Origin of the sequence: Chitinophaga sp., from assembly GCF_039596135.1 — a bacterium.
Classification (GTDB): Bacteria; Bacteroidota; Bacteroidia; order Chitinophagales; family Chitinophagaceae; genus Chitinophaga.
Genome location: NZ_JBCNKH010000033.1, coordinates 1 through 57,671 on the forward strand (window position 1 = coordinate 1; position 57,671 = coordinate 57,671).

The window sequence follows — 57,671 nt, forward strand, 5'->3', positions numbered from 1 at the left end:
CATAAAAGCAGGCTCATACTGGAATTGACGGCCTTTAATCCCTTTACGACCTGAATTGTTTGTTTTTTGCATGTTTGACACTTTGGATAGTGTAAACCTTTTTCAGGACGCGACAAGGAATGCACAAGGAACGGCCTTTTCCATTGATAAATATGGAATAAATGAAATGTCTATTCTTTAACTTTTTGCTTACCTGTATTTTTGATATATTGCACGCAGAGGCACCTATGCCATGCCTTTAAGTAAGTATGAAGAAACAGACGCAGTTCATAACGAGCACTTACTTTATCTCCCTGATCAAATCATGGTTACAGGGCACCAAGACACGACCTGAAATCATCTCCGAGACTGCAGACGTTTTGCATTTAAGTAACATCGCATCGACCGACGTTACTTATCAGCTTATTAGCACTGCCAGGGAAATGAATGAAGATTTTTACACCGATATCGTAACCCACATCAATTATGATGCAGATACGGTGCCTACCCGCGCGGGCCTGATACACCATCTCAGCGCGCTGCTAAGGGAAGAAATTACACTGGAGGAATTATTTGAATGGGCCACCTGGACCACCATCGGTGAAGATGACCTGAGTGCAGGCATCTTTGACGACTTCGCAGTGGAGTACTTTTGCCTGGATTTTCTCCGGGCCAATGACGATGTATTCTCGCCCCATATGTGCAGGCGGGTTTTGGAAATTCTGCAATACACGGGCGCTTCGCCTACTCAGCAGAAGGTAGCCTTAACATTATTGCCAGATCATGAACTGGATGATTTTAAGGAGTTTTTATCGAAGTATTCGCAACATCCTCCCTCAATAACTTTACTAGACCGGTACCTCATGAAAAAATTCGGAATGAATCACGAGAGTTTCCCATACATGCAGGAACTCCGAACAGTAGGAACAGGAACAGCAACATTATTGAAAAGGGTACAACTAATCACTGCTTAACTTACCATCAGGCTACACCCCCTTAAAGCCGAATTATCCAGTCTCCCTAATACTTCGAAAGTGCCATGCTCATGTAAGCGGCCTATATCTTCTGTTGCAATGAAAGAACAGGAATAAATATTGGCAAGGTCGACTACATTGATCACACCGGCAGCTTTTTCAGTATAGAGCTGGAAGGGGTCATTTTCATCCCTGACGAGTACTTTCATCCATGGCGGGGTGTTGAATAAACCCTGTCCATAGCTGTATGCCTGTGAGAGTAACTCAGTCATGCCGTATTCTGCATGGATCTGGCTGCAACCCAGCCGTTCCTTCAGGAAGGCATGTACCTGGTCGCGGGTCCATTCTTCCCGCCTGCCTTTCATACCACCTGTTTCCATAACGATGGTATTTTTCAGTTGCAGGGCATATTGCTCTGCAAAGTCCAGGAGACCAAAGGTCACACCGATCAGGAGGGTTTTCTGACCACGGGCTTCCAGTTCCAGGAGCTGGTGGTAGAGTTTGTCGTGCTCGTACAGGTAAAAACCGCTGGCAGGGTGGCCGCTGCGCTCTACCATGTCCCGCACCATGTAAACGAGGGAGGAATGTTGTCTTTCCAGGTAGGAAGGCAGCAGGCCGACTACTACGAAGTCCGTAACCGGACCGTAGAAGCGCTCGAAAGCGGTGAGAAAGCTCTGTTCATAGATAGCAGCTTCTTTCACCAGGTGGCGACTGTTGATCGTTTGGGTGGTGCCACTGCTCTCGAAGATCAGCTGGGGCTCAAAAGTGCCACAGGTAACCTGGTGGGTTTTGAAAAACTGGATAGGGAGGAAAGGGATTTGCGCCAGGGAGCGAACCTTGTCCGGCTGAATGCGCAGGGCATCTGTATAAGCACGATATAATGCATTTTCACGATACTGAAAACGAAAGGTCTCAAGGGACAATGCTTCCAGATCTGACCCATCTGAAGAAAATATTGCTGCTGTAGAAATGCCGCTCATAAACACTGATTAGTAAAACCGTACAAAGTTAGGGGGAAAGACGTAACAAAAAATGAACATTGGACGTTATTAGTATTCGGGCATCACTTTGGCCGACCCGGCAGGTGATTCGTATATTAGAAAGAGTTAAAAAAATAACGTAGGTTTGTTATATGAAGAAAATAGCTTTTTTATCCCTCTTCTCTTTACTGGCCATCAACGCCTGTAAGAAGGATTCGCTGGGTACAAAACCGGTGATTACATTCAAATCTTATTCTTCTTCCCCCGTATCCGCGTCTACCGGTATGGATGTGACTTTCGACGTTTCAGATGGAGACGGAGACATTGAAAATACCTTCAATTTTGCCGCTATATACGATACTGCACCTGATGATACCGCCTTTGAAGGCCGCCCGATGCCAGACCTGGAAGGGCACAACGGTACCAAACTGACTGCGGAAGTAGTACTTCACCTCACCGGTACAGACTTCCCGCAGATAGGCGCGAACCCGATTGCAAAGGATAGCGTACATTACCTGGTATTTATCCAGGATAATGCCGGTAACTACAGCGATACCATCGTTACACCTAAATTGCAGGTAATCTACGAGGAATAGTTCATTACCTTTTATATACCTTTTTAAAAAAACGCTTTTGCCGGTGGCAAAAGCGTTTTTTTATGTTATTTTCCCCGATATTTAGTGTTCGCGCGTTATTTAACACCTTGATACAATGGACAAAACCACGGAACTCCAAAACAGAATGGCCGAAGCTATGCTCGGTGGAGGCGAAGCCCGGATTGCCTCGCAGCACAAAAAAGGAAAACTGACAGCCCGTGAAAGACTACAATTACTCATGGATGAAGGTTCTTTTGAAGAACTGGATATGTTCGTACATAATAGTAACCGTGGTATGACCACCGAGCAGGAACAATTTCCCGGCGATGGCGTAGTGACCGGTTTTGGTACTATCAATGGCCGTCTTGTCTATGTTTTTTCGCAGGACTTTACCGTATATGGTGGCAGCCTTTCTGAACCCCATGCCCGCAAGATTTGTAAGATCATGGACCTGGCTATGCAGAATGGCGCACCTGTAATAGGTTTGAATGATAGCGGCGGTGCACGCATACAGGAAGGCGTCGTGAGCCTGGGCGGCTATGCAGATATTTTTTATCGCAATACCCGGGCTTCGGGGGTAATTCCACAGATATCGGCCATCATGGGGCCCTGTGCCGGTGGCGCCGTTTACTCCCCTGCTATTACCGATTTTATCCTGATGGTAGAGCAGACTTCCTATATGTTCGTAACAGGACCAAACGTGGTAAAGACCGTCACACATGAGGAAGTGACTTCCGAAGAACTGGGGGGCGCACATACCCATGCCTCGAAAAGCGGTGTAACACACTTTAGCTGTGCCAATGAAGTAGAATGCATTCAAAACATCCGGCAGTTGCTCACTTATGTGCCACAGAACTGTGAAGAAGATGCACCGAAGTATCCTTATACACCCGCGGATGAAAAAAGAGTGGGCCTGAATACGCTCATTCCCCCGAACAGCAATCAGCCTTACGATATGAAAGACGTAATCGCTGAAGTAACGGATGCAGATAGTTTCATGGAAGTACATGCAAATTATGCAGAGAATATTATTGTAGGCTTTGCCCGTATTGCAGGCCGGAGTATTGGTATAGTGGCCAATCAGCCGGCACACCTGGCAGGGGTACTTGATATTAAAGCGTCTGTAAAGGGAGCCCGCTTTACCCGTTTTTGTGATGCGTTTAATATTCCGCTGCTGGTGCTGGTAGACGTACCCGGATTTTTGCCTGGAACAGACCAGGAGTGGAACGGGATCATTACCAATGGTGCGAAACTGCTCTTTGCACTCAGCGAAGCTACGGTGCCCAAAATTACGGTGACTACCCGCAAAGCGTATGGCGGAGCCTATTGTGTGATGAACTCAAAGCATATCGGGGCCGATCTCAACTTTGCTTTTCCACAGGCAGAGATTGCGGTGATGGGACCAAAGGGGGCAGTAGAGATTATTTATAAAAAGGAAATAGATATGGCACCAGATCCGGAAGCAAGGATGAACGAACTGGTGGCTGAGTATACAGAACGGTTTGCCAACCCATATTTAGCGGCAGAAAAGGGATATATAGACGAGGTGATTGTGCCGGACCAGACAAGGATCAAGCTGATCAAAGGATACGGAATGCTGGAAAATAAAGTGGTCACATTGCCCAAAAAGAAACACGGCAATATCCCGTTATGATTATAACAAGCCAGCTGCAGGCCCCGGCCCGCAATAGTTTACATTTGCCGTAGGCGAATGCAAACTATTGCCGTAAATTGCATCCCACTATGTTCAGGGCATTCACTAATTTTTTATTGTTCTCGTCGGTTTACGTCTCGCTCTGTGCCATATTACTTATATGGCAAACGAACACCTTATTGAATTTAGGTACTGTCAACTTCGACTATTATAAATTCGCATTTTTCTCGACGATCTGCAGTTACAATTTTCACTGGTACCTTACACCTGCTGCCTACTCATCTTCACCACGATTGCAGTGGGGAGTGCGGCATAAAAACCTGCAGCTCGTCTTCACCATTATCGGCGGCATTGGCGCCGCCATTTACTTCTGGGACCTGAAGGCATACTGGCTGGAACTCAGTGGTGCCGCCTTTCTGACCTTCCTGTATTCAGCCCCCAAGATTCCTGTTCCTCCATTTACCTGGCTGCGCAAAATTGCGATTGGTAAAACCATCTTCCTTACTGCTGTATGGGTATATGTGACGAACGTACTGCCCATCTTGTTGTCAGGAGCGCATTTTACCACACAGGCAGTGTTTTATATCGTGCACCGGTTCTTTATCATCTATGCATTGTGTATACTCTTTGACCACCGCGATATAGAGTCAGATAAGAAAGAAGGGATCCGCTCTTTGATTACCTGGCTGAGTAAACCGGGGTTAATGAGATTGTACTTCTTTTCATTGCTGCTATCGGCTGGCTTTGCATTGCTGGTATGCAGGGATATCATTACTGTTTACCTGCTCATACCGATTGTCATTACTGCTTTACTTACTAAATATACACTCAACACAAAGTCGGATTATTACTATTACTTTGTATTGGATGGATTGGTGATGTTATCGGCCATCTTACATTATATAGCCGTGGTTGCCTGATAATTAAGGTCCATACACGTAATAGCTTTTCCTTACTTTTGTTCCATAAATTACATTAACAGCATGTCAAAAAAGCAAAAGTCCGTACTAAGCAAGGACGCGCTTACGTTCCTGCGGAATTACCTGAATAATCCCTCCCCTACTGGTTTTGAGAAGGAAGGACAGAAACTGTGGCTGGAATACCTGAAGCCTTACATAGATGAGCACTTTGTAGATGCATATGGTTCTGCGGTGGGAGTCATCAATCCCAAAGCGCCGTTCAAAGTGGTGATAGAAGCACATGCCGACGAAATTTCCTGGTTTGTAAATTATATCTCTCCTGAAGGATTGATCTATGTGATCCGTAATGGTGGTTCTGATCAGCAGATCGCGCCATCCAAGAGAGTGAATATTCATACTGAAAATGGTCCTGTAAAGGCCGTGTTCGGATGGCCGGCTATCCATACGCGTATGCGTAGTACGGAAGGTAAAGATCCGCAACCGAAGGTGGAGAACATCTTCCTGGATTGCGGTGCACGCAGCCGTAAGGAAGTGGAAGAACTGGGTATTCATGTAGGTTGTGTGGTGACTTTCGAAGATGGTTTCGAAGAGCTGTCAAATGACTACTATGTATGCCGTGCGATCGACAACCGCATTGGTGGTTTCATGATTGCAGAAGTAGCACGGATGCTGAAAGAAAAGAAGCAGGAGCTGCCTTTCGGCCTGTACATCGTGAATGCGGTACAGGAAGAAGTAGGGTTGCGTGGTGCGGAGATGATTGCAAAACGCATCAAGCCAAATGTAGCTATCATCACAGATGTAACACACGATACTACTACGCCTATGATCAATAAAAATATTGAAGGCGAAATTAAGTGTGGTGCCGGTCCAAGCATTACTTATGGACCTGCGGTGCACAACATTCTGCGTGACCTGATCATTAAGACAGCGAAGAAGAATGACATCCCGCACCAGTTGCATGCAGTAAGCCGCAGTACTGGTACAGATACTGATGCATTTGCCTATGCGAATGATGGTACTCCTTCTGCCCTGATCAGCTTACCGCTGCGCTATATGCATACTACGGTAGAAATGGTGAAGAAAGACGACATTGAGAACACCATCTTATTGATTTACAACACATTACTGAACATTACACCAAAAACAAACTTCCTATACCTGTAATTAGGTGTTTAGACACTTAATCCGTTCATACTCCGGTAGTTTGGCAGTATGGATTAAATGTATAGATTTGCTACTCAAATTACATAATTATGCAAGATGTGCAGATCCGTCACGACTGGTCTATTGAAGAAATAAAGGAGATCTACAATACGCCCTTACTGGAGCTGGTTTTCCGCGCGGCATCTGTTCACAGGCAGACGCAGGATACGGCAGAAGTACAGGTATGTACTTTGCTCTCTATCAAAACTGGTGGTTGTACCGAAGACTGTGCTTACTGCCCACAGGCAGCGCGCTATAATACCGACATTAAAGTACATGGCCTGATGCAGAAAGATGCGGTGCTGGCATATGCGGCGAAAGCACGCGAAGCTGGTTCTACCCGTTTCTGTATGGGAGCTGCATGGAGAGAAGTGCGTGACAACCGCGACTTTGACCGCGTACTTGAAATGGTGAAAGGTGTAAATGAAATGGGGATGGAAGTATGCTGTACGCTCGGTATGCTTACGGAAGAACAGGCGAAGAAGCTGGCGGATGCAGGTTTATATGCCTACAACCACAACCTGGATACTTCTGGTGAGTATTATGAGCAGATTATTACGACCAGGACTTATGATGATCGTTTGAAGACATTGGATAATGTACGTAAAGCAGGGGTGAGTGTTTGCTGTGGTGGTATTATTGGTCTGGGTGAGAGCCATGAGGACCGGATTGGTATGATCCATACGCTGAGCAATTTGCCTGTGCATCCGGATTCAGTGCCTATTAATGCATTGACACGGGTAAAGGGTACGCCGCTGGAGCATATGCCGAAGGTACAGTTTTGGGATATGGTGAGGATGATTGCGACTACGCGGATATTGATGCCTAAGGCGATGGTACGGTTGAGTGCGGGGCGTGCGGAGATGAGTATGTCTGAGCAGGCGTTGTGTTTTATGGCGGGGGCGAATTCGATTTTTACGGGAGAGAAGTTGCTGACGACGGCGAATCCTTCATTTGAAGAGGATCATATGATGTTTGAGTTGTTGGGGTTGAAGCCGAGAGAGGCGTTTAAGGGAGAAGAAATTCAAGCTGCTATATTTTAGTTCAAAAAAAACGCTTTTACCTTCGGTAAAAGCGTTTTTTTTGTGTGCAGGCGCCTGCGGCGGGCTTCGCTCGCGCAATTATAAAAAGTAATTTATCCCAAGCGCATACCCTTTCATTCCCAACCCAGCAATCGTGCCTTTGCACACAGGAGCAATGACAGACTTATGCCTGAACTCTTCTCTTGCATGTATATTACTGATGTGAATTTCCAACACCGGCGCCTTGATGGCGGCAATCGCATCCCTGATAGCTATTGAATAATGGGTATACCCCCCTGCATTCAACAGGATCCCATCATAGGTAAACCCTATCTCGTGTAAAAAGTCGATTATCTTTCCCTCCGAATTATTCTGAAAATACACCAGCTCTACATCTGCAAACAACTGCTTCAGTTTTTCAAAATAATCCTCAAAAGATTCATTGCCGTAGATCCCCGGCTCCCTTTTACCCAATAAATTTAGGTTAGGGCCGTTAATGATTGCTATTTTCATTGGTACAAATTACTAATTATTCCTGTCCCCATCTATAAGTATCCTGCTGGATGCCAACCAGGTCAATCACCCTGTCTACTACAGTAGCCGCAACTTCTTCCAAAGTAGCAGGCACACTATAAAAAGACGGTGTAGCCGGGCAGATAATCCCTCCTGCCTCTGTCACCGCGAGCATGTTTTTAATGTGGATCACATTATAAGGGGTCTCCCTTACCACACAAATCAGTTTACGCCGTTCCTTTAAAACCACATCAGCCGCGCGGGTAATCAGATCATTACTCATCCCTCCTGCTATCCGCCCCAGGGTTCCCATGGAACAGGGGCAAATGATCATGGTATCATACCTACCGGAGCCACTGGCAAACGGTGCCATAAAATCCTGCTGGGTATAGGTTTTAAACGGCAATGCCTTGTAATCGTCTGTACCCAGCTCTGTTTCCCACACAGTTTTGGCATTCTCCGTCATCACAATGGCGACTGCCTCTGTTTGCGCAGCCGCTTTTTCAAGCTTCTGCAACAGCTGGCGCGCATAAATGGACCCACTGGCCCCGGTAACTGCTACAACTATACGGTGTTTCATAATTACAAAGCTAGGTAAAAAAGAGCGTCACTTCCCTGCGGATGCACCTCCACCAACTGGTAAAAAAAATACCGGCCCTCAGGCCGGTACTAAATTCTTTGGATAAATAGCTGCAAGCTAATAACTCTTAATTTGCATGTGATACCAGCTCATCCATTATAATGGCACTATGGCTCTCATCATACACACATTTCCCATTCTTTATCAGCAACACCTGGGGAGACTCATGCTCTACGCCATAAGTTGCTGCAATTTCATCTGATAGATTCCGGTATTTGATAAGGTCCAGATAATAGAAGGTCATATTCTCAGGCGCTTCAGCTCTGTCGAGCCTTGATTTTGCTACCGCACTGATGGAACAGCGGGTGCTGTGCTTAAAAATAACGACTGTTCCCGTTTCAGATGCTTCCTTGATGGTTTCTAACTGATCGTCAGTAGTTAAAGGTATCCAGTTCATTAACAATCCTTGCTGTTTGCCGCATGGCTCACCTTGCCTATCTTCATCGGACAGCCTAATTTGTTTTGAGACGCACACGAAGTAAATAAAGTTGCAAAGATACAAATAAGCGCTGCGCCGCCCAAAACTTTGAATGATACTTGCATAAAGGGATGTTTAAGTGGTAAATGAAATTTCATAGGGAAAGGTGATATCACTTTTTTAATCGCCATTTTTTGACGTTACTTTGCAAATATAAAATTTATATTAAAAATTTTATTGATAATATCAGTCCTTTTTCCCGTTTCATATAAATATAACGCAAAATACCGGCAACTGTTTTATTGCATATGACAAAAGTACATTTTATTGCTATAGGTGGTAGCGTAATGCACCAGCTGGCGATAGCACTGAAGATAAAGGGTTACCAGGTGACCGGGAGCGACGACGAGATATTCGAGCCGGCGCTCAGCAACCTGCGCCAAGCAGGTATTCTGCCTGCTACCATGGGGTGGGATGATTCCCGCATTACCCCCGACCTGGATGCTGTCATTCTTGGTATGCACGCCCGTGCTGACAACCCTGAGCTCCTGAAAGCAAAAGAACTGCAGCTCAAAATCTACTCATTCCCCGAGTATATTTACCAGGAAAGCCTGCAAAAGAAACGCGTGGCAGTAGGTGGCAGTCATGGTAAAACGACCACTACTGCTATGATTATGCATGTGTTACAACAGGCAGGCAAGGAGTTCGACTACCTGGTAGGGGCCCGCCTGGCCGGTTTTGCACAATCTGTAAACATCACCAGTGCACCCACCATCGTCATGGAAGCGGATGAATACCCGGCCTCTGTGATCGAAAAGCGCCCGAAGTTCCATTTCCTCCACCCACAGATCGCTGTGCTGACTGGCATTGCCTGGGACCACATCAACGTGTTCCCTACATATGAGATCTACCTGGAACAATTCTCCATTTTCATCAAAACCATGGAAAAGGGTGCGACCCTGATCTATAATGATACTGATCCTGAACTGGTAAAACTCGTGAAGGCCGAAGGCGGTCACCTGAAACTGGTTCCCTATGGCATTCCCCCGCACCAGATCAATAATGGTGTTACCAGCGTCACCTTTGGCGGTGAAACGAAGGCACTGGAAGTATTCGGCGACCATAACCTGCTGAATATGCACGCTGCCAGGCTGGTTTGCAACGAACTGGGGGTGGATGATACCACGTTTCTATCCGCCATCGCGACCTTTAAGGGAGCTGCGAAGCGACTGGAGCTGGTAGGCAAAAATGACCATTGCGCCATTTACCGCGACTTTGCCCACGCACCGTCCAAAGTAAAGGCAACTATCGAAGCGCTAAAGGAACAATATCCCTCCCGCACGCTCATCGCGGTACTGGAATTGCATACTTACAGCAGCCTGAATGCCGCCTTTATGGTGCAGTACCAGGGTGCTATGGACAAGGCAGACATTCCTGCCGTATTTTATAGCCGTCACGCACTGGAAATCAAGCGGATGCCAGACCTGCTACCGGAAGGCATCGCCCAGGGATTTGGCAGAAACGATCTCCAGGTATTCAATAATAGAGAGCATCTGCAGGCATTCCTGGACGCACAAAACTACCAGAATGCAAACCTCCTGCTCATGAGTTCAGGAGATTATGAAGGAATGAACGTACCTTCGCTCTTAAAGTATTTATAAAAATCAGTCATGCCATCACTGCAACTTAAAAGGCCACTGGCCGTTATTGACCTTGAGACAACCGGTACCAATGTGGCCACAGACCGTATTATCGAGATTGCGATTGTAAAAGTAATGCCCGACAAGAGCATTCAGCACAAAACCAAACGCATCAATCCAGGCATGCCGATCCCTCCAGCTACCACTGCCATTCATGGAATCAGTGACGAAGATGTGAAGGATTGCCCTACTTTTAAACAAGCTGCGAATGAACTGAGACAGTTCATGGACAATTGCGATATAGCCGGCTATAACTCAAACCGTTTTGACATACCGCTGCTGGTAGAAGAATTCCTCCGTACGGGGCTGGAATTCGACGTGAAAGGACGCAAATTCATCGATGTACAGAAGATCTTCCACCTGATGGAAAAGCGTACCCTCAGCGCGGCTTACAAATTCTACTGCGATAAGAACCTGGAGAATGCACATAGCGCAGAAGCCGATGCGCTTGCTACTTACGAGATCCTGGAGGCCCAGCTTAGCCGTTACGAACAGTTGCAGGCAGAGGTGGAACACCTGGCTGAATTTACCAAAGAAGAAGAATATGTTGACTTTGCCCGCCGCATGATCATGCAGAACGGTACAGAAGTATTCAACTTCGGAAAATACAAAGGCAGGGCAGTAAGAGACGTGTTGAAGATTGAGCCTCAATATTATGACTGGATGATGAAGGCCGATTTTCCATTGAATACCAAGCAGAAACTCACAGACATCTACCATAGTATGATGTTAAAAAAGATTTAATATTTATAAAATAGGGTACATATTTCCCGATTATTATAATTTCGCAGTCCTAAAACAACACTTAGCTGATTGGAAAAGCTTGTCATCATTCCGACCTACAACGAGAAGGATAATATAAGGAAGATCATTGACGCAGTATTCTCACTGCAGGCAGACTTTCATATTCTGATCGTTGACGATGGGTCGCCGGATGGAACCGGGAATATAGTAAAGTCCATACAGCAGCAGTATCCGGGGGAGCTCTTCCTTTCGGAGAGAAGCGGCAAACAGGGACTGGGTACTGCCTATATTCATGGGTTCAAGTGGGCGCTGGCCAAGGGATACCAGTACATCTTTGAGATGGACGCGGATTTCTCGCATAACCCGGCGGACCTGCCAAGGCTTTATAATGCCTGTGCAAGAGAAGGTGGGGATGTAGCCGTAGGCTCCCGCTATGTAAAAGGTGGCAGAACAGAAAACTGGCCATGGGATAGGGCTGTCCTCTCCTACGGCGCCTCTGTATATGTACGGTGCGTGACCTGGATGCCTGTAAAAGATGCCACTGCCGGATTCGTGTGTTACAAAAGACAGGTGCTGGAATCCATCAACCTGGATGCAATCCGGTTCGTTGGATACGCATTCCAGATAGAAATGAAGTTCACTGCCTGGAAACTGGGCTTTAAGGTGAAGGAAGTGCCTATTACCTTTAAAGATCGTAAAGAAGGATATTCCAAGATGAGCAAGGGGATTATCAAAGAAGGTATCCTGGGTGTGCTTAAGATTCAATGGGAGAGCCTGTTTAAGAAGTATGAGAGAAGAGTGCGGAACGAACAGTTACAGGAACAGGAACAATAGAGAATGCTGATATCGCTGCCTCAGCCTATTGGCAGCGGACTGATACAAAATGAAGAAACCTTTGCTGCAATTACACCTGTCAGTCTTCCTGGCAGGTTTTACGGGCATCCTTGGGAAGCTGATTTCCCTGAATGAAGGATTGCTTGTATGGTACCGACTATTATTCACCGTCATTTCTCTGTTTGTTATATTTCGCTGGAAGGGGATGTTGTCGCGACTGTCGTGGCGGCAATTAGTTCCTATTGGGTTGAATGGAGCAGTGATTGCTATGCACTGGCTGTTCTTTTATGGGAGTATTAAGTACTCGAATGTAAGTATCGGGGTCGTGTGTTTTTCTTTGACGAGTTTGTTTACGGCAGTGTTGGATCCGATTATCAGCCGCAGACGGTTTGATGTAAGGGAGTTGCTGCTGAGTGGGATCACGCTGGCGGGGATTGTGATGATCTTCCATTTTGATTCACAGTATCATACAGGGATTATAATGGGGATTGTATCTTCTATTTTTGCGGCGTTGTTTACGATCGTAAATAAGCAATTGTTGACGCAATATGATTCACCTACTATAACTTTTTATGAGTTGCTGGTAGGGTTTGTGGTGTTGTCACTATTTATGCCCATGTACCTGGGGGTAGTGAACCAACATTTCCTGCTGCCTTCGGTGACAGACCTGGTTTATTTGCTGATCCTGAGCTGGGCGTGTACGGTGTGTATGTATATGTTGCTGATGGCGGCCTTGAAGAAGGTGAGCTCCTTTACGACTAACCTGACTTTTAATTTAGAACCGGTATATAGTATTATAATAGCGTTTGTATTGTTCCAGGAGAATAAGCAGTTGAGTTGGGCGTTTTATGCGGGGCTGGGGTGTATTATTCTTTCGGTGTTTTTGCAGATGCGCAGAGTTACTAAAACTGCATAATTTTTTAAAGGGCGCTTCAGGAGAAGCGCCCTTTTTATTTTAATAGTGAACATACCCAATAAGGCCCCGGGCCTTTGTGCCAGACGTCACTGCCATACTTCCCTTGAAGATCACTGTATAACTACGTTGTACAGTGAGGTTCGCAATATTCCCTGTTGTCAATGCCATGGTAGCAAATACTGCACGACCTGACAAAGGTGTATCTGAAGCAGCAGAACGGGTCACGTAGAGTGTATCCTTTACGTTTACACTGTAAGCGACGGGGATGTAGTCACTCAACTCGCCAGGGCTGAGTCCTGCTGCTACAACGCCGTGTTTGGCAGAGTAGAGATCCACTGTTTTACCCGTGGTATCGTTTAATACGGTGTGGATAAAACGGATATCGATCTTGCCGGTATCAGGTGTTGGAAATGCATCTTCTGTAAAAATCTGCCCTGCACTGGTGAGAATAAAAGTATAGTATTTACCTGCTTCGAAGTTGTCACTGAAGCTTTGTAAAGAGATAGAATCACCGACTAAGGTACCCGGCTTAAACAGTTCAACTGTTTGTGTACCGGGATCAATGGTGAGATAAGAGTTGACACCGGATACGGGATAAATACCATTGTAAGTGATGGCTGCACCATTCACTTTGGTACCGCCCACATAGATATTGAATGTATCCAGGTTGGTAGACGCATGCACTACTTTCAGATAAGCCTTGCCGCTTATTCCTTCTTCAGTAGCATGAATCGTGAATTCTTTTTTGCAGGCCGTCATCCCTATTACTAAGGCCATACCTGCTAATATGAATCTACGCATATCGAATATTTTTATTGTTGTGAAAACCAGCATTCCTTCGTGTGATAATCCAGTTCCAACGCACCCAATGCTGTCAGTGCAGGAATATTGTACAGGTACTCTGAATTGTACCTTGGACGACAGCGGTAAGCCAGTTTCTGATTATTATTGATATACAAATCGGCGGCGCTAAGCGGTGTCCAGCCTGCATATACCTGTGCACCGGTTACAGGGTCCAGGTCAGTGTAGTGAAAACGACGCATGTCTACCCATACTTCATTCACCCCAAAGCCATACAGGGCAATGTACTTTTGCAGCATGATCTGGGTAAGGGTCAGGTTTGCAGCATTCGTAGGCACTACGGCGGCATTGGCCATGTAAGTAGCTTTGGCAGTAGCCGTCATTTCCTTGCCCGCAGGGATGTTTGTAGGATAATTGTACATCATATCCATGCTGAGAGAAATGGCGTTTGTATAAGCCGTTAAGGCAGTGGCTTTATCACCTTTGCGATAAGCTGCTTCTGCTTTCATAAATTGCATTTCGGTAGCTGTCATCACCGGCCATGGAGAATCATCTGCATAGAGATAACGTGGGTTCAGTGACTTGGAAGAACTGTACTGACCACCCCAATAATTGCGTGGCAGGTCGGCAGTATCCAGGCCAGTACTGCCGGTAGCACCGTAGTTAGGCCTGATGCCTTTAAAAGTACCGTTGAAGTTTTCACGGAGCAGGTAGTAAGCACGGGGATCAGCTATAGGAAAGACAGTATTGTTGCCACTTTCGAGGTTCGCGATATACTCGCCCTGTACAAGGGTACCGATGTTTGCACGGAAGGGACCAAAGTAGTTTTTGGTAGCACTGGTCGATGCATTCTCTACCCTGTAGATAGCATTGTCTTCGTTGGTACTCATCGCCAGGTCTGCATACTTGATCACAGAATCCGGCTGGTAAGTAGCCTTGTTGGAGAGGTGATTGTAAGAACGGGCAAGCACGCCGTATACAAATTTCTTCCACTTATTCACATCCCCATTATAGAGGTAAGCATCACCTTTTGCAAGGTTGGTAGCGCTTACATTATCGCCAGTCATATTCAGGTAAGTGAGTGCACGAAAAGCAACGGCACGCGCGGTATCGTATACCTCGGCCTGTGTGTCGTAGTCAAACTGATCCCGGCTGGTGTTGAATGCCTCTTTCAAAATTACTTCACCATATTGATCGGTGAGGCTCAGCCATCCCCAGGCACGCAGTGCATAGGCCACGCCTACATAATCCCATTTCTTTTGTTCTGTGCCCCACTCTATAACCTTGTTCAGGTTTTGCCCCATGCCATAATAGTGGGCAGCCCACAGGTTCCCCATGATATCGCTGGAACCCGTAGCCCCTCCCATTTTGTCGTATTGATTGCCATTGGCATTTGCACACCAATATTGTATATAACGCCCGATGTAGTAGTTATCTACTACCGTACCATAGTTCGTACCATTGGCAGTATAACTGTTTACCAGGTTAGAGATCAGGTTGGGCAATAATGTTTCGATAGGTTGTTCCACATCCGCATTTGGATTGGTGTAGGCATCATCAATCAGCTTCTTACACCCCGTACCCAGCATACCTATGATAGCGCCGAAGCAGGCATATTTCAACAATTTATTCTTAGTCATACCTGTAGTTTTTTAATTAAAATGAAACCCTTAAACCGAAGTTGGCACTCACCGGGGCAGGCAGGTTGCCATAGTCGAATCCAAAACCACCTACGCCTTTGTTGGCAGATGTGTTACCATTGCTCACAGGATCTGCGCCCCTGTAGTTGGTGATCAGTACCAGGTCATTGAAGGTGGCAAATGCACCGATGTTGCTGATACTTTTCCACTTACCAAAGTTGTAGCTGATGGTCAGGTCCCTGAGGCGGAACCAGTTCACATCTTTCTGCAGGAATTCTTCTTCAGGCATATTGGTGTAATAAGCCTGCTGGCGATAAGGGAGTACTACGATATTGTTTTCGGTAGGTTTGTCGGTATTCTGCAGGCCATCGTTCAGCACACCTTTGATAACACGGGCCGTTTCTCTGTCGGCAGTTTTGATGCCCTTGCCCTGTACTGTCAGGTACATATCTGTTGCATCAAATACATCGCCGCCTACTTTCAGGTCCCAGAGGAAACTCAGTGTCCACTTCTTATAGCGCAGGGTATTGTTGATACCCAGGGTGAAGTCAGGATTACGATCGCCGATCACGCCAAAGGTGGCATCGATCACCGGGAGACCTGTCAAAGGATTGATGAGGATATCTCCTTTGTTATTACGTGAATAGTGATAACCGGTGATGGTGGTAGTAGAACCGCCCCTCATCAGACCGCCTCTGGCATTGGCATATACCCAGGTATCGGCAATGTAATATTCGGTGAGGGTACTTGGGATGGCGAGGACCTTGTTGTACATCTTATTAAAGTTCAGGGTCAGGTCCCATCCAAAGTCTTTAGTACGCACAGGTGAAGCAGAGATCATGGCTTCGATCCCTTTATTGCGGGTAGATGCCGCATTCATGGTATTCAGGATAAAGCCGGTTCCATAGCTGGCACGGAAACCCTGTGCAATCTGGTCTTTCACCAGGGTATTGTAGTAAGATACTTCTGCATTGATTCTGCCATCGAACATCCTGAACTCAGTACCTATTTCATAGGTCTTTTGTCTTTCAGGTTTCAGGTTAGGATTGGCATTTGTGTATCCATATGAATATCCACCACCACTGGCCAGGTTATTCACAAATACAGACTGGTTGGCATATGGATCAGAGAGACGTGCGGTAGATGCCATAGAAGCGCGGAGTTTCCAATAGCTGAGCACCTTGCTGGTTTTCATACCGGGAATCACTTCGCTGGGAATAAAGCTGGCGCTGATGCCGGGGTAGTTATAATTGCGGGAGGCAGCTGGCATGATACTCGTGGTTTCGAAGCGCTGTGTGAAACTTACGAATGCGAGATCGTTGTAACCGATGGCTGCTTCGCCAAAGTAGGCAATATTCCTGTTGATGCTCATGTTGTATTCGCCTTTTGCATTTCTGAGCAGGCGGGTACGGGTGGTTGGATCTGTATTGCTACTATCTGTGCCCATAGGGTCAGTGAGGTTGGTACCTCTTACAGCATACATACCTGTTTCATTATCCTGCCACATAGTACCAATCATTAAGCGACCATTGAACTTTTTGTACGTTTTGGAAGCGGTAGCGGTGATGGTGTGGTTATAGCTCCAGTATTTCAGGTAGTAGTTTTCCAGTGCACCATTCTGTGCGGCGGTTACATTGTAAGAATCAGGATTGTATAACATATAGCCGTCGGTGTGATAAGCATCGTAACCAAAGCGGCCTGCGAGTGACAACCATGGGAATGGATTGATATTGATACCCAGGGTAGCGATGTAACGGTTGTTCTTATCCTGGCTCAGGTTGCGCTGTACGCTGAATACCGGGTTGTCTACTTCAGCATTCGGAGAGTTGCCGGCTACGAGTGTGGCTTTGCCACCGGTAGAATCCTGCCAGTTATGAATGTCATGATCGGTAGGCCAGAGGTATAAGTCCAGCAGGTAACCACCAGCGCCTCTCAGCGGTTTGTTGTTCACACTGTTGATAACAGAGAAGCTGGGTGTGATTTCTACATACTTACCAATTTTGGTCGTATTGCTTAAGCGCAGGTTGAGTTTCTTGTAATTATTGTTAGGGATCACACCATCCTGGTTAATGTAAGATGCAGAGAAACGGAAGCCGGAATTCTTTACACCGAAATCAACACCGAGGTTGTGGGTTTGTGCAAAACCGGTTCTGAAAAAGTTGTGCACGTTGTCATACAGTTTGGTCGTATCACTGTATTTAGGACCGAAGAAGGTACCGCTGCCTGACTGGAAGATGGAAGTGTAAACACCGTCGGTACCAGTATTGTAGGCATTGGTGATCTTATTGTAGCGGGTAATTTTCTGTGTGCGAAAACTGTTGTCATAGCTCACATGAACGCCTTTGCCTTTGCTTCTTTTGGTAGTGATCACGATGGCGCCGGAGCTGGCCTGGCTACCGTACAATGCAGTGGCTTCAGGGCCTTTCAGCACAGTGATGCTCGCAATATCAGCAGGGTTGATGTCGGCAGCACGGTTGGTGTAATCACTGTTTTTGTTTGCCATGTCAGATACAAGACCGATACCAGCACCGCCGTTGGAGGTTTGGTTCAGGGTCTGGTTGTCTACGATGATACCATCTACGACAAACAGTGGCTGGTTGCTCAGGGAGAGGGAGTTGAAACCTCTGAGTACGATAGAGGAACCGGAGCCTGCCTGGCCGGTGGTAGGAGTGATGGTAACACCGGCTACCCTACCCTGGAGGGCATTGACAAAGTTCTCACGTTGGGTGGCGGCGATTTCATCACCACTCACGCGCTGTACGGAGTAACCTAGTTCACGGGCATTTCTTTTGATGTCCATGGCGGTGACTACTACTTCGCCGAGTTCGCCATTGCTGGGTTTCATCACGACTTTGGAGGCATCGCTGGCATTGATTTTTATTATGCCATAACCGATGTAGGAAAAGACGAGTTGTTGTCCTTTTTCGGCGGCGATGCTAAAGTGGCCGCTGGCATCGGTTTGGGTCCCTTTTTTGGTTGTTGCGTTAAGTACGGTTACACCAATCAATGGGGTTTTCCCGTCTTCTGCCAATACGGTACCTGTTACCGGCGCCGTCTGGCCAAATGACTGTAATAATGAGGATAGCAGCAGGACTATCATCATTCCGGCAAATTTTCGCATAGCATTGATTTTATGAATAAATAGGCAAAAGCATCCCCGCTGCGCGAATAGGCGCAGTTTTAACAAACCAGTATAAACTGAGTGGTAAATGGTTTACCTCAGTAAATGAATATCCTGTAGCTACATAGTGCTATGTTTACGATCGACTATTACTACGGCTCAGATGAAAATAAAAAGTTCAATAGTTAAAGCTGGTTGATAAAAATTCTTTCATAATGGGTTCTCTTACCCTGGACATAAAACAAATAAAAAAACCGCACATTCCCGCAATTTTTTAGGCCATTTATGCAAATATGTTTGTTGATTCACGCATAAAGCAGCAATAAGGAGAAAATAATATTAGCAAAATGATGGAGAAACTATTTTGCTTAACAGCCGATCATCAAATTGATCCCAACCACAACCCTGATAAATAGTAATTTGCCATTCTTATGAAAAAAATGATGGTTACAGCCGTTCTATCCGGCCTTTCTCTTCTCACATATGCGCAACAACCGGCAAAAAAGCCACTCGATCATAGTGTGTACGACAGCTGGCAAAGCATTGGGACAAAAGTTATCAGCAACAATGGGCAATTAGTTGCTTATACCATTACACCGCAGGAAGGTGATGCTTCGCTGGTGATTTATAATACCAAATCAAAGCAGCAAATTTCGGTGCCCCGCGGCAGCACACCGGTGATCACTGAAGACAACCGTTTTGTTGTTTTCACGATCAAACCCACTTTTGCTGCAGTAAGACAAGCGAAAATCAAAAAGAAAAAACCGGCAGAAATGCCGAAAGACTCGCTGGGTATCTTATATCCCGGTGCAGATACTGTATACAAAACAGGTACTATCCGCAGTTTCAAAACACCTGAAAAAGGCAGCGGGGTACTCGCTTACCTGCTGGAAAAACCACAGGTAGATACTACCAGTGGCAACCTCGTAATTGTATCGCTCAACAAACAACAACAGGATACCATCAAAAACGTACAGGACTATGTGATCAGCAAAACTGGTAACTACCTGCTGGTAGAACTGGTGGCTGATAAAAAAGATTCAACTACGCGCGATGCTTTACTTCGCTGGGATGTAGCTGCAAGAAAAGCAGATACCCTGAGCAGAGGATTTGGTAACAGGACACAGCTCGCCTTTGACGATGCAGGTAAACAGGCTGCCTGGGTAACTACCCGGGATAGTGCAAAAGCACTGCAACAGTTCTATGAATTGTACTACTACCCTGCTGGTCAGGATACCGGCAGCATTGTGGCAGACAAGCACACCAAAGCATTTCCTGCAGGTTGGTCTGTGAGCCAGTATGGGAAAGTATGGTTCAGCAAAAACGGGGAAAGATTATTCTTTGGTTCTGCACCTGTTCCGGCAGCAAAGGATACGAACATCGTAGACTTTGAAGTGGCGAAAGTAGATATCTGGAATTACCTCGATGATTACCTGCAACCAATGCAGCTGAAAAACCTGGAAAAAGATCAGCAGAAGAATTTTCTCGCTGCTTACTTTCCAAACAATAAAAAAGTATTGCAACTCGCGGATAAAGATGTGGATAATGTGACTGTTGCGGACGAGGGAAATAGTGACTATGCGATTGCTTATACAGACAAAGATCAGCGGATAGCGGTACAATGGACAGGCGGTACGTTGAAAACGTCTTACCTGCTTCGTATTACAGATGCTTCGCGTAAGCTGATTATAAAAGACCTGGACAGTGCTTCCTACATTTCTCCGGATGGTAAATATGTGATCTGGTATGATCTGAATCAAAAGCATTATTTCACTTACGAAACTGCCACCGGTACTACCCGGAATATCACAGCCAATATTCCTGTACAGGTATATGATGAAGAAGATGATCAGCCGGAAACACCGGGTAACTATGGTATTGCTGCATGGCTGGAAAAGGATGCCGCCGTGTATATCTATGATCGTTATGATATCTGGAAAGTAGACCCGGCAGGAAAACAGGCGCCAATCATGATCACGGGCGGCGCTGGCAGACAACAACACCTTGTGTTTCGCTATGTGAAATTATCCAAAGACGAACGCTTTTTGAAAGCAGGGCAGCAGCTGGTATTGCAGACATTCAACGATATTACAAAAGAAAACGGCTACTATACTACTGAAAGCACAAAGAGTAACCTGAAACTGGTGGTAATGGGGCCATACAACTATACCAAACTGGTAAAAGCAGAAGCTGCGAATTACTATTTGTATGCGAAGGAAAACTATCAGCAATCTCCTGATGTATATGGTGGTGCTGACATTCCACATGCCGTACAACTGAGTCATCTCAATCCACAGCAGGCGGCATACAACTGGGGTACAGCTTCACTCTTTAAGTGGACGGCTTACAATGGCCAGCCTGCAGAAGGTATTTTGTATAAACCGGAAGACTTTGACAGTACGAAGTCTTACCCGGTGTTGATGTACTTTTACGAGAAATTGTCCGAGCAATTGTATTGGTATATTCCACCAGCACCTACACCTTCACGCCTGAACATCTCTTTCTTTGTGAGCAGGGGTTACCTGGTACTTGTACCTGATATTCATTATGAAAAAGGACATCCGGGCAGGAGTGCTTATGACTATGTGGTAAGTGGTGCACGTGCATTGGCGACTCATTCGTGGGCAGATAGTACACGTATGGGAATTCAGGGTCAGAGCTGGGGTGGTTACCAGGTGGCTTATCTCATCACTGCTACAAAGCTGTTCAGTGCAGCCTGGGCTGGTGCGCCGGTAGCTAATATGACGAGTGCCTATGGTGGTATCAGGTGGGAAAGTGGCATGAACAGGCAGTTTCAGTATGAGCGTTCACAAAGTCGTATAGGTGCTACGCTGTGGGAGAAACCTGAATTGTATATAGAGAACTCTCCGCTGTTCCACCTACCAAATGTGAGGACTCCGCTGGCGATTATGGCGAATGATGCAGACGGTGCTGTACCCTGGTACCAGGGTATTGAGCTGTTTACAGGGATGCGCAGGTTGGGGAAACCAGTGTGGATGCTGAATTACAACAATGAGGCACACAACCTGGTGCAGCGGCAGAACAGGAAGGATATTTCCCGCAGGGAGCAACAGTTTTTTGATCATTTTCTGAAAGGGGCGCCTGCGCCTGAGTGGATTTCGAAAGGGGTGCCGGCGTTGGATAAGGGGAGAAACTGGGGATGGGATGAAGAGCAGCAGTAGATGGTTTTGAAAGGATTGCCTGATTGTGAGGATCTGTACTAAAACTACCTGATTTCAGGGATATAAATCAGTTACACTGAGGGCTGCAAATTGCGGCCCTCAGTGCATTTGGGCCGATTTTTCCGTTATAAAGTATTGTGCCTCAACCTACTCAAATTAATTTTTTTTATATACTTTCTAATATCTATGTTTGTAACAGAAAATGAGACCCTGATTGGACTGTGAAGCAACCGAAACTAACCACCTAATGCTGATCCTATGAACTTCCGTATCTATTCTCCGGCAGCATCGCTTGCCCCTTATGTAAAGCACTACTATCATTTACAGAATGCCAATGATGGCCTGCTCCATCTTCCTCAGAACCTGTTTTCTTTGGGTGACCTGTACATGGTTTTCTTACAGGAAGGTGAAGTCACTTTTCAGCCAGCGCAACATGCTGCTTTTACATTGCCTAAAGCCGCTGTGGTAGGACATTTTACATGTCATCATACCATCAAGGTACAAGGTCCGGTAAAGATGACGGTTGTACAGCTGAATGCATATGGTTGTTATAAACTGGCCGGGCTGAACATGTCTGCTTTCAACAATTACTACCGTGATTTGCTGAAGCAGGATAATGGGCAGTGGCAGCATTTGGTAGAAGCTATTCAGCAAACGACTGACTTTATGCAGCTGGATGCGGTGCTGGACAAGGTATTCATTGATATGGTAGCGACACAGGAACATTCGCTGAAGCAGATGGATGAAGTGGCAGATTATATGCTGCGTCATCAGGGACATGTGAATGTGGAGCGGCTGGTGCGTAAGTTTAAGATTTCGCGTCCTACGTTGGAAAGGAAGTTTATGGAGGTGATTGGTATTACGCCACAGCTGTATGCGCGAATGCTGCGTTTCAGAGATGCGATGCGTCATATGCAGCAGATGAATGTAGAGCAGTGGCAGTCATTTATTACGAAGAGTGAGTCTTATAACCAGGATCTGTTTAACCAGGATTTTCAGTTTTTTAAGGGTGCTGAGTCTACGATAGCCAGGATGCCTGTATCACAGACGATGGCGGTGGCGTAAACTACTTATGCGCAGATAATTTTTACTATACAATGAAAAAGGTGTCTTGTTCGAGGCACCTTTTTTGCTTTCTTTGTAGCTCATACTAATCTCTATGACGCTCAACCAGAACCATAACGCCGAGTACTGGCGTAAACATTTGCAATTGGAATCTCATGTGGAAGGAGGATCTTTCCGGGAAACGTACCGGGCGGCTTTAAAACTGCCAACGTCTGTATTGCCAGCTACTTTTAAGGGGGAGCGCAATGCATCGACAGGGATTTATTTTTTACTCGAGTATGGTGATTTCTCTGCTTTTCATAGGATTGCGGCAGATGAGATGTGGCATTTCTATGACGGGTATGCGCTCACGATTTATGAAATTAAGCCAGGAGGTGAGTTAGTGGTGCATCAGCTGGGGAAGCAGGTGCATTTGGGAGAAAGACCACAGCTGGTAATTTCGGCGGGTAGTTGGTTTGCATCGAGGGTAGAGGTGACAAATGGGTATACTTTGGTGGGATGTACGGTGGCACCGGGATTTGATTTTGCAGATTTTGAGTTGGGGGATCGTGCTGAACTACAGAAAGCATATCCTGCGCATGCAGGGATCATTGCTGCATTAACCAGATAATTGATGATTGCCTATATGAAAAAGTTTTTACAGTTTTTGATATTAGTAGGTTTTGCATTACTGCTCTTTTGGCTGGGAAAACAGTACGGGAGTAAGAATGTGAACCAGGAGATTTTGTCGAATAGTTTGATTGTGAAGGAGATTGCTGAGTTGGCGAGTTTGGAAGTACAGGGGAATGCGACTATCAAGAGGAGTAATGTGGAGAATGATGGGAGTTGGATGAGTAATATGAAGAAGGCTTTTGTGGAGAATACAATTTGGGTAACAATACCATATGTAGCGAAGTATGGCATTGATGTGGATTCGACGAATTTTAAAGTAGAGTTTTCGGATAAGAAAATTGTGGTGAGATTGCCGGAGCCGAAATTGTTGAGTTATGAGTTGCGGGTGGATAAGATGGAGACGGCGAATAGGAAAGGGTGGTTGTTGTTTTCGGATGATGAGACGTATACGGATGTGCAGAAGAAGTTGTATACAGAATCGAGGGGCCAGTTGGAGGGGAATATGTTGTATAGGAATCAGAGTAAGGATAAGGTGGTGAAGATATTAAGAGAGTATTATAAGCCGTGGTTGAAGGATCATGAGCTGGTAGTGGAGTTTGATGGGGTGAAGGGCCCTGCTCTCAATTAGCGAAAAAAACGCTTTTGCCTCCGGCAAAAGCGTTTTTTTCGCCCGGGCGATTTCGGGAGGATCTGCCAGGGGCAGATCCTCCCGAAATCGCAGGATTAAGCGGCATGATTGGCTATATATTTCACCAAACTTCGCTTTGCAATAGGCAATAACGTCTCATTCACCGGGAAGGCCAGTTTGGTATCCACGCGGTACACCGCAGGATTCGGGAGTTTCTTCCGCTTCTTAATTAAAGTCGTTTTTATGTGTTCGCAGGAGTGCACAAGGTCTTTTGCAAAAGATTCAAGGTACTCGGTATGAATCCCCCTATACTTCTCGTCATGCCGCTCAAAAATGCTTAACCGGTACTCATATACCAAGGTCTCCTGCTGGCGGCCATCACAGAGAAAAAAATACCCTTCCTGGGAATCCAGAGGAATCAGGCCCACGGGGGAGATCCGGAGACTGTCTTCCACAAACTCATAGATTTCTGTGCCATCTTTAATGGCATTGTTCATCCTGAACATAGCGAACTGAATAATATTCTCCAGTTCCTTCATCAGCTCATCATCCGCGATAATTTGTTCATACAATAACTGTAGCCGTTCAATATTCACGGCAGTTAGTCTCTTGGGAAATTGCTGTTGCAGGTACTGCTTGTTGTCCCTGAAAGATACCAGGTTGTTGTAGTGAAAGATGAGGTCCCCCAGCTGCGGATACAGCTTGTTTTCATTAAAATAACGGTTGATTTGTTGAAGATAAGCCAGTAAAGAGTACTTTTTCGACTCAAAATCAATATAACCGTCTGCAAACCAAGTTTCGCTCAGACTCTTCATATTAAACAAAATTTAATGGATTATCACTCTTAATTTACAAAAAAAAAAGCATATTCCATCCCCCATTTTGGTGCTATCCGTGGGGATTTCAGGGTCAAAATGACCCCTAAAAACGCCTGTCAGGAAATAATTTTGGGGCCTGTTGTATTTATTGAACTTATTTCTTTAACTTCAGTATTATTTTTCATTTTTTTAATTTTTTAGTCATGAACATTTACGTAGCCAACCTGCACTACAGGTTGAACGATGCGGACCTTCACCAGATATTCAGCGAATTTGGCGAGGTAACTTCTGCAAAAATTATCAAGGACCATGAGACTGGCCGTTCACGCGGTTTTGGTTTTGTGGAAATGCCAAACCAGGAAGAAGGTAGCAAGGCTATGGATAGTTTGAACGGTACTGAAATCGAAGGCAAACAACTGATGGTAAACGAAGCAAGACCTAAACAACCGAATAATAATTCAAGAGGTGGTGGATTTGGTGGAAACCGCGGTGGTGGCGGATATGGTGGCGGCGGTGGCCGTGGCCGTTACTAATTATTCTGTTGGCCCAAAGCTTATTTCGGTCAAGAAATTAAAGGCTCCCAATTCCAATTGGGGGCTTTTTTTCTTTTTTAAAAAACTCAAACAAAAAAGCGCTCCCACCCAGGGTAGAAGCGCTCTTTGCTAAAAAAGGTTCGCCTGCGGCGGGCAATTGAAGCCGAGGCAAAGCCAATTAATATTCTCTGTGCATATCAAAGTTCTCTAACTCGTGTACTACCGCACTTAAGAAGGTAGAACCCAGCGCCCCGTCAATAATCCTATGATCATAAGACATTGACAGATACATCATATGACGGATCGCAATGGTATCACCATGCTCCGTCTCTATCACCACCGGACGCTTCTTTATCGTACCCACTGCCAGTATTGCTACCTGCGGCTGGTTAATAATAGGCGTACCCGCCAGGCTACCAAAATTACCCACATTCGTAAGGGTAATGGTACCATTCTGGGTATCGTCCGGTCTTAATTTATTATTACGTGCAGCGTTTGCCAGCTGGTTTACCTGCCTGGTCAGCCCTACCAGGTTCAGCATATCTGCATTGCGGATCACCGGTACAATCAGGTTGCCGGTAGGCAGTGCTGCCGCCATACCCACATTGATATCTTTCTTGATGATGATCTTATCACCTTCCAGGGAGCTATTCAATAATGGGAAGCGTTTAATGCATTTTACCAATGCTTCTATGAAAAGCGGTGTGAAGGTGATCTTCTCTCCTTCTCTCTTTTCAAAATTCTTCTTTTCCTGCTCTCTCCACTTTACGATATTCGTTACATCTGCTTCTGCAAAACTGGTCACATGCGGGCTGGTCTGCACGCTTTTCACCATGTGTTCAGCGATCAGCTTACGCATACGATCCATTTCAATGATCTCAGCAGCACCAGTGTAAGATACAGACTGACCATTGGCCGTAGCCTGCGTTTGTGGCTGTACCTGCACCTGTACCTGGGGTACCTGTGGCTGCGGTTGAGGCTGCGCCTTCGGTTGTTCCTGGGCTGGCGCTGCTGCAGCCACTACCGGCATTGGCGTAGCAGTAGGCACAACACCTTTTGCCTTGGATTCTACATAGTTGAGTATATCTTTCTTAGTCACACGACCCTCACTGCCTGTACCCGGAATTTTCTCCAGTTCGGCAAAACCAATACCCTCCTGCTGTGCGATGGTCAGCACCAGCGGAGAATAAAAACGAGGGCCGGCAGCTGTTGTAAACTGAGGCTCATGTATTTCCTCCTGTGGCGTTACCACCTCCACTTCTGCCTGTTGCTGTACAGGCGCTTCAGGAGCGGTCGCAGGCGCAGTGGCTGCGGCTTCCACATTCGTGTTGATACGTGCTATTATAGCACCTACCGGAACTACATCATTTTCTGCGTAGAGTATCTCGGTAATTTCGCCATCGGCGATAGAAGGTACTTCGCTGTCTACCTTATCAGTGGCAATTTCCAGGATTGTTTCATCAGCTTTTACCTGATCTCCCGGTTTTTTATGCCAGCGTAATATGGTGGCTTCCATAATACTTTCTCCCATCTTGGGCATTACCAGTTCTACAATGGCCATAAGATTGCGTTTAACTATTTGATAGAAAACAAAAGTATGAATTAAATACTAATAATCAGGAATGGGGAAGCAGCTTGGCCCTATTCTGATGAACATCATTTTACTGAATGATTTTACGCAGCTCATTCATTATGAAGAAGACTGCCATCTATACCAGGTTATTGGATAGTTCTATACAGCCTATTCATTGCATAAGCTGCTACCAACCATGTTACTGAATAATCTTCCGCAGCTCATTCATCACGTAGGTGACTGCCATCTCCACATTACTGAATAATCTTCCGCAGCTCATTCATTGCATATGCTGCTGTCATCTGTATATTCATGTAGCGGTCATATCTTAACTGAAATTTCACAGCCACCGTCTCCTGTGCACTGCCTACACCTACCCATACCGTACCCACAGGCTTTTCTGGCGTACCGCCATCAGGCCCCATAATGCCGGATACGGCAATGACATAGTCTGTTTGTAAGTGTGCCAGCGCCCCGCGTACCATTTCCTTTACCACTGCTTCACTTACAGCACCATTTGCCGCCAGTGTTTCAGGTTTTACCCCCAGTATCCGGGTTTTTATTTCATTAGCATAGCTAACCAAACTGCCTTTGTACCAGGCAGAACTACCCGGTACCAGGGTAATGCTATGTGCAATAAAACCACCAGTACAGCTCTCTGCCGTACCTACGGTTTTCCCTTTTGCCTGGAGCAGCTGCCCAATTACCTCTGCCATCGGTATATCCTGGTCGGCCACTACAATGTCGGCCAGGATGTCTTTCAGCTGGTGAAACTGCATTGACAATGACGCCGCTGTTGATAATCTATCCTGCCCATGAGCCGTGAGGCGCAATTTTATGGTGCCAAACGAAGGCAGGTATGCCAGTTTGATATTCGCCGGCAGTTGTGCTTCAAAATCCACTAAGCGCTCTGCTACAAAAGATTCCCCCATGCCGGCTATGATCAGTGTCTGATGCACGACCACCGGTGTCTGGAAATGTTGCTTTAGGCGTGGCAACACATGATCTTCCATCAGGCCTTTCATCTCAAATGGAACACCCGGCATGGATACGAACACTTTTCCATCCTTTTCAAACCACATACCTGGTGCGGTTCCCCGCTTATTATGCAACACGGTACATACATCCGGCACCAGCGCCTGGTCCATATTGCGTTGCAATGCAGGCAGACCACGGCTTTCGAAGAACTCCATCACCTGTTTAAAAGTTTGCTCATCCCTTACCAGTGTGCCGCCAAAATACTCTGCCAGCGTAGGTTTGGTAATATCATCTGCGGTGGGCCCCAGGCCTCCCGTGATTAATACAATGGGCGACAGTGCACTCTCGTCGTCCAATGCCTTTACGATGGCTTCCTTCACATCGCCAATGGCCACCCGGCGGTGCACCCATATGCCCATAGCGTTGAGCTGCTGCGCCATCCAGGCAGAATTCGTATCTATTGTCTGTCCGATCAGTAATTCATCGCCAATAGTGATGATACTGGCTACTACCTTTTGCCCTTCCATAGTATTAATATATAATTACAGGCTATTCAAAAAAAGGCGCTAAAGCCGCCCGCATTAACGGGGGCAGGCCATATTTCAGTTTGGTGTCTGCATGTAAAAATACGAGGGTGGTGACACCTACGTTCAGCAACTCGCCCTTTTCGTTGTACAATTCTGAATGGAACCGGATCTTGTGATCGACCGGCATCTCTTTCAGTATAGTCTTTACGGTTATCAGGTCATCATAGTATGCCGGCCGTATGTACTTTACATTCAGCTCTGCCACTGGCATGATTACGCCTTCTTTTTCCAGCTGGGCATATGTAAAGCCCAGTTTACGGATAGCTTCTGCACGCCCTACTTCATAATATAAAGCATAATTTCCGTAATAAAGGTACCCCATCTGGTCTGTCTCTCCATATCGTACCCTGATTTGTGTCGTTTCAATGAACATATCTTTGCTTTAACTTTCTCATTTACAATGCTTATTTGCCAATTGCATTGTCCAGACTCAACTTTCCAGGGCCAGCGAACAATATTACCAGGAAGGGAACCAGGTACAGGATAGCGGGTTCCTGTTCCTTCAGGGATTGATGACCATGAATCATGAACAATGCTATACCCATCGTAACTATCACAGGAACAGCGGCTAAGCGGGTGGCGAGACCTAATACAACCAGTCCTGCACAGAATACTTCTGCAAATACTGCTAACCCAAGGGAAATAGGATGAGTGATATGTAGTGGGTCAGGAAATGTATCTTTCATGGCCGAAAAACCTTTTAATTTGGAGAGGCCGTGGTTCCAGAGTAGCATGGCTCCAAAGCCTACGCGCAGCAATAAAAGAGAGAAATTGACAGCACCGTTGGATGCTTTAGAGGAAAACAGTTTGCTCATATGTCAAAAATGGTTTGATCTTTGCACAAATATAAATCTTTGATTTTTTGAAGGTGTATCAATTTGGAGAAGTTGCATCTGCCTTCGGCAGAAGATGTTTAATAGAGGGGGAGAAAAAGGGGAATTTCTATCTCCTTTGGCAGTAGATGTGAATTGGAGGAAGGAATTGAAAAAGTTGTATTTGCATCTGCCTTCGGCTGAAGATGTTTAATGGTTGGGGAGAAAAGGGGGAATTTCTATCTCCTTTGGCAGTAGATGTGAATTGAGGGAAGGAATTGAAAAAGTTGTATTTGCATCTGCCTTCGGCTGAAGATGTTTAATGGTGGGGTGAAAATGTAGGATTTGTAACTCCTTTGGCAGTAAAGGGGAATAGCAGACGTTGAATCTTTGCAAACCCATTTCCATGTTATTATCTGCAAAGTTCACGCAGTTTATTAATTAAAAGCAATAACTATATTTGTCCCTGTTTTGGTCTCCCTGAAAGCATTATTTATTGATCCTGAACAGAAAATAATAACTGTAAAGGATTCGTTTAAAACGCATATTAAAGTTTATAACAGGTTAAAAGCATGCAATTCATAAAAAAGTTTCTTGTTCCCGGACATTTGTTTCTCTATCTGGCTACCTGCTGTATCCTGGCTACCTCCGTCGCCAGCGCCCAGCAAACCCGCATCTACACGGAGCCGGATAAAGTTTTCAAGGACGCCCAGCAACTTTTCCAGCAGGAAAAATACGCTGTCGCCCTGCAATTGTTCAAGCAAACACTTGATAACATCGGCTATTTCCAGGAAACCAGCCGTAGCCTGGTGAAAACAGACGCACAATATTATTATACCGTCTGCGCCCTCAAACTAGGCAACGCCAACGCTGAAAAAACAGCCCTGGATTTCATTGCTACCTACAATAACAATGCAAGGGAACAACTGGTCAGCTACCAGCTGGCTAAATACTACTTCCACCAGAACAAACTGAAAGAAGCCATTCCCCTCTACGAAAAAGCAAACATCGAGAACCTCTCCAACAACGAAATAGCAGAAGCAAAGTTTGAACTGGCCTACTGCTACTTCAATGTAAAAGACTTCAAAAAGGCACAACCATTATTCCAGTCGATAAAAGAGCTGCCAGGTAAATACTACATTCCGGCCAACTACTACTATGGCTTCATTGCCTACTACAATCACCAGTACGCAGAAGCACTCACCAGCTTCCAGCGTGTGGTAAAAGAACCTAAATACAGCACTGTCGTACCTTATTATATTGCCGAAATTTATTACTTCCAGCGTAAACCCGACCAGGTGATCGCTTATGCTGAACCACTCGTACAACAAGGCGGTCAGTACTACGAAGCTGAACTGAAACAATTACTGGGTCAGACCTACTTCGAAAAAGGCAACTATGCAAAAGCACTGCCTTACCTGCAGGAATACCAGGACAATGCTGAAGAAGTACGTAAAGAAGATATTTACCAGCTGTCTTACAGCTACTACCAGACAGGTAACTACGCAAAAGCCATCAATGGTTTCAAACAACTGAGCAGCGAAAAAGACTCCCTGGGTCAGAACTCTATGTACCTGCTGGGTGACTGCTACCTGAAAACAGGTCAGAAAGCCAACGCCCGCAACGCCTTCGCCTTCTGTGCACGCAACAGCGCTAACCCCGGCCAGCAAGAGATTTCCCGCTTTAACTACGGCAAACTCTCTTACGAACTGGGTTATGGCGACGTAGCTATCTCTGAGCTCACCAGCTTCCTCAGCACTTATCCGAATTCTACCTACAGAAACGAAGCAAGAGAAGTACTGGTCAGCGCCTTCCTGAACACCAATAACTATAAGGATGCAATGGCGGTGGTAGACCAGATTCCTGACAAGAATCCTACTGTGTTGAAAGCATATCAGAAAATCGCTTACGGCCGTGCAGTAGAACTGATCAACGACCAGCAACTGCAGGATGCAGACAAACTGCTGGACATTGCCATCAAAAACGCTTATGATAATAATACCGTTCAACTGGCTCACTTCTGGAAAGCAGAAATTGCCATGCGTCAGAACAATACTGACGGTGCCATCAATCACCTGAATGCTTACCTGACCGGCAGCGCACCTTCCAGCGGTGAAGCAAACCCCCAGACTGCCAGCTACAACATGGGTTATGCACTCCTGAAAAAAGAAGATTATACCCGTGCCCTTCAGCACTTCGAAGCTGCACAACGTACTACCGGCCCTAACGCTGCCCGTATCACCAACGATGCTGCCCTGCGTGCTGCTGACTGTTACTACATGCTGAAAGATTATGCCAGGGCACTGACACTGTATGATCGCATCATTGCCGGCAACCAGCCTGGTTCTGACTACGCTACTTACCAGAAGAGTATCATTCTCGGTATCCAGGGCAAAGCGAATGAAAAAGTGGCCCTGCTGAAGCAACTGGGTGATAAATATCCTACTTCAGGTTTTGGCAACGACGCTGACCTGGAAATAGCTGATACTTACCTGGCAGATGAAAAATATTCAGAAGCGATTCCTTACCTGGAAAGTGCACTGAACAAACAGCCAAACGGCCCGAATGCACCAAGAGCATTGGTGAAACTGGGTCTCTGCTACTTCAACAGGGATGACGAGACCAAGGCCCTCTCCTATTACCGCCAGGTAGTAGAGAAATATCCAAACTCCCCTGAAGCAAATACCGCACTGGCAAGTATCAAAGACATCTATGTAGGCGAGGGTAAAACCGATGCATACATAGCATTGCTGAAATCTACCGGCCGTACCGTATCTACCAATGCTGAAGATTCCCTGTCATATGCTGCTGCTGAAGCGAAATTCAGCACCGGCGACTGCGCAGGCGCTACGGTGGCTTTCAATAGCTATATACAACGTTTCCCCAACGGTCAGTTCATACTGCCTGCACAGTTCTACAAATCAGAATGCGCTTATAATAATAAAGACTATACCGGTGCTTTGCCCGGTTATGAGTTTGTATTATCTAAAAATGCCAGTCTCTATGCAGAACGCGCTGCACTGCAGGCTGCCAATATCAACTACTACCAGAATAAAAATTATGAGAAAGCACGTACTTATTACCTGCAGTTACAAGACCTCTCTACCAGCAAGGAAAACACCTTCACTGCTACAAGAGGCCTGATCCGCACCAACTACCAGCTGAAACACTGGGATGAAGTAGGTAACTACAGCGAAGTACTGCTGTCCAGCTCCAATATCAGTACTGACGACCAGATCATTGGTCACTTCTACCTGGGTAGGTCTCAGCAGGAACAGGGTCAGTACGACGAAGCGATGAAAGAACTGAAAATTGCTGCTGGTCTGACTAAATCAGAAACCGGCGCTGAAGCAAGATATAATATTGCGGTTTGCCTGTTTGCTAAAAACGACCTGGCTGCTGCTGAAAAAGCAGGCTTTGATGTGATTAAAAATACACCGGGTTACGAGATGTGGGTAGCAAAATCCTACATCCTGCTGGGTGATATCTACGCCCGCCAGAAAGACTATTTCAATGCCAAGGCTACTTACCAGAGTATTGCCGAAAACAGCTCTATCGCTGAGCTGAAAGCGGAAGCAAAAGATAAACTGGCAAAAACGGAGGCTGAAGAGAAAGCCGCATCAAAGATCAAATCCAATAAATAATTACGAACTACGATTATAGCATGAACGCATATATCAAACATATTCAACGGGTTTTAACAGTTACAGGCGCAGTAATGCTGGCACAGCAGGGTATTGCCCAGGACAAAAACCTGAAACAGGAAACGATTGATATCATCTCAAATTACCGCCCAAAACTGCGGGATGCGGCAAAACTGAACCTGACAGCTTCCCTGCCGGCTTCTGACACCACGCATCCTAAATACCAGTACCAGGTACCTGCGCTGAACCTTTCCTTCCTCTACCAGCCAGTACCCCTGAAACCACTGGCCCTGGGTAAGGATACGCTGCAAACCCTGCAGAACAACTTTATCAAAGCCGGTTTTGGTAACCTGAGCACACCACTCATCCAGGCAGGCTTTGGTAGTGGCAGGCAGGACAAGTACAACTTCGGGATTTATGGTAACTACACTTCTTCCAAGGGGAATATCAAGAACCAGGATTACAGTACACTCAACGTACTGGCATCCGGTACTTACTTCTCCCCTATTCTCGAGATCAATGGTAGTGTAGGTTATGACCGCAACCAGTTACATTATTATGGATATGACCATACTTTGTACGACTATAGCAAGAGCGATGTAAAGCAGACCTTCAACCAGTTTACCGCACAGGTGGGTGTGAAAAACAGGCCGCAGAATGACTGGGCGTTTATGTTCCAGCCCTCTGCAAAGTTCATTTACTATAGCGATGCTTACAACCGCAAAGAGCCGACCGTGATCCTGAAAGCCCCTGTGAGCAAGCAACTGTTCGAAGATATCTTCCTGCGTGTGGAAGGTGTGTTTGACCTGTCTTCTTTCAAAGCAAAAGACAGTGCACAGTTTAATAACAACGTAGTAGCAATTCATCCGGCACTGGAAATTATCAAACCAAGATTTGTATTGCATGCCGGTGTGAACCCGACCTGGACCAATAGCAAGTTTTACCTGTTGCCAGACATCGTGAACGAGTCACACATCATTTACAAAAAAGTCATCCTGAGCAGTGGCTGGATATCTTATATCAATAAGAACAGCTACCGCAACATGACAAATACGAATCCGTTCTTCACCAGCTATGGCAGCGGCATTCTCAATACCCGTGTGGAAGAGAAATATACCGGTATTAAAGGTACCCTGGGCAGCCACTTCAACTACAACACCAAGTTTGCAGCAGTGACCTGGTACAACCTGCCGCTGTTTGTAAATGATAGCCTGGATGGGAAGACGTTCTACTCCAGGAACGAAGCTGAACTGCGGGCCTTCAACCTGCATGCAGAAGTAGGTTATATCCAGGAAGAGAAGTTCCAGCTGCGCTTTACAGTAGACTGGTTCAATTATACCAAACAGAAAACTGAAGTAAAACCATGGGGACTGGTGCCATTCCAGACCGAAGCGTTCGCACAATATACTTTTGCAAGGAAACTGCACCTGAATGCAAATATGTTCTTCCTGGGCAGCAGCTACTACCTGGCAAACGGCGATTTCCAGAAGACCAAGAGCGGTTGGGACCTGAATGCAGGCGCCAGCTACGACATTGGCAAGAACTTCAACCTGTGGGTGAACGCCAATAATCTGTTCAATACCCGCTACCAGCGCTGGTATGGTTATAACACCTACGGTTTCAACATAGTAGGTGGCGTAATGATTAAATTTTAAAATCGTACCATTGCATTTTGTGCGGCTATCCTTCTCCCACGGGAAGGATAGCAAACACAGGCATACTAATTGATAGAGAGAGTCATTTTACTAAGGAATATTTTTTATAAAAATTGGTACTACAGCAATACATACAGGACACTTTGTTCCGGAAGGAACCTTGTATTCTCCCCAAAACAGGCATTTTTTCAGTGCAACATATTCCAGCACGTTATAATGTGACGACCAAGACCCTGGAACCACCCCAGGAGGTGATCCGGTTTGAAGATACCTGGGGAGATGAAGAGCAACTGGTGAAATGGATTTCCCAGCGGGAGCACCTGGTCCACAACATTGCCCGGATGAAGATGGAGAAATATGTGGATGAGGTGCATGCACTGCTCAAATCGGGCCAGACCTTCGCCATTCCGGGCGTAGGACAGTTAAAGACCGATATGGCAGGGCAGGTTATCTTTATCGCAGAATACCTGCCAATAGAGCTGGAAACCCTGATGGTACAACCCGTGATCAGGACAGATGTAAGTCACCGTGTGACCATCGGCGACAAGGAGTTTGTAAACAAACAGGTGGTGAACCATTTGTCTGCCTCTTCAGAAAATGCAAAGCCCAATCCCGGATATATGGCGAATACAGATTATCCTCCTTACCCCGAGCAGGAACGTTCTTCCTTCCGCTGGTGGTGGGTGGCTGTACCTGTAGCTGCTGTGCTGACCACAAGCCTGGTGTGGTGGCTGATGGCGAGGCAACCACGCGATAGCCAGGAGCCGGTGATCACTGCAGACAGGAGTACCCCCGCTGCGGTAGATACCACGCTCCTGCAGGATTCCACTGCCCGTACAGACAGTAGTCAGCAACAGGCAGCGGCAGCTGCTACGCCTGCCAATAATACCTATTATGTGGTGGTTGAAGAAATTAAGGGCCTCAAGGAAGCAACCAGAAGGCTTAATATTCGTCATAAACAAGGCTGGAGTTATGTAACGCTCCTGGCAGATTCCAGGGATACCAATATTTACAGATTGTTAGTTCCTTTCAACACCCCATTGGCCGATACAACGAAGTCAAAAGATTCTATCCAGAAATTCTTTGGGGTACCGAAACGTCCTGTTGTATTCTAGGACCTTATATTTCTTTTGCTACTATCTGTAATCCCTCTTCAAAGCTGTGTGGCCGGTAGCCCAGTTCCTGTACTGCCTTATCAATCACGAAACCTGTCTTGGCAGGGCGCTTAGCCGGCTGTGTAAAGGTTTTGGCGTCTACTTTTTCCAACAATTGGGGATTTAACTGGAAATAGCCTGCTGTCTGCACGGCCATCTGGTAAGGGGTCAGGGTTTCACCACCTGAAATGTGGAAGATACCGCCTGCCTTTTTATCGGCTACCAGCTTACAACCGGCTGCCAGATCCTGTACCAGCGTAGGTGTACGCCATTGATCGTCTACCACTTTCAGTTTCTTTCCCTGTTCCAGGTTCGTTTTTACCCATGTGATAATGTTACTGCGCTTGGGGTCTGCGGCTACGCCGTATACCAGTACAGTACGCACGATGGACCATGCCAGTTGACTATTCTGGACAAGCCTTTCTGCGGCTACTTTGGTAGCGCCATAATAACTGAGGGGGTTTACAGCATCTTCTTCTGCGTAGGGGCCTTCTAAGCCGTCGAATACAAAGTCAGTGGAGAGAAAGATGAAAAAGCTTTTGGTTTTTTCTGCGGCCTGGATGAGGTAACGGGTCGCATTGACATTACAATCCCAACAGGCATCTTTGTTTCTTTCGCAATCATCTACCTGGGTCATGGCAGCCGCGTGGATAACGATATCTGGCTGATGCTTCTGTAGTAACTGATTAACGCTGGAAGAATCCCTGAGGTTTGCCGGCTCGTAGCGATACCCTTCCTGCTTGGGGAGGCGATTGGCGCCTCTGCCGGTGGCGATGACTTCGTAGCGGGAGTCCTGTAAGAAGAGGGGGATGAGGTGCTGGCCCAATAATCCGTTACTGCCTGTGATTAATACCTTCATAATTATGCCTTTTGCTAAAATTACGAAGAAAAGAGTTTGTTCTAAAAAAAACGCTGATACCCCTGGCATCAGCGTTTTTTTAGAGAGGCGAAGGCCCGATAATTTAATTTTTGAAATGCATGCCTAAGTTATACATAACGAAAGCCCAGATATCCGCAGATTCCTCTATCAGCTTGCCTGTTGGCTTACCAGCTCCGTGGCCGGCCTGGGTATCGATACGTATAAGCGTTGGGTTAGGCCCGGCATTATCTGCCTGCAGTGTAGCTGCAAATTTGAATGAGTGTGCGGGCACTACCCTATCGTCATGATCCCCTGTAGTCACCAGTGTAGCCGGGTAAGACGTACCTGGTTTCAGGTTGTGCAGTGGTGAGTATCTGATCAGGTACCTGAACTGGTCTTCCTTATCACTGGTGCCATATTCCACACCCCATGCCCATCCAATAGTAAAGTGCTGGTAACGCAGCATATCCAGCACCCCTACTGTAGGTATTGCTACCCTGAACAGATCCGGGCGTTGTGTCATTACCGCACCAATCAGCAGGCCACCATTTGAACGGCCATGTACCGCCAGTTTAGATGTACTGGTATATTTTTCTTTGATCAGGAACTCAGCTGCGCCAATAAAGTCGTCAAATACATTCTGTTTCTTTTCCAGCATACCTGCCTTGTGCCAATCCTCGCCATACTCCGCCCCACCACGCAGGGTCACCTGTGCAAAGATGCCGCCCTGCTCCATGAAGAAGAGGTTAGATACACTGAAACTCGGTGTGAGCGGTATATTGAATCCCCCATATCCGTACAGGAAAACAGGATTGTTGCCATTCAGTTTGATTCCTTTTTTATAAGAAAGGAATATAGGGATGCGGGTACCATCTTTACTATTAAAGAAGACCTGTTTGGTTTCGTACTGGGAAGGATCGAATTTCAGCTCAGGTTTGAAATAGATGGCAGACTTACCGGTTGGTATTTCATATTTATATACCAGGGCGGGTGTCACATATGAATTAAAGGTGTAATAGAATTCCTTGTCTTCCTTTTTACCCCCAAATCCAGCTGCACTACCAATACCCGGGAGTTTGATTTCCCTTTCCAGGTGACCGGCATAATCCAACTGGTATACCCGGTTAGCAGCATCCTGCAGGTATACGGCAAAGAGTTTTCCCCCACCGGTGCCCACATGTACCAGGGTTTCCTTTCGCTCAGGGATGATGAGAGTGCGGGAACCCTGTGGATTTTTAGTATCGATCAGCTCTACTTTATAATTAGGTGCCCCTTCATTAGTGATCACGAGCAGCTTATCGCCGTCATTGTCTATTACATTTGGTTCATAATCGAACCCTTTGATCAGTAATTTGAACTCCTTTTGGTCAGGATTTTTCATGTCCCAGAACCATATCTCATTGCCGGAAGTCCCTTCTGACGCGTTTAAGAGCACAAACCGCTCATCCTCGGTTACAGTTGCCTGAAAATTGCGAAGTGGGTGATCTGAATCAGCGTGAATCAGTACATCCTTATCCTGAGAAGTCCCTACCTTGTGATAGTAAATTTTATGGAATTCGTTCTTCTTAGAGAGTTTGCTGGCTTCGGTAGGTTCGTCATAGCGACTATAATAAAAGCCATCACCTCTCCAGGAGAGACCACTGAACTTGAGCCAGTTCAGGCTATCGGGGAGCAAAGTTTTGGTAGCTACGTCCATTACATGGGCCTGCTGCCAGTCGGAACCAGCCTTTGAAATTACATAGGCGGCATATTTTCCATCTTTGGAAAACTGTACGGTGCCTAAAGCTGTTGTACCATCGGCAGAGAGTTTATTCGGGTCGATAAAGACTTCGGGGGTAGCACCCGGGGTGGTAGACTGCCTGTACAGTACAGATTGGTTCTGCAATCCATCATTTTTATAGAAGTACAAATAGTTACCTCTATGATCTGGTGCACCTGTTTTTGGATAATTCCATAACACTTCCAGACGATTTTTTATCGAGTCGCGGAAAGGTATCTTTGCAAGATATTCCTGGGTGACGGTGTTTTGTTCTTTCACCCATTCTTTGGTTTCGGGACTGTTATCGTCTTCGAGCCAGCGGTAAGGGTCGGCAATAGTAGTACCGTGGTAGTTATCGGTCACTTCGGTCTTCCGGGTTTGCGGATAAACGATGCCAGGCTGTTGGGATTGGGCTTGAGCTGTTGTCATAGTCGTAAGCAGCAATGAGGAATTAATAAAAGTGAAAATAAAAGCAGGCAGACGTTGCATTATTGCATTTAAATTATACATATGTATATTTTTTTAAAAAAATACTCTATTGGTTAACTGAAATTGAAAATTTTCTTTAATTCATCAGAATACTATTAGAAAGAATATCCAAAATGTTATTTTTGTGCGCCAATTAAATATTTTTTCGGCAATTTATGCATAAGGAATGTGATAATCAGGGAAAAGAAGAGGACGTGCGGAAAGAGATTGTTAGAATATTCGGGGTATACCACTATGACACATTTGGGGTATAAACTGGGTGAACAGGTTCAACGTCAGGGGAATTCCTATATAAAACAACGTAGAGAGGGAAATATAACATAACTATGAAAAAAGTTAACAACATTGCGGTCCTTACATCAGGCGGAGACGCGCCGGGCATGAATGCTGCCGTTCGTGCGGTTGTAAGAACGGGAATTTACAATCAGCTGAATGTTTTTGGTGTCATGTATGGTTACAGGGGAATGTTGAAGAACGAAATCTTTCCTTTGGAGTCTAAATCTGTTGCCAACATTATACAGCGCGGTGGTACAATCCTAAAAACGGCCCGTTGTAAAGAGTTTTACGAAGCCGAAGGCCGTAAGAAAGCCTACGAAAATTTAAAGAAACACAACATCGACGGCCTGGTAGTGATCGGAGGTGACGGTTCTTTCAATGGAGCGTACAAGTTGAGCCAGGAATACGACATTCCATGCATTGGCCTGCCTGGCACAATTGACAAAGACATTGCCGGTTCAGATTTTACCATCGGATTTGATACTGCTGTGAATACTGCAGTAGACGCGATCGACAAGATCCGTGATACAGCAGATGCACACGACCGTTTATTTATCATAGAAGTGATGGGGCGTGATGCTGGTTATATAGCCCTCCACAGTGGTATTTCCACTGGTGCTGAGCACATTATGACTCCTGAGCACATTATTGATGTGCAGGACATTATCTTGGAACTGCAGGCTAACGAACGCCGCAAGAAATTAGTGAACATCATCGTAGTAGCAGAAGGTTCTGCTGCTGGCGGTGCAGAAGCGGTAGCACGCCAGATTAAGGAACAATGTCCTCAACTGGATACCCGCGTAACCATCCTCGGACATATTCAGCGTGGCGGCAGCCCTACCTGCCAGGACCGTATCCTGGCCAGCCGTATGGGGTATGCAGCTGTTGAAGCGCTGTTGAATGGCACTTCCAATGTTATGGTTGGAATTGTAAACAACAAAATCCATTATACACCTCTGGAACAGGCCATCAAAGCCAAAGAACATATCGATCCGGAATGGTTTAAAATTGTAAAAATACTTGCGAGTTAAAATAAGAGCTATGAGTACACAAGATATATCTAAACACAAAACGAAGATAGTAGCCACAGTAGGACCGGCATGCGACACTTACGAAAAATTGCTGGCACTGGTAAAGGCTGGCGTAAACGTGTTCCGTCTGAACTTTTCACATGGCTCTCACGAAGACAAGCTGCGCATCATTGAGCACATCCGCCGCATTAACGAAGTTGAATCTTACAACGTAGCCATCCTGGCTGACCTGCAAGGTCCTAAACTGCGCGTAGGTGAAATCGCAAACAATGCGCTGCCGCTGACTCCCGGTCAGATCCTTACTTTCGTAAATGAGAAGGTAGTTGGTACCGCTGAAAGAATATATGTATCTTATGCAGACCTGCATAAAGATGTAAAACCAGGCCAGAAAATCCTGCTGGACGACGGTAAAATCGAAACTGTAGTAAAAGAAATCACCCCTGCTGGTGAAATCAAAGCTGAAGTAACCCTGCCAGGTGTACTGTCTTCCAAAAAAGGTTTCAACCTGCCAGATACCAAGGTATCCCTGCCAGCGCTGACTCCAAAAGATGTGGAAGACCTGGAATTCATCATCGACCACAATTGTGACTGGGTGGCCCTGTCATTTGTAAGAGATGCTGCTGACCTGCAACTGATTCGCAAACGCCTGAAAGAGCGTAACTCTAAGATCAAGGTGATCTCCAAGATCGAAAAGCCCGAGGCTATTGCAAACCTGAAAGAAATTATCTGGGAAAGCGACGGCGTAATGATCGCCCGTGGTGACCTGGGTGTGGAACTGCCGGTAGAGCAGATCCCTATGATCCAGAAAGATATTATCCGCAAATGTATTCACCGTGCTAAGCCGGTTATCGTGGCTACCCAGATGATGGAATCCATGATAGACCGTACCCGCCCTAACCGTAGCGAAATCACTGACGTAGCTAACGCGGTACTGGAAGGTGCTGATGCCGTGATGCTGAGCGGTGAAACTGCAACTGGTCAGTTCCCTGAACTGGTTATTCAGACTATGCGTAAAATCATCGGTGAAGTTGAGAAAGAAGAAATCATCTACAACCGTAACCTGATCCCGCATCGCCACTCTCCTACCTTCATCAGCGATGCTCTCTGCTACAATGCATGTAAAATGGCTGAAGACCTGGAAGCAAATGCACTGGTTGGTATGACCCAGAGCGGTTACACCGGCTTTATGCTGAGCAGCTACCGTCCACGCTCTCCACTGTTCGTATTTACTAAAGAAAAGACTTTGGTGAATCAGCTGAGCCTGAGCTGGGGTGTACGTGCCTTCTATTATAATGAAGAAATTGGCCTGGACAACATTATCAACGATCAGATCGCCATCCTGAAAAATAAAGGATACCTGAAAACTGATGATATCGTGGTGAACACCGGTTCTACACCAGTAGCAGAACACCTGCCAACGAATACTATCAAAGTATCTAAAGTACAATAAAGTCATGCAACAGCTCCTTTTGGGAGCTGTTACTGTTTTATAGAAAGAGCCCGTATCAAATGTAAGATACGGGCTCTTTTAATTCGGGTACCTGCCGGAAACAGATAGTCTTTTATGCAATTCCCGGGAAGTTCATTTATAAATGATGCACCCTCTTTCTATTTTTAAAAATCAAGTACCACTCTCGTAAATAACCGCATTCCATTTACACCCATCTGCACCGGATCCCAGGCGCCCCCTGCCTCTCCATCAAAGGCAGACAGCTTGGCCCCTTTTACATACCCTAAATCAGGATGTACATTAAAGAGGTTATCCACACCTACAAACCAATTGATATGCCGGTTGAATTTATAACTCACATATACATCGGTGACTACCTTGCCCTTATACACAAATAATTCAGGGACCGTCTTACCACCTTCATCCAATTCTACGATCGGGTTGATACCGGTACCAGCCAGGTCGCCTGAATAACCGTACCCAAATAGTTCTACTTTACCAAAGTATGTGAGGTGTGAACCTACGCTTATTTTATTGATACCATATTCCAGGTTCAAACCCATTTTCACCGGTGGTGCAGAAGCTTTTACAAAGCGCTGTTCACGGTCGCTGAAGAATGATTGACGGTGCACATATGTGTCATTCAACTTAGCTGGCACATTGATCTTGTCGATGTTCATGTGCTGGATATTACCGGTGAATAATCCACGGAAATGCTGATTGCTCCAGCGTTTATTGTAATCTACCACCAGGTCTACACCATAGTTGGTCGTGTTTACCGCATTTGCAAAGAACTGTGCATTGTCGATGTGTAGCTCATTCAGCGTGTTGTATACTTCCTCATCGAGGGTGGTATCGCTGGCGCTGAACTGACCGGAGAGTACGATACGGTCTTTTACTTTTACATAATATCCATCTACGGTTACCGTCAGTACAGGCAATGGTTTCCAGGTGAAACCAAGGCTGGCGTTGATTGACTTTTCCTGCTTCAGATCAGGAATGCCCGCTGCTCTTGTGATAGGGTCGTAGTTAGGCGCAATTTTCACTTCGGAAATAAGGCCGCCCTGTACGTTGGTGTACTGGGAACTGTAGTTGATCTGCTGCAGGGAAGGAGCCCTGAAACCTGTGCTTACAGAGGCACGGATATTGAAATCGCTGGTAATCTTATAGCGGGTGGCCAGTTTGAAATTGGTGGTGAAACCAAAGTCAGAATAGTTCTCTGCCCTCACAGCGGCACCTACCAGCCATTTTTTGGTCACATCCCATTCTGCGTCTACATAGGCGGCCACATTACTGCGATTGGCCGCTACCTCGTCGCTGGGGCGATAACCAGGGAAACCCTGGGAGCCGGTGGCTTTAAAGAAAGTGGGATCGTAGTTGGTATAAGAAGCTTCTTCGCCGGCGTAGATGCTATACCTTTCGTAGCGGTATTCTGCACCAAAGGCGAGGTTCAATGTGTTAATAGCTTTGGTAAAGGTCACATTGGTAGTGTTTTGTAAAAAAGAGAAACCACCATCATCGAAATGTGTAGGCGTGTTTGCCCCCAAAGAGGCATTGAAGGTCTTATCCCCATAAAAATGGAAATTATTTCTGCCCAGGGTATTGCTCACATCCCAGGTCCAGCCTTCTCCAAATTCTCCTTTCACCCCTACGGCAGCAGAGACATCACTGACATGGGTCTGGATGTGCGGATCGAAAATGGTGTCACCCGGTACAGCATACATAATGTCTTTGTGGAAGATCAGGTTTCCGTTATTATCTGTAGGGAAACGATCGGGGTGCCCCGCAAAAGAACGGGAATAAGCAAAGGCATCAGAGCTCTTATAGTTATATCCGCCAAATGCATAGAGGGAGGTCTTTCCTGTACCAAAAGGCACTTCCAGGTTGATCATACCACCACCATTTACGCGGGAGCCATCGCCGGCCCCTCTTCTTACACTGTTTACAGGTAGTCCATCTTTGTGATTCAGGTTCGTATCCAGGTCCTGCCGGTAGGTTTTACCCTGGATGAGGAAGTTGCCCGAGAAGTTGAGGAAACCGCCGTTTTTACCCAAAGGAAGGCCATAACTGAGGCCCAGGGTACCGGTGTTGCCATCAATGGGTACACCGTACTGGTATTGGGATTGTTTGCGGCCAAACCAGGTATTGTACTTATGGTCGTAATAACCGGCGTAACCTGCAGTAACATTGAGGTGGTTCACATCTTTTTTAAGGATGATGTTGATCACCCCTGCGATGGCATCGGATCCATATTGTGCAGAAGCGCCATCGCGGAGGATTTCGACCCTGTCGATGGCGGCTTCGGGAATGGCATTGAGGTCAGTGCCGGAGTTACCACGGCCACGGGTACCGTATACGGCAACGAAGGCTGTCTGGTGGCGTCTTTTACCATTTATAAGCACTAAGGTCTGGTCAGGACCGAGGCCCCTGAGGGTAGCGAGGTCGATCATGTCGGCACCATCACTCCCGCTTTGTTTATTGTAGTTCAGGGAGGGGGCGGCCATGTTTAAGACGGCTGTGAGGTCGGTTTTGGCAGTGGGCAGCGCTGCCTGGGCAATGGGGATGATATCGACGGGAACAGGCGTTTCCGTTTTGGCACGACCTGTACCCCGGGTGCCTACCAGTACGATCTGGGTGAGTTCCTGGACGGCGGAGGCCAGTTTTACGTCGACCACTGAGCGGCCATTGATGGCAACAGCCTGTGGGGTGAAACCGATAGCGCTTACTTCCAGGACATCGCTGGGCTGGGCAGCAATGGAGTACTCACCGGACTTGTTGGTCAGGGTGCCGGAACTACTGAGTTTGACCCTCACAGTAATTCCTTCCAGGGGTGCGCCGGTGGTGACATCTGTGACTTTTCCGGTTACTTTTTGCTGGGCGCGGGATACAGTCAGGTAGAGGCAAAGTATTGCCATACAGTACACGATTTTGGTCGACATATTTACAGGTTTGGATGTTTAACTAAATATACCCAATTTGGCGCATACTATTACTACTCACATATTTATGGGAGTATTTTGAGTACCAAGGGCTTTAGTCAACCGACTTATATCTGATATGAATTTAATCAGACAGGCTGAACAACAAATTTTCGCTGACTTCGTCCAGGTAGAGAATGTTCCCGAAATTATGCACTCCTATATCGTTCCCCATGCAAGAAGAACGGTGTATGGCAATGCCCGCGTATTTGTATTTAAGCAATTGCTGGAAGCTCCCCCTTTCAGGGTCTGGCAGCATCACGCGGTCACTTCACAGGTTACAGATATTCACCCCCATGTAGATAAACCAGGTTTACACCTGGGAGTTACACTTTCGGCGCTGCATGTGCAGTCCGGGATGCGTGGAGGTCCTCCTGAACATGTGCGGCAGGGGGACCTGAATTTATTTTATGTAACACAGGAAGAAAAAGCGGTGTCTATACATCCGGGTACACACTGTTTTTTCAACATAGAATTCAGTGAAGCGCAGTTGCCTTTATTTGCAGAAAATGCATTTATTGAACAAACGATCAAACCTGCTATTGCAGCGAAGGCAGGAGGTGGTGTGATCAATGCTGCACCGGTTCCAATGGATGCATATATGTCGTTATTACTTGATCAGATCCGGAATCCATTAGGACGCAATGATCATGCACGTAGCAGGTATACCAGCAAGCAATGTGAATTGTTATTGATGCATTTCTTTGCACAGTTACAACATCCGCCATTGGAATATCAGCCATTGACGAACAGGGATGTGAATAGTATTGATAGTGCAAAAGCGTACATCAAAGCGAATACAATCGGTGTGCACACTTCGGAACTGTGCCAGCTATTTGATATCCCGCCGGAGAAACTGGAATATGGATTCAGATATTTATATGGTACAAGTGTGGATGCTTTTGTGATTTTATGGCGACTGGAAAAAGCGGCGGTATTGTTAACATTGCCGGATGTTGATTTGCAGGTGGTGGCAGATGAAACAGGGTATAGTCATGTAGATGCTTTTGTGAATAGTTTTACGCGGTATTATAATTGCACGCCTGACCAGTTCAAGCAATTATAATCCTTATTTTTACACCTTACGGAATCTAAACTTTATTCACATGAGTACCTTCAAGAGTATTAACCCATACACACAGGAAACCATTGCTGAATATACAGCGCACACACCATCAGAACTGGAACAGAAACTTGCAAAAGGACATCAGGCACATCAGGCTTTGAAGCAGACACCGTTGGAGCAGCGTTGTACCTGGATGCAAAAGCTGGCAGACCTGCTGAAGGAAAAAGCAGATGAACACGCTGCGATCATTACCCGCGAAATGGGGAAAACCCTGAAGGAAGCAAAAGCTGAAGTACTGAAATGCGCCACTTCTGCCGAATATTATGTACAAAATATCGGTAGCATGCTGGCCCCGAAAATTATAAAATCTGACGGTCAGCAGAGTTATGTGGCCTATGAACCCAAAGGCATTATTCTCGCTATTATGCCCTGGAACTTCCCTTACTGGCAGGTATTCCGGTTTGCTATTCCAAATATACTGGCGGGAAACGCCGGTATTCTCAAGCACGCCAGCAATGTAAGCGGCTGTGCACTGGCAATAGAACAGGTATTTTTAGATGCCGGCTTTCCAGCCGGTGTATTTCAATCCGTGCTGGTGAATTCAAAACACATTGAACCACTGATTGCCGACAACCGTGTACAGGGTGTGACCCTGACTGGTAGCACTGCTGCGGGTATGAGTGTAGCAGGCCTGGCAGGTAAATATATTAAAAAGACAGTGCTGGAATTGGGGGGCAGCGATCCCTTCATAGTACTGAAAGATGCCAACCTGGAACTCGCTGCGCACACGGCGGTGAAGGCCCGTTTTCAGAACGCCGGTCAGTCATGCATCGCTGCAAAGCGCTGGATTGTAGACCAGTCAATAGCTGACGCATTTACGGAACAGGTGACGACACTCATACAGCAAATGAGCCAGGGAGATCCTACCTTGCAGCAAATTGATATGGGGCCCATGGCCCGTCCTGATCTGGCAACGGAGCTGGGACATCAGTTACATCAGACCATCGAACAGGGTGCAAAACTGATTACCGGCGGGCAGCGTTCGGGTGCGAACTTCGCTCCTACCCTGCTCAGCGGTGTAAAACCGGGTATGACAGCCTTTGACGAAGAAACATTTGGCCCACTGGCTGTTATCATTCAGGCTGATAATGAACAGCATGCTATTGCACTGGCGAACCAGACCCCTTATGGACTGGGATCTTCCCTATGGACCAGCGATCATGACAAGGCGAGAAAACTGGCTACTCAGATCGATAGCGGCAATGTATTTATCAATGCCATGGTGCGCTCAGATGCCCGTTTGCCCTTTGGTGGCGTGAAGCAGTCGGGATATGGCAGGGAACTTTCCCTGGAAGGCACACATGAATTTTTGAATGTTAAAACGGTTTACATAGCTTAGCACCCTGAAACAACGGAATCGATAAACAGGCAACAGCATCTAAACTAAATGACACGGAATAACTACGCTCCCTATATCACTATTGCCCGTGAAGAATGGGCAAAAAAAAGTGATGGACCCACGGAACACCTGATCAAAGATCTGGACAAGTTACATGGGTTAAATGAGCCGCTAACAAAGGAAGAAGTTGCACAAATTTATGTGCCGCTGTCACGCCTGCTAAACCTGTATGTAACAGCAGCGCAGGAACTGCATGCAACAACGAATACTTTTTTGGGAAGCAAGGTTACAAAGGTGCCTTATATTATTGGAATTGCGGGGAGTGTAGCGGTTGGAAAAAGTACAACGGCGCGTGTACTGCAAAGGTTGCTGGCCGCATGGCCCAATCATCCGAGAGTAGCCCTGGTAACCACTGATGGGTTCCTGTATCCGAACAGGATTCTGGAACAGCGGGGCATTATGAACAGGAAGGGTTTCCCGGAGAGCTATGATATCAGACGATTGGTACAGTTCCTCGCAAACCTGAAATCCGGAAAGGAGAAGGTGGCGGCGCCGCTATATAGTCACCTGGAGTACGATGTGCTGGCAAATGATTTGCAGTGGATAGAATCGCCGGATATTGTGATTGTAGAAGGAGTGAATGTATTGCAGGTGAGACCAAGGCCACAGGGCTCACCGGAGCCGACTATATTCGTATCTGACTTTTTTGATTTCTCCATTTTTGTGGACGCAGAGGATAAGGATTTGGAACAGTGGTATATAGAAAGGTTTAAGTCATTGAGGACGACGGCGTTTACAAATCCGGAGTCTTATTTTCATAGATATGCACACCTCACGGACCAGGAGTCAGAAGAGATAGCGCGGAAGATATGGAATGAGATCAATAAGCCGAATTTATTGCAGAATATATTGCCAACCAGGTTTAGGGCGAGTTTGATATTGGAGAAGGGGAATCATCATTTTGTACAGTCGTTGAAGTTAAGAAAGACTTAAAATTTGGACTGGAAGATTTTTGCTTTTCGCTACAGTATTGAAGATTATATTTTGAACGGCTTTGCCTGATGGCAAAGCCGTTTTTGTTGGAGCTATTTTTGCATACATTTAAGCAAAATTTTCTAGTACAATGAAAAAACTCCTTCTACCTGTTACTGCCCTTATTATTATTGTAACATCGGCATTTACGGTTCTCTCCGGACCAGATTATAAAATCGCTGCTGGTTATGCAGTTAAGTTTTCTGCTTCAGGCGCCAATGGTATTTTCAAAGATTTAAAAGGTAAGGTGGTATTTGATGAGCAACATCTGAATACTTCTAAATTTGATGTAACGATTGATGTGTCCAGTATTAATACAGGTAATGGTTTGAAGAATAACCATGCGAAGGGGGAAAAGTGGTTTGATGCAAAGAAATACCCGACTATTGCATTTACTTCTACTGAGATTACAAAATCAGGTAGTGGGTATGTGGCGAAAGGTGAGTTGACCATGCATGGGGTGAAACGACCTCTTTCTATTCCTTTTACATTTGTAAAAACTGCTGGTGGTGGTACTTTCGAAGGAAAGTTTGATGTGAACAGGAGTGATTTTGGTGTGGGTGAAAAGGGTGGTAAGGTGGATGATATTATTAAACTGGACGTGAGTGTACCAGTGAATTAATATTACATAGCTGGCAGCTATAGCTGCCAGCTCATTTTATTATTTTGACCATCATTACCCCTTTAGCCGGAATAGTAAATGTGTTTTGTAATTTTTGCAGGTTTTCTTCCAGCACATTTGTCTGCCATATACTTCCACTTGTAATTTCTACCTGATCCGGTTTATCTGCAGCATTGACCAGTTGCATAATAACGCCCCTGCCATCTGCCGATGGGTTTATATTTTCAACGTATACATTCCCGGTTTTTATCCTGAAAAATAATTGTTCCTTCGCCGCACCGCTGGCAGGTGCAGCGATGAGCGGTTGACTTTCTTCCAGGCCTGCGATATTGGTAGTGTATGGATCGTACTTGCCATGCACCTGTAGTGCGTAACGAAAGGTAGCAACACCGGGTTGTTCTTTTCTGAAATTAGTATGCCAGATATTGTTCATAACCCATGAAGCAATATAAGAAGATTGTTCAGTGTAAGATTTCCAATCCCCATCCTTATTGTGTTTGCCTATTTCAAAGAGTGGTGCATCCGGACTGCACAAAGTAATGCCTGTCTGATGATTGGAAACGTCTATCCAGCGTTGTATTGTATACCAGTTTCTATTGGCGTGTGGTAACTGATCTGCTTCGGCAGTGATGCTGCCCCAGGGGATATTATATCTTACCTGAGGTTGATCGAGTTTGAAGGGGAATAAGAAACGGATGCTTTCTATGCCGGTGGCGGGTTGTTTATCGATAGTGTTGATGATTTCAACTTTGTCTAAGCCGGCTACCAGCCTGATTTCCCGGGTAAGGTAATTATTTGTAACTAATAGGCTGGCGACTAAGGGTCCTTTTTCTTTGATGGTGATATGTGCCGGACCAGCTGCAAGTGAATCATTGAAAGTGTAGATATTCAGGCCTGTTGAATCGGCGAGGTTGAAGTTTTGTATATTTTCTTTTTCAAGGCGAATGATATTGCCGGTTGTAGCATCCAGTTCAATGGTGTAAATACCATTCTTTATAATATTGTTTTCGACAGTCGCTAACTCTTTTCCGGATGCAGGTTTTCCCCTTTGTATGGTGAATCTTTGTTTTGAAAAAGGTGCCTGATTTTTTACTAAAAATGCGAGTTCACCATTGCTGAGTCTTTGAGAAGGTACGGCGTTGCCGCTGGCATCTTTTACAAGATCGCCGACAGCTGTTACCCTTACCCAGCCATCCCTGGTTACAGATAATGTGTTGTATACATCGATGGCGTTTTGTAGTATGTTTTCATCATGGGTGCTTTGTTGTAGTAATGCTTTTGAAGCACTGTCAGCACGAAGTGCAAAGGCTTGTTTATAATTCCATTCGGATATTACTTTCTGATCTGCCGGTGCAGAAATACTATTCCATGCTCCCCAGGTATGTTCATTGAACATGACGAGATCTGTCCATACATTGTCTGTTTCAATTTGTTTACCACGAATAGTGCTGATGGCAGTAGCCGTTTGTAAACGATCGGCTGCATTGCGGGTGAGTGCGGCTTCTTTGGCGCCGGAGCCAATGCCATCTGTCCAGTATTCTGTATAGTCGCCACTTATTTCCGGTAATTGATTTTTGTAGGCAGCTTCTACATCGTGAAAGAATTGTGCAGTAGAAGTGATGATTAATTTTGGTGAGGCATAGCGTTCATTCCATGCTTTTACTGCGTCAGGCAATTCAGGATCGATGGGGGCATTGTCACTCATAGCCCAGGTAAGCAGGGTCATGTTGTAAGGGAACCCTTTCAGTTTGTCGAGGTATTCAAAGAGGTAGGGATTCAGGAAATTATCTGATGGATGACCTGTATAGAAAGGCACCGGATCTTCTACTGTGAAAAAGTTGGGGATCTTGCTGCCTTTGAGTGTATAACCGATGGAGTAGGGAGCGCATTGCCAGAAGAGGAGTTTTTCTTTGCCGGAGGGAGATACCCAATAAAAAGGACGATCTCTCCACAGGTAAGAATTACCAATGCGGTCACCAGCATTGGGGGCGCCGAGAAAATAACGGATACCTGTTACTGCTGTCTGCGCGGCTAAACCCCAGCTGGCGCCGGGTACATCTCCCTGGAATAGGGTGTGGATATCTATGCCCTGTTCATGTGCGAGTTTGATGCCTTTGCTGAACATATGCATGAGTTGCATGGAGGAGGTGGCACTTGTGTTTACATTCCCGTAGGCAGCATCGAGATTGATCCAACCTTTTTTAACGGCATTCCAGAAGCGGTTACGCTGCGTTTCGCTGGCGGCAGACAAATAGTGGTCTACGACCCAGATCGCCTCTGTATTCCATTTAAAACGGGCTTCTGCGGGATAGTTTTGTGTACGCTCAGCTATTTTAATGGCTTCGTCAATATTGTTCATGTGGATGCGGAGAACTTTCTCCTGTACATCTGTATAACCTACATCTACATGTGAGTGTGGCAGGATGTACACTTTCCACTGCTTTGCCGGTGCAACTATGCAGGAGGCATGGTAGTCTCCCAATGCTACATACAACTGGGTTTCCCTGGTGATCTCGTCTCCTGGTAATGGCAGTTCGAATACTGAGATGCCAGCGGTATCAGGTGCGATATGTATGGTATCCCTTTTTTGATTGAACTGGATGTAGACATTGCCACCTTCGTAACATTTGCCTTCGTGAAATTCCAGTCTTGCCATACGTGCAGCATGACCATGATAGTTCAGGTAAGCTACCGTAGGCTTTACAGCTACAGACGTGTATGTTTTTCTTTGGGCATGCAGGGTACTACAAGCCAGCGTAGCGAGGAGGAGAAAACGAGTATACATATGTACAAACATATAGACATATTAAGAAGAATGCAAATTATTTTTGCTGCCTTGCCCAGTTTCTCAATAGGGTGATAGCATCATACAATACCCCTGCTTCGCCCCTGAAATCGCCAGAGCCTTTGGGCTCGCCGGTTTGCACATCATACCATTCATAAAAGCCCTGGTGGCTGAGGGCACGATCCAGCATGGGACTGAGTTCGTCGTAGGCTTCTTTGGCAAAGCCGTATTCAATGAGGGCTTGTACCATTCTGCCGCCAAACCAGGTCCAGTCGCCGACGTTCTGGTAAACATATGGTTTCATGTTGGGAAATTCCTATTCAGGGTATGGTGGGTAAACGGTGATGCCGATGGTGGCATATTTCTCTTTGCCGGCAGCAGTGAGCATTTGCTGGTTGATGCCGGTGATCTCTTTGGGAGAATGAAAGCCAGCGAGGATCGCGCAGGCAGATCCACCGGTGTAGAGTATTTCGTCTTCTTTGAAACCTGGGGAGAAAGGACTGCCATCCAGGTATAGGTGTGGTAAGTATTTGCCTGATTGCCAGAGGTATTTGCGAACGTTGGCTTTGAGTTGGGCGTATTGGGTAAGGTAAGTTTTGTTGTTGGATAACTCCGCGTATTCCCTGAGCGCTATGGCATACATGGCATTGTCATAGATGTCGATGCACCACTTTGTATGGTCATTGATCACCACTCCCCAGCCTTTTTCAGGTTGCACATCTCCCCAGTCGATAGTGGTGGCGCCGGTGACGAGGTTATATTTTTCAGACCAGCGGGCTTTGTGTACATATTGCAATGCGGCATCCAGGCGCTGGAGTACCGTTTGGTGATCGATGACAATGTGGAGGATACCTGTATCGTTGGTATGTTTGACGTATTTGTATACCGCCTGAACCAGGGATGATTCCTGGTCTGTTTCCACAGTGTTTTTGTGCGCAGCCCATTCCGGAGCAAGGTCAGCGTAGATGTAATCGTAACCTGCCTGTGCTTTTTGTTTAGGGATCATACCATCTACAATATTGCCGTCTTTGCCCTGCATTTTGAAGAACAGGAGGATCATGTCTTTGACCTTATCTTTGTCGTGAACGGCAAGGGAGCCATTGATAAAGGTGTTGAAATCCCTGATCCAGACTTCGCCGTAGGAGGTACCGGCGGTGAAACCGGTGAGCAGCCGGAGTGCGCGGGCCTGGATGGTATCGAGACGATGATCTGCCAGTATTTTATTGGCCAGTTGTTTGTTTTGAGCGCCTGCTGTCAGAGCGGCGAGCATGATAGCAACGAAGATGAGGACCTTTTTTTTCATAGTATGTATATACATACAAACATAATGATTAATTTTGGTAGATGGAAATAAGTATTGATCATCAGAATCCTGTTCCTTTACATATACAGGCAGAGCAACTTTTGCGGCATATGATAAAAGATCCGAAATATGCTGGCGGGCAGTTTTTGCCGAACGAGGTAGAGTTGGCAAAGCAGCTGGCGATATCGAGGTCTACTTTGCGGCAGGCGCTGAATAAGCTGGTGTATGAGGGTTTGCTGGTGAGAAAGAAAGGTGTGGGAACGAAGGTGGCGGAGTTGGAGCGGATTAGTTCCAAAGCAAAGAACTGGATTAGCTTTACGCAGGAGATGCAGGCAAGGGGATTGAAGGTGCGCAATTTTGAATTGCATGTGACGTGGGTATTGCCGGATAGTGATGCGGTGGAGTTTTTCAGGATTCCTGCTACGCAGAAGATTTTGAAATTAGAACGATTGCGGGGAACGCCGGAGGGGCCGTTTGTTTATTTTATTTCATGGTTTCATCCCAGGATTGGGTTGAGTGGAGAGGAGGATTTTAAGCGGCAGCTGTATGATATCCTGGATAAGGATTATGGGGTGATTGCTACTTTGTCTAAAGAAGAGGTGAGTGCAAAGACGGCGGATAAATTTTTGGCAGGGAAATTAGAAATTGATGCGGGGAGTCCGGTGTTGTTTAGGAGGCGGTTTGTGTATGATAAAAATGATTTACCGATTGAGTATAATTTAGGGTATTATAGAGCGGATAGTTTTGTTTATACGGTTGAAAGTAGGCGGGAGTAGATTGGCCTGCGGCAGCAAGGAAAAAATCTTTTTTATGCGCTGCAAAGGAAATTGCTCTTCCATAAAAAATATAAAGCCCCTCCGCGCCAGCGAAGGGGCTCCTTAAAAGGGCATAATTTTCTTTAGCAAATCATACCACTACTTTACCCATTCATTAATATGGGATGCGTTACCCATGGCAATTTCACGGGCAGAGATAGTGAATGAAACCATCATCGGGTTCTGGTTGTCAGCATCGAAGGTTTCTTCGAACTTCACCAGGTAACCTTCCTTGAAGTTGAGTGCTTTTAGTTTAGCATCAGAATCTCTTTTGTAGAATGTAATAGTACCATCCTTCCTTTCGAAGTTGTTTACCATCCATTCAAACAAATCGGTATCACCATTAGATTCTACTGTTAAACGAATGCGGCCACCGCGGGTAATTGCTGAAGGGCGACCAGTTGCATCTACTTCTTGGGTGAGGTCGTAGCTACAGTGTTTTACAACCATCTGTTTTCCTGCTACTTCAAACACGGATTTGAATGACATGGGTTAAATGTTTAAGGTTTACAATAAAGAATTAACAATTAAGGGCTACTTATTTATGTATTTATTTATGATGCTCAAAAGTAAATATTCTTTATCGCATAGCCAAGCTCACAAGTGCTTTTAACAAATTATATTTTTAATCATTTATCATTAATGATATGTATAATACTATTATCTGCTTCTCATTAACTGCCTGTTGTAATCCAGCTCACTCCTTGCATTTTCCAACTCTTTGTTCAGATCATTGATCTTCTCTTTCAGCTCCGCAATGCTCTGTTGTGCATTGGATAATCCACGCAATTGCTGCTTACTTTGCTGCAACAAAAGACAGTTCTGTATGATGTTTGCATACAAGCCATAGTGCGTTACCGCATCCTTAGGTATAGAGTTACGCATACTCACCAGGTCCTGTGCAATCACCTGGTCCATATAGTTCGCATTCTGGTTAGGCAGGTTGATAGAGTCAAGATTATTTCTCACTCTTTCCAGCTTGGCCAGAAACTCTCCCTGAAATGCCTGCTCCTGGCGGAATGTAGCCAGCTCCTTGCGTAGTTCTGCATTCTCCCTGCTTGGCACCTGGAAATTAAAAAATACGGCCAGGACAAACAGACCTACTGTAACGATAAAAAATAACAGGAACCATAAAAAAGCGGATATTCTTTCCTGCTTGTTCAGTACACGCATGTGATATTAAATTGAGTTGAAAATTATGATCAATCTGTGAAAAACCATTTCTTGGTTTTATGCTTACGTAAATATTCTGCATCCTCTGCAGATTCTTCTTTTACGAAGATGCCACTATCCATCTTACGACCGATGTAATCCAGTCTGCTCAGGCTATCGAACAACTTATTGATCGCGCGTACAAAAGGAATCATAGGCTGCAGACATTCTCTTACATCTATGTGTTTGTAACGGATGTTTGCACAATTTACCATCAGCGTTTCCAACTCACCCTGTTTCAATTCGCACCATTCTGAAAAGTAATTCAGCAATTCTTCTTTCCCTGCACTTGCACGCTGGTCAATCGCATTTTTCATAGTACGTGCCAGGCCCGCTATTACTTCCAGCATAGCAGCAGGTGTTTGGTAAATACCTAGCCAACGGAACTGTGAAATGCGTGTACCCAGGTATTGTACTAGCCTTTCGGTGATGTACAGTACCACCTGTGCCAGGTCATTGTTCTGATTACGTGCGTATATTTTCTGTACAATGTGCACACCATAGAGTTCCAGCTGACCCAGAAACTGATCCAGCTCCTGGTGCAGGTCTGCCAGTGCAGGATGTGCATACACCATCGTACATGGTGGTATATAATCATCATCCATTTGCGGACGCCCATCTACAATGTTGATACGACCCAGTACCATCTGGTAACTGCCCAGTTGGCCCTGTGGTAACTGGGAAGCCGGTGTTACGTACAAATGATATTCGGGTGTGGCATACGGTAAGCGTGGTGGATCTTCATGCAGCAAAGGCTCTCCGCTCGGCTGACGATTGAAGGGGTTTACCTGTATGAGAATGTAGTAAGCATTTTCTGTGTGCTGAGGATCCCAGTTAAATGTAGCTTCCGGAAAAGTAGTAGCGTATTTCAGCGAGTGCACCGTGTGTTCAGGAATTTCAATTCTTGCACCACCCGGGGTAACAGCACGACATTCGGTAAGTTTCACTCTCCATTGTTGTTGATTGTCGGTTACAAACCAGCAACGTAACGATTCTTTACTTTCTGCTTTTGCAGGCAGCAAGCCGTAGTTCTGCGCATGCAAGCCGCTGGAAATAGCATCCCTTATCTGATCCAGCATTGCGTTTTCTGTTTCAACGAAATGCTGCTTCTTTATCTTCATTCCATCAACCCAGTTGACGGGAAAATATTTGAGCGGTTCTGCCATGGATGAATAAATTTAAAATGTAGGGATTAATTGATAATAATTCTGTTACAAATAATGACGCTGTTTTCGCGCATGCCATTCATGAACACAGCCTTGTCAGGATCGAGGGTTTTAGCAGTACCCAGCCAGCCTGATTTGAGGTGGAATACCCAGCCATATGGTTGTCCGTTTGCATCCACTACGTCAATAGGCGTATTGGGATAACGGTCGTTGTAGTCGTTGATGAAATGATAGAAGAGATCGCCAAGGTCCATCTTGATAGGTGTGCGTGCACGGAAATAAGTGCGGTCATTATCTGTTACTTTCTTTTCCAGTTCGAAACCAATAACGATCAGGTCGCGCATATCATCTTCATTCACTTCAGGTAATTCCTGGTAAGCAGGGTATTGCCACCACTTGAAAATTTTGGCAGGAATAGCCATCATCTTTTCGAAAGTCTTGTACACAAATGTAGGCAATGCAAATGCGAACATACAGGTAAGCAGCGGGTAAAAGACCAACTCTCCTTTTACAAACAACCATTGAATCAGGATGAACCCGATGCCTCCAAATAGCCAGATGGCTACAATGAAAGCCAGCTCTGAACCAAACGAATCTTCACTGCCCCAGAAGCGGGTATACATGAGGTTACAATGTACCACGCCCAACCCCAGGAACCACACTTCGTAGAAAACATACTGGCTCATGGAATTCTGGTGTGTAAACAGAAAGGGAATAGAGCTGATAACAGCAAATACAAGTACCATGATAGCCAGGTACCAGAGCGCCTTTTTCTTATATAGGGAAAAGTTTTTAATGTAACGGCTCAGGAGGCCCACTATCAGGGAGCCAATAGCCATGAATGCCGCCAGTACAATGTAGATCTTAGCTTTTAGTATCATAGTTTATTTCCTCGGAAAGGGTTAAACCTGTTGGATGAACCAGGGGTTGGAAATACTCCGTTGGGCCCGGAATCACACCATAAGGATGTATTACATGCAAAAATAGTTCCATTTAATGCTTACAGGTAAAAATTGTATCCTGCCAAACCCTCTTTTTCCCGGGTATCTGCCATAACGACCTTCTTCTCGTCAGGGTGAGGTTCCAGGATAGTTTCTACTTCCACATCAGCTGGCACCAGGAAGCTAATACAAGTTTCCAGCAGGCGGCCATAAGGTTGCCAGGGGAGAAAGTCGTGTACCCTGTGCTGTTGCAGAGGGCCGATGGTAATTTTCCAAACCGGCATATCTGTAAAAAAGAGATCACCTGTCATGGCATCCAGCCCCAGTCTTGAATCGCCCAGGGGTACCTGGCTGCCTGTCTCTACAGCAGTGGGCGTATCTTCCTGTACAATCTTTACCGGCTCATCCAGGATGGATTGCAGGTACAATTGTACCAAAGAAAGATTACCTGCTATGCGGTATATATATGGCAACAATTTGACCAGCTTTTTCAGCCCCCGTTCAGGCAAATCAGGCCGTATGCCCCAGAATGCCAGGAACAGTTCATCTGCATCTTTTCCAAACGCATCAAAGAGTAAATGCTTTTCTTTCT

The 57,671-nt window shown here is 45.9% G+C and carries 48 protein-coding genes (1 of these 48 running past the window's edge); 25 read left to right on the plus strand and 23 right to left on the minus strand.

Annotation, left to right across the window (positions count from 1 at the left end; all coding sequences use genetic code 11):
• Nucleotides 1–248: 248 nt before the first annotated feature.
• The gene (locus ABDW16_RS18740; protein WP_343671845.1) at nt 249–953 is read left to right on the plus strand and encodes a hypothetical protein; all 705 of its coding nucleotides are present in this window, start codon (nt 249–251) and stop codon (nt 951–953) included.
• Here ABDW16_RS18740 and ABDW16_RS18745 read toward each other — a convergent pair.
• Nucleotides 950–1,933 (minus strand): acyl transferase, encoded by a 984-nt coding sequence (locus tag ABDW16_RS18745; RefSeq protein WP_343671846.1) that lies wholly within the window; start codon nt 1,931–1,933, stop codon nt 950–952. The two genes, ABDW16_RS18740 and ABDW16_RS18745, sit on opposite strands and share 4 nt — an antisense overlap.
• A gap of 152 nt (nt 1,934–2,085) precedes the next feature.
• Here ABDW16_RS18745 and ABDW16_RS18750 point away from each other — a divergent pair, with 152 nt between their 5' ends.
• From ABDW16_RS18750 to bioB, 5 genes are all read left to right on the plus strand, one after another.
• Nucleotides 2,086–2,529: a hypothetical protein gene (locus ABDW16_RS18750; protein ID WP_343671847.1), complete on the plus strand. Its 444-nt coding sequence runs from the start codon at nt 2,086–2,088 to the stop codon at nt 2,527–2,529.
• A 115-nt stretch (nt 2,530–2,644) separates the two neighbouring features.
• Nucleotides 2,645–4,183, plus strand: a complete 1,539-nt coding sequence (locus tag ABDW16_RS18755; protein WP_343671849.1) for an acyl-CoA carboxylase subunit beta — start codon at nt 2,645–2,647, stop codon at nt 4,181–4,183.
• 89 nt (nt 4,184–4,272) lie between these two features.
• The gene (locus ABDW16_RS18760) at nt 4,273–5,103 is read left to right on the plus strand and encodes a UbiA family prenyltransferase (RefSeq protein ID WP_343671850.1); all 831 of its coding nucleotides are present in this window, start codon (nt 4,273–4,275) and stop codon (nt 5,101–5,103) included.
• Between the two features lie 63 nt (nt 5,104–5,166).
• Entirely contained in the window at nt 5,167–6,267 is a 1,101-nt protein-coding gene (locus ABDW16_RS18765) for a M42 family metallopeptidase (RefSeq protein WP_343671851.1), read from the plus strand.
• An 89-nt stretch (nt 6,268–6,356) separates the two neighbouring features.
• Complete coding sequence (gene bioB / locus ABDW16_RS18770) at nt 6,357–7,349, plus strand: biotin synthase BioB (protein WP_343671852.1); 993 nt, start codon at nt 6,357–6,359, stop codon at nt 7,347–7,349.
• A 78-nt stretch (nt 7,350–7,427) separates the two neighbouring features.
• Here the strand turns inward: bioB and aroQ are convergent, their stop codons facing one another.
• The 3 genes from aroQ to ytxJ form a co-directional block, all read right to left on the minus strand.
• A complete protein-coding gene (gene aroQ, locus ABDW16_RS18775; RefSeq protein ID WP_343671854.1) occupies nt 7,428–7,841 on the minus strand; it encodes a type II 3-dehydroquinate dehydratase in 414 nt (137 codons plus the stop codon).
• A gap of 16 nt (nt 7,842–7,857) precedes the next feature.
• Nucleotides 7,858–8,421: a UbiX family flavin prenyltransferase gene (locus tag ABDW16_RS18780; RefSeq protein ID WP_343671855.1), complete on the minus strand. Its 564-nt coding sequence runs from the start codon at nt 8,419–8,421 to the stop codon at nt 7,858–7,860.
• A gap of 127 nt (nt 8,422–8,548) precedes the next feature.
• Nucleotides 8,549–8,878, minus strand: coding sequence for a bacillithiol system redox-active protein YtxJ (gene ytxJ, locus ABDW16_RS18785; RefSeq protein WP_343671857.1), 330 nt, complete (start codon nt 8,876–8,878; stop codon nt 8,549–8,551).
• Nucleotides 8,879–9,207: 329 nt separating this feature from the next.
• Between ytxJ and ABDW16_RS18790 the strand changes: the two genes are divergently transcribed.
• The 4 genes from ABDW16_RS18790 (at nt 9,208) to ABDW16_RS18805 (ending at nt 13,093) form a co-directional block, all read left to right on the plus strand.
• The gene (locus ABDW16_RS18790; protein WP_343671858.1) at nt 9,208–10,560 is read left to right on the plus strand and encodes a Mur ligase family protein; all 1,353 of its coding nucleotides are present in this window, start codon (nt 9,208–9,210) and stop codon (nt 10,558–10,560) included.
• 9 nt (nt 10,561–10,569) lie between these two features.
• Nucleotides 10,570–11,343, plus strand: a complete 774-nt coding sequence (locus ABDW16_RS18795; protein ID WP_343671859.1) for a 3'-5' exonuclease — start codon at nt 10,570–10,572, stop codon at nt 11,341–11,343.
• A 69-nt stretch (nt 11,344–11,412) separates the two neighbouring features.
• Nucleotides 11,413–12,177, plus strand: a complete 765-nt coding sequence (locus ABDW16_RS18800; protein ID WP_343671860.1) for a polyprenol monophosphomannose synthase — start codon at nt 11,413–11,415, stop codon at nt 12,175–12,177.
• A gap of 49 nt (nt 12,178–12,226) precedes the next feature.
• The gene (locus tag ABDW16_RS18805; protein ID WP_343671861.1) at nt 12,227–13,093 is read left to right on the plus strand and encodes a DMT family transporter; all 867 of its coding nucleotides are present in this window, start codon (nt 12,227–12,229) and stop codon (nt 13,091–13,093) included.
• 39 nt (nt 13,094–13,132) lie between these two features.
• On the opposite strand, the gene ABDW16_RS18810 is transcribed toward ABDW16_RS18805, so the two are convergent.
• Genes ABDW16_RS18810 through ABDW16_RS18820 form a run of 3 tightly spaced genes read right to left on the minus strand, consistent with a single transcriptional unit; the run spans nt 13,133 to nt 18,655 of the window.
• A complete protein-coding gene (locus ABDW16_RS18810; RefSeq protein ID WP_343671863.1) occupies nt 13,133–13,894 on the minus strand; it encodes a DUF4397 domain-containing protein in 762 nt (253 codons plus the stop codon).
• 11 nt (nt 13,895–13,905) lie between these two features.
• Entirely contained in the window at nt 13,906–15,534 is a 1,629-nt protein-coding gene (locus ABDW16_RS18815; RefSeq protein ID WP_343671865.1) for a SusD/RagB family nutrient-binding outer membrane lipoprotein, read from the minus strand.
• Nucleotides 15,535–15,550: 16 nt separating this feature from the next.
• Nucleotides 15,551–18,655 carry a SusC/RagA family TonB-linked outer membrane protein gene (locus tag ABDW16_RS18820; RefSeq protein ID WP_343671866.1) on the minus strand — a complete coding sequence of 1,035 codons (3,105 nt, stop codon included), beginning with the start codon at nt 18,653–18,655 and terminating at the stop codon, nt 15,551–15,553.
• 431 nt (nt 18,656–19,086) lie between these two features.
• On the opposite strand from ABDW16_RS18820, the gene ABDW16_RS18825 reads away from it, so the two are divergent.
• The 4 genes from ABDW16_RS18825 to ABDW16_RS18840 all read left to right on the plus strand — a co-directional run bounded on the left by ABDW16_RS18825 (nt 19,087) and on the right by ABDW16_RS18840 (nt 24,142).
• Entirely contained in the window at nt 19,087–21,837 is a 2,751-nt protein-coding gene (locus ABDW16_RS18825; RefSeq protein WP_343671868.1) for a prolyl oligopeptidase family serine peptidase, read from the plus strand.
• 258 nt (nt 21,838–22,095) lie between these two features.
• Nucleotides 22,096–22,902: a DUF6597 domain-containing transcriptional factor gene (locus tag ABDW16_RS18830; RefSeq protein WP_343671869.1), complete on the plus strand. Its 807-nt coding sequence runs from the start codon at nt 22,096–22,098 to the stop codon at nt 22,900–22,902.
• A 94-nt stretch (nt 22,903–22,996) separates the two neighbouring features.
• Nucleotides 22,997–23,512 carry a cupin domain-containing protein gene (locus ABDW16_RS18835; RefSeq protein ID WP_343671870.1) on the plus strand — a complete coding sequence of 172 codons (516 nt, stop codon included), beginning with the start codon at nt 22,997–22,999 and terminating at the stop codon, nt 23,510–23,512.
• Nucleotides 23,513–23,527: 15 nt separating this feature from the next.
• On the plus strand, nt 23,528–24,142 hold the full coding sequence (locus ABDW16_RS18840) for a DUF4230 domain-containing protein (protein ID WP_343671872.1): 615 nt from the start codon (nt 23,528–23,530) through the stop codon (nt 24,140–24,142).
• 95 nt (nt 24,143–24,237) lie between these two features.
• Here ABDW16_RS18840 and ABDW16_RS18845 read toward each other — a convergent pair whose 3' ends face one another.
• The gene (locus ABDW16_RS18845; protein ID WP_343671874.1) at nt 24,238–24,957 is read right to left on the minus strand and encodes a hypothetical protein; all 720 of its coding nucleotides are present in this window, start codon (nt 24,955–24,957) and stop codon (nt 24,238–24,240) included.
• A gap of 206 nt (nt 24,958–25,163) precedes the next feature.
• On the opposite strand from ABDW16_RS18845, the gene ABDW16_RS18850 reads away from it, so the two are divergent.
• The gene (locus ABDW16_RS18850; protein WP_072361796.1) at nt 25,164–25,493 is read left to right on the plus strand and encodes an RNA-binding protein; all 330 of its coding nucleotides are present in this window, start codon (nt 25,164–25,166) and stop codon (nt 25,491–25,493) included.
• 178 nt (nt 25,494–25,671) lie between these two features.
• Here the strand turns inward: ABDW16_RS18850 and ABDW16_RS18855 are convergent, their stop codons facing one another.
• From ABDW16_RS18855 to ABDW16_RS18870, 4 genes are all read right to left on the minus strand, one after another.
• Nucleotides 25,672–27,054 (minus strand): dihydrolipoamide acetyltransferase family protein, encoded by a 1,383-nt coding sequence (locus ABDW16_RS18855; protein WP_343671880.1) that lies wholly within the window; start codon nt 27,052–27,054, stop codon nt 25,672–25,674.
• A gap of 266 nt (nt 27,055–27,320) precedes the next feature.
• Nucleotides 27,321–28,571 carry a CinA family nicotinamide mononucleotide deamidase-related protein gene (locus ABDW16_RS18860; RefSeq protein WP_343671882.1) on the minus strand — a complete coding sequence of 417 codons (1,251 nt, stop codon included), beginning with the start codon at nt 28,569–28,571 and terminating at the stop codon, nt 27,321–27,323.
• A 22-nt stretch (nt 28,572–28,593) separates the two neighbouring features.
• Nucleotides 28,594–29,004 (minus strand): thioesterase family protein, encoded by a 411-nt coding sequence (locus ABDW16_RS18865; protein WP_343671883.1) that lies wholly within the window; start codon nt 29,002–29,004, stop codon nt 28,594–28,596.
• A gap of 31 nt (nt 29,005–29,035) precedes the next feature.
• Nucleotides 29,036–29,446: a DoxX family protein gene (locus ABDW16_RS18870; RefSeq protein WP_343671884.1), complete on the minus strand. Its 411-nt coding sequence runs from the start codon at nt 29,444–29,446 to the stop codon at nt 29,036–29,038.
• A gap of 569 nt (nt 29,447–30,015) precedes the next feature.
• On the opposite strand from ABDW16_RS18870, the gene ABDW16_RS18875 reads away from it, so the two are divergent.
• The 3 genes from ABDW16_RS18875 (at nt 30,016) to ABDW16_RS18885 (ending at nt 35,857) form a co-directional block, all read left to right on the plus strand.
• A complete protein-coding gene (locus ABDW16_RS18875; RefSeq protein WP_343671886.1) occupies nt 30,016–33,087 on the plus strand; it encodes a tetratricopeptide repeat protein in 3,072 nt (1,023 codons plus the stop codon).
• 20 nt (nt 33,088–33,107) lie between these two features.
• Nucleotides 33,108–34,742: a hypothetical protein gene (locus ABDW16_RS18880; protein WP_343671887.1), complete on the plus strand. Its 1,635-nt coding sequence runs from the start codon at nt 33,108–33,110 to the stop codon at nt 34,740–34,742.
• Nucleotides 34,743–34,855: 113 nt separating this feature from the next.
• Nucleotides 34,856–35,857, plus strand: a complete 1,002-nt coding sequence (locus ABDW16_RS18885; protein WP_343671888.1) for a hypothetical protein — start codon at nt 34,856–34,858, stop codon at nt 35,855–35,857.
• Nucleotides 35,858–35,861: 4 nt separating this feature from the next.
• Here ABDW16_RS18885 and ABDW16_RS18890 read toward each other — a convergent pair whose 3' ends face one another.
• Both ABDW16_RS18890 and ABDW16_RS18895 read right to left on the minus strand, forming a co-directional pair.
• The gene (locus ABDW16_RS18890) at nt 35,862–36,755 is read right to left on the minus strand and encodes an SDR family oxidoreductase (protein ID WP_343671889.1); all 894 of its coding nucleotides are present in this window, start codon (nt 36,753–36,755) and stop codon (nt 35,862–35,864) included.
• 103 nt (nt 36,756–36,858) lie between these two features.
• Nucleotides 36,859–38,943, minus strand: coding sequence for a prolyl oligopeptidase family serine peptidase (locus ABDW16_RS18895; RefSeq protein ID WP_343671891.1), 2,085 nt, complete (start codon nt 38,941–38,943; stop codon nt 36,859–36,861).
• Nucleotides 38,944–39,329: 386 nt separating this feature from the next.
• Here ABDW16_RS18895 and pfkA point away from each other — a divergent pair, with 386 nt between their 5' ends.
• Together pfkA and pyk are read left to right on the plus strand one after the other, a co-directional pair.
• A complete protein-coding gene (pfkA, locus tag ABDW16_RS18900) occupies nt 39,330–40,310 on the plus strand; it encodes a 6-phosphofructokinase (RefSeq protein ID WP_343671893.1) in 981 nt (326 codons plus the stop codon).
• 10 nt (nt 40,311–40,320) lie between these two features.
• Nucleotides 40,321–41,760: a pyruvate kinase gene (gene pyk / locus ABDW16_RS18905; protein WP_343671895.1), complete on the plus strand. Its 1,440-nt coding sequence runs from the start codon at nt 40,321–40,323 to the stop codon at nt 41,758–41,760.
• A 164-nt stretch (nt 41,761–41,924) separates the two neighbouring features.
• Here pyk and ABDW16_RS18910 read toward each other — a convergent pair whose 3' ends face one another.
• Nucleotides 41,925–44,675: a TonB-dependent receptor gene (locus ABDW16_RS18910; RefSeq protein WP_343671896.1), complete on the minus strand. Its 2,751-nt coding sequence runs from the start codon at nt 44,673–44,675 to the stop codon at nt 41,925–41,927.
• 142 nt (nt 44,676–44,817) lie between these two features.
• Between ABDW16_RS18910 and ABDW16_RS18915 the strand changes: the two genes are divergently transcribed.
• The 4 genes from ABDW16_RS18915 (at nt 44,818) to ABDW16_RS18930 (ending at nt 48,857) form a co-directional block, all read left to right on the plus strand.
• Nucleotides 44,818–45,804: an AraC family transcriptional regulator gene (locus ABDW16_RS18915; RefSeq protein ID WP_343671898.1), complete on the plus strand. Its 987-nt coding sequence runs from the start codon at nt 44,818–44,820 to the stop codon at nt 45,802–45,804.
• Nucleotides 45,805–45,844: 40 nt separating this feature from the next.
• A complete protein-coding gene (locus tag ABDW16_RS18920) occupies nt 45,845–47,203 on the plus strand; it encodes an NAD-dependent succinate-semialdehyde dehydrogenase (protein ID WP_343671899.1) in 1,359 nt (452 codons plus the stop codon).
• Nucleotides 47,204–47,251: 48 nt separating this feature from the next.
• Nucleotides 47,252–48,196 carry a type I pantothenate kinase gene (gene coaA / locus ABDW16_RS18925; protein WP_343671901.1) on the plus strand — a complete coding sequence of 315 codons (945 nt, stop codon included), beginning with the start codon at nt 47,252–47,254 and terminating at the stop codon, nt 48,194–48,196.
• A gap of 130 nt (nt 48,197–48,326) precedes the next feature.
• On the plus strand, nt 48,327–48,857 hold the full coding sequence (locus tag ABDW16_RS18930) for a YceI family protein (RefSeq protein WP_343671903.1): 531 nt from the start codon (nt 48,327–48,329) through the stop codon (nt 48,855–48,857).
• A gap of 31 nt (nt 48,858–48,888) precedes the next feature.
• Here ABDW16_RS18930 and ABDW16_RS18935 read toward each other — a convergent pair whose 3' ends face one another.
• The 3 genes from ABDW16_RS18935 to ABDW16_RS18945 are packed head-to-tail and all read right to left on the minus strand — an operon-like array spanning nt 48,889 to nt 52,945.
• On the minus strand, nt 48,889–51,642 hold the full coding sequence (locus tag ABDW16_RS18935) for a glycoside hydrolase family 38 C-terminal domain-containing protein (RefSeq protein ID WP_343671904.1): 2,754 nt from the start codon (nt 51,640–51,642) through the stop codon (nt 48,889–48,891).
• Between the two features lie 37 nt (nt 51,643–51,679).
• Nucleotides 51,680–51,946 (minus strand): hypothetical protein, encoded by a 267-nt coding sequence (locus ABDW16_RS18940; protein WP_343671905.1) that lies wholly within the window; start codon nt 51,944–51,946, stop codon nt 51,680–51,682.
• Between the two features lie 12 nt (nt 51,947–51,958).
• Nucleotides 51,959–52,945 carry a hypothetical protein gene (locus tag ABDW16_RS18945; RefSeq protein WP_343671906.1) on the minus strand — a complete coding sequence of 329 codons (987 nt, stop codon included), beginning with the start codon at nt 52,943–52,945 and terminating at the stop codon, nt 51,959–51,961.
• Nucleotides 52,946–52,986: 41 nt separating this feature from the next.
• Here ABDW16_RS18945 and ABDW16_RS18950 point away from each other — a divergent pair, with 41 nt between their 5' ends.
• On the plus strand, nt 52,987–53,721 hold the full coding sequence (locus ABDW16_RS18950; protein ID WP_343671908.1) for a GntR family transcriptional regulator: 735 nt from the start codon (nt 52,987–52,989) through the stop codon (nt 53,719–53,721).
• Nucleotides 53,722–53,859: 138 nt separating this feature from the next.
• Here ABDW16_RS18950 and tssD read toward each other — a convergent pair whose 3' ends face one another.
• The 5 genes from tssD to ABDW16_RS18975 all read right to left on the minus strand — a co-directional run.
• A complete protein-coding gene (gene tssD, locus ABDW16_RS18955) occupies nt 53,860–54,249 on the minus strand; it encodes a type VI secretion system tube protein TssD (RefSeq protein ID WP_343671910.1) in 390 nt (129 codons plus the stop codon).
• A gap of 171 nt (nt 54,250–54,420) precedes the next feature.
• Nucleotides 54,421–54,933: a type VI secretion system TssO gene (gene tssO / locus ABDW16_RS18960; protein ID WP_343671912.1), complete on the minus strand. Its 513-nt coding sequence runs from the start codon at nt 54,931–54,933 to the stop codon at nt 54,421–54,423.
• 29 nt (nt 54,934–54,962) lie between these two features.
• Nucleotides 54,963–56,138, minus strand: coding sequence for a hypothetical protein (locus ABDW16_RS18965; RefSeq protein ID WP_343671913.1), 1,176 nt, complete (start codon nt 56,136–56,138; stop codon nt 54,963–54,965).
• A 26-nt stretch (nt 56,139–56,164) separates the two neighbouring features.
• Nucleotides 56,165–57,019, minus strand: a complete 855-nt coding sequence (locus tag ABDW16_RS18970) for a TssN family type VI secretion system protein (RefSeq protein ID WP_343671914.1) — start codon at nt 57,017–57,019, stop codon at nt 56,165–56,167.
• A 119-nt stretch (nt 57,020–57,138) separates the two neighbouring features.
• Nucleotides 57,139–57,671, minus strand: the 3' portion of a protein-coding gene (locus ABDW16_RS18975; RefSeq protein WP_343671915.1) for a type VI secretion system baseplate subunit TssG. The gene runs 424 nt beyond the window's last position; 533 of the gene's 957 nt are visible here — the last part of the coding sequence; its start codon lies off the right edge, out of view — the gene reads right to left on this strand; the stop codon is at nt 57,139–57,141.

Excerpts from the sequence above, each read along its gene's own strand:
- ABDW16_RS18875 (WP_343671886.1), top strand. The coding sequence starts at position 30,016 with ATGCAATTCATAAAAAAGTTTCTTGTTCCCGGACATTTGTTTCTCTAT.
- ABDW16_RS18750 (WP_343671847.1), top strand. The coding sequence starts at position 2,086 with ATGAAGAAAATAGCTTTTTTATCCCTCTTCTCTTTACTGGCCATCAAC.
- tssO (WP_343671912.1), bottom strand. The coding sequence starts at position 54,933 with ATGCGTGTACTGAACAAGCAGGAAAGAATATCCGCTTTTTTATGGTTC.
- aroQ (WP_343671854.1), bottom strand. The coding sequence starts at position 7,841 with ATGAAAATAGCAATCATTAACGGCCCTAACCTAAATTTATTGGGTAAA.
- ABDW16_RS18965 (WP_343671913.1), bottom strand. The coding sequence starts at position 56,138 with ATGGCAGAACCGCTCAAATATTTTCCCGTCAACTGGGTTGATGGAATG.
- ABDW16_RS18940 (WP_343671905.1), bottom strand. The coding sequence starts at position 51,946 with ATGAAACCATATGTTTACCAGAACGTCGGCGACTGGACCTGGTTTGGC.
- ABDW16_RS18845 (WP_343671874.1), bottom strand. The coding sequence starts at position 24,957 with ATGAAGAGTCTGAGCGAAACTTGGTTTGCAGACGGTTATATTGATTTT.
- ABDW16_RS18945 (WP_343671906.1), bottom strand. The coding sequence starts at position 52,945 with ATGAAAAAAAAGGTCCTCATCTTCGTTGCTATCATGCTCGCCGCTCTG.
- ABDW16_RS18780 (WP_343671855.1), bottom strand. The coding sequence starts at position 8,421 with ATGAAACACCGTATAGTTGTAGCAGTTACCGGGGCCAGTGGGTCCATT.
- ABDW16_RS18815 (WP_343671865.1), bottom strand. The coding sequence starts at position 15,534 with ATGACTAAGAATAAATTGTTGAAATATGCCTGCTTCGGCGCTATCATA.
- ABDW16_RS18840 (WP_343671872.1), top strand. The coding sequence starts at position 23,528 with ATGAAAAAGTTTTTACAGTTTTTGATATTAGTAGGTTTTGCATTACTG.
- coaA (WP_343671901.1), top strand. The coding sequence starts at position 47,252 with ATGACACGGAATAACTACGCTCCCTATATCACTATTGCCCGTGAAGAA.
- ABDW16_RS18795 (WP_343671859.1), top strand. The coding sequence starts at position 10,570 with ATGCCATCACTGCAACTTAAAAGGCCACTGGCCGTTATTGACCTTGAG.
- ABDW16_RS18865 (WP_343671883.1), bottom strand. The coding sequence starts at position 29,004 with ATGTTCATTGAAACGACACAAATCAGGGTACGATATGGAGAGACAGAC.
- ABDW16_RS18930 (WP_343671903.1), top strand. The coding sequence starts at position 48,327 with ATGAAAAAACTCCTTCTACCTGTTACTGCCCTTATTATTATTGTAACA.
- ABDW16_RS18910 (WP_343671896.1), bottom strand. The coding sequence starts at position 44,675 with ATGGCAATACTTTGCCTCTACCTGACTGTATCCCGCGCCCAGCAAAAA.
- ABDW16_RS18740 (WP_343671845.1), top strand. The coding sequence starts at position 249 with ATGAAGAAACAGACGCAGTTCATAACGAGCACTTACTTTATCTCCCTG.
- ABDW16_RS18855 (WP_343671880.1), bottom strand. The coding sequence starts at position 27,054 with ATGGCCATTGTAGAACTGGTAATGCCCAAGATGGGAGAAAGTATTATG.
- ABDW16_RS18805 (WP_343671861.1), top strand. The coding sequence starts at position 12,227 with ATGAAGAAACCTTTGCTGCAATTACACCTGTCAGTCTTCCTGGCAGGT.
- ABDW16_RS18790 (WP_343671858.1), top strand. The coding sequence starts at position 9,208 with ATGACAAAAGTACATTTTATTGCTATAGGTGGTAGCGTAATGCACCAG.
- ABDW16_RS18950 (WP_343671908.1), top strand. The coding sequence starts at position 52,987 with ATGGAAATAAGTATTGATCATCAGAATCCTGTTCCTTTACATATACAG.
- ABDW16_RS18765 (WP_343671851.1), top strand. The coding sequence starts at position 5,167 with ATGTCAAAAAAGCAAAAGTCCGTACTAAGCAAGGACGCGCTTACGTTC.
- ABDW16_RS18825 (WP_343671868.1), top strand. The coding sequence starts at position 19,087 with ATGAAAAAAATGATGGTTACAGCCGTTCTATCCGGCCTTTCTCTTCTC.
- ABDW16_RS18810 (WP_343671863.1), bottom strand. The coding sequence starts at position 13,894 with ATGCGTAGATTCATATTAGCAGGTATGGCCTTAGTAATAGGGATGACG.
- ABDW16_RS18935 (WP_343671904.1), bottom strand. The coding sequence starts at position 51,642 with ATGTATACTCGTTTTCTCCTCCTCGCTACGCTGGCTTGTAGTACCCTG.
- ABDW16_RS18835 (WP_343671870.1), top strand. The coding sequence starts at position 22,997 with ATGACGCTCAACCAGAACCATAACGCCGAGTACTGGCGTAAACATTTG.
- ABDW16_RS18920 (WP_343671899.1), top strand. The coding sequence starts at position 45,845 with ATGAGTACCTTCAAGAGTATTAACCCATACACACAGGAAACCATTGCT.
- ABDW16_RS18970 (WP_343671914.1), bottom strand. The coding sequence starts at position 57,019 with ATGATACTAAAAGCTAAGATCTACATTGTACTGGCGGCATTCATGGCT.
- ABDW16_RS18760 (WP_343671850.1), top strand. The coding sequence starts at position 4,273 with ATGTTCAGGGCATTCACTAATTTTTTATTGTTCTCGTCGGTTTACGTC.
- ABDW16_RS18870 (WP_343671884.1), bottom strand. The coding sequence starts at position 29,446 with ATGAGCAAACTGTTTTCCTCTAAAGCATCCAACGGTGCTGTCAATTTC.
- ytxJ (WP_343671857.1), bottom strand. The coding sequence starts at position 8,878 with ATGAACTGGATACCTTTAACTACTGACGATCAGTTAGAAACCATCAAG.
- ABDW16_RS18860 (WP_343671882.1), bottom strand. The coding sequence starts at position 28,571 with ATGGAAGGGCAAAAGGTAGTAGCCAGTATCATCACTATTGGCGATGAA.
- ABDW16_RS18890 (WP_343671889.1), bottom strand. The coding sequence starts at position 36,755 with ATGAAGGTATTAATCACAGGCAGTAACGGATTATTGGGCCAGCACCTC.
- ABDW16_RS18850 (WP_072361796.1), top strand. The coding sequence starts at position 25,164 with ATGAACATTTACGTAGCCAACCTGCACTACAGGTTGAACGATGCGGAC.
- ABDW16_RS18880 (WP_343671887.1), top strand. The coding sequence starts at position 33,108 with ATGAACGCATATATCAAACATATTCAACGGGTTTTAACAGTTACAGGC.
- ABDW16_RS18895 (WP_343671891.1), bottom strand. The coding sequence starts at position 38,943 with ATGACAACAGCTCAAGCCCAATCCCAACAGCCTGGCATCGTTTATCCG.
- ABDW16_RS18915 (WP_343671898.1), top strand. The coding sequence starts at position 44,818 with ATGAATTTAATCAGACAGGCTGAACAACAAATTTTCGCTGACTTCGTC.
- ABDW16_RS18745 (WP_343671846.1), bottom strand. The coding sequence starts at position 1,933 with ATGAGCGGCATTTCTACAGCAGCAATATTTTCTTCAGATGGGTCAGAT.
- ABDW16_RS18820 (WP_343671866.1), bottom strand. The coding sequence starts at position 18,655 with ATGCGAAAATTTGCCGGAATGATGATAGTCCTGCTGCTATCCTCATTA.
- ABDW16_RS18755 (WP_343671849.1), top strand. The coding sequence starts at position 2,645 with ATGGACAAAACCACGGAACTCCAAAACAGAATGGCCGAAGCTATGCTC.
- bioB (WP_343671852.1), top strand. The coding sequence starts at position 6,357 with ATGCAAGATGTGCAGATCCGTCACGACTGGTCTATTGAAGAAATAAAG.
- tssD (WP_343671910.1), bottom strand. The coding sequence starts at position 54,249 with ATGTCATTCAAATCCGTGTTTGAAGTAGCAGGAAAACAGATGGTTGTA.
- pfkA (WP_343671893.1), top strand. The coding sequence starts at position 39,330 with ATGAAAAAAGTTAACAACATTGCGGTCCTTACATCAGGCGGAGACGCG.
- pyk (WP_343671895.1), top strand. The coding sequence starts at position 40,321 with ATGAGTACACAAGATATATCTAAACACAAAACGAAGATAGTAGCCACA.
- ABDW16_RS18830 (WP_343671869.1), top strand. The coding sequence starts at position 22,096 with ATGAACTTCCGTATCTATTCTCCGGCAGCATCGCTTGCCCCTTATGTA.